54 protein-coding genes, 1 tRNA gene and 2 pseudogenes (2 of these 57 only partly in view) are annotated in these 57,671 nt (G+C 49.1%); 45 read left to right on the forward strand and 12 right to left on the reverse strand.

Translation table 11 applies throughout. The features are described 5' to 3' along the window. On the reverse strand, positions 1 to 168 hold the 5' portion of the coding sequence (rph, locus tag OGX99_RS05415; protein ID WP_003024054.1) for a ribonuclease PH. Its footprint begins 549 nt before the window's first position; the window shows 168 of its 717 coding nt (coding positions 1-168); the start codon lies at positions 166 to 168; its stop codon lies off the left edge, out of view. A 125-nt stretch (positions 169 to 293) separates the two neighbouring features. On the opposite strand from rph, the gene OGX99_RS05420 reads away from it, so the two are divergent. The 20 genes from OGX99_RS05420 to OGX99_RS05520 all read left to right on the forward strand — a co-directional run bounded on the left by OGX99_RS05420 (position 294) and on the right by OGX99_RS05520 (position 12,415). Then, complete coding sequence (locus OGX99_RS05420; protein ID WP_003024052.1) at positions 294 to 1,157, forward strand: YicC/YloC family endoribonuclease; 864 nt, start codon at positions 294 to 296, stop codon at positions 1,155 to 1,157. A gap of 200 nt (positions 1,158 to 1,357) precedes the next feature. Continuing rightward, on the forward strand, positions 1,358 to 2,617 hold the full coding sequence (locus OGX99_RS05425) for a tyrosine-type recombinase/integrase (protein WP_286542877.1): 1,260 nt from the start codon (positions 1,358 to 1,360) through the stop codon (positions 2,615 to 2,617). Between the two features lie 93 nt (positions 2,618 to 2,710). Then, on the forward strand, positions 2,711 to 3,562 hold the full coding sequence (locus tag OGX99_RS05430; protein WP_286542879.1) for a DUF6387 family protein: 852 nt from the start codon (positions 2,711 to 2,713) through the stop codon (positions 3,560 to 3,562). 111 nt (positions 3,563 to 3,673) lie between these two features. Further along, positions 3,674 to 3,877, forward strand: a complete 204-nt coding sequence (locus OGX99_RS05435) for a helix-turn-helix transcriptional regulator (protein WP_286542881.1) — start codon at positions 3,674 to 3,676, stop codon at positions 3,875 to 3,877. After that, positions 3,877 to 4,311: a PM1773 family protein gene (locus OGX99_RS05440; protein WP_130715286.1), complete on the forward strand. Its 435-nt coding sequence runs from the start codon at positions 3,877 to 3,879 to the stop codon at positions 4,309 to 4,311. The genes OGX99_RS05435 and OGX99_RS05440 overlap by 1 nt, the downstream gene beginning before the upstream one ends. Positions 4,312 to 4,324: 13 nt before the next feature. Next, positions 4,325 to 5,155: an antA/AntB antirepressor family protein gene (locus OGX99_RS05445; protein WP_286542884.1), complete on the forward strand. Its 831-nt coding sequence runs from the start codon at positions 4,325 to 4,327 to the stop codon at positions 5,153 to 5,155. After that, positions 5,148 to 5,744, forward strand: a complete 597-nt coding sequence (locus tag OGX99_RS05450) for a BRO-N domain-containing protein (RefSeq protein ID WP_286542886.1) — start codon at positions 5,148 to 5,150, stop codon at positions 5,742 to 5,744. The genes OGX99_RS05445 and OGX99_RS05450 overlap by 8 nt, the downstream gene beginning before the upstream one ends. Next, positions 5,744 to 5,923: a DUF4222 domain-containing protein gene (locus OGX99_RS05455; RefSeq protein ID WP_286542888.1), complete on the forward strand. Its 180-nt coding sequence runs from the start codon at positions 5,744 to 5,746 to the stop codon at positions 5,921 to 5,923. Before OGX99_RS05450 ends, OGX99_RS05455 begins: the two co-directional genes overlap by 1 nt. Beyond that, complete coding sequence (locus OGX99_RS23855) at positions 5,920 to 6,954, forward strand: host cell division inhibitor Icd-like protein (protein ID WP_502873426.1); 1,035 nt, start codon at positions 5,920 to 5,922, stop codon at positions 6,952 to 6,954. Before OGX99_RS05455 ends, OGX99_RS23855 begins: the two co-directional genes overlap by 4 nt. Continuing rightward, positions 6,947 to 7,141, forward strand: a complete 195-nt coding sequence (locus OGX99_RS05470) for a hypothetical protein (RefSeq protein ID WP_079938915.1) — start codon at positions 6,947 to 6,949, stop codon at positions 7,139 to 7,141. Before OGX99_RS23855 ends, OGX99_RS05470 begins: the two co-directional genes overlap by 8 nt. Beyond that, positions 7,138 to 7,338 carry a hypothetical protein gene (locus OGX99_RS05475; protein ID WP_286542891.1) on the forward strand — a complete coding sequence of 67 codons (201 nt, stop codon included), beginning with the start codon at positions 7,138 to 7,140 and terminating at the stop codon, positions 7,336 to 7,338. Before OGX99_RS05470 ends, OGX99_RS05475 begins: the two co-directional genes overlap by 4 nt. Then, positions 7,335 to 7,598 carry a nicotinic acetylcholine receptor subunit beta gene (locus OGX99_RS05480; protein WP_286542893.1) on the forward strand — a complete coding sequence of 88 codons (264 nt, stop codon included), beginning with the start codon at positions 7,335 to 7,337 and terminating at the stop codon, positions 7,596 to 7,598. The genes OGX99_RS05475 and OGX99_RS05480 overlap by 4 nt, the downstream gene beginning before the upstream one ends. Beyond that, the gene (locus tag OGX99_RS05485; protein ID WP_130715289.1) at positions 7,595 to 7,816 is read left to right on the forward strand and encodes a hypothetical protein; all 222 of its coding nucleotides are present in this window, start codon (positions 7,595 to 7,597) and stop codon (positions 7,814 to 7,816) included. Before OGX99_RS05480 ends, OGX99_RS05485 begins: the two co-directional genes overlap by 4 nt. After that, complete coding sequence (locus tag OGX99_RS05490; protein WP_286542897.1) at positions 7,813 to 8,376, forward strand: hypothetical protein; 564 nt, start codon at positions 7,813 to 7,815, stop codon at positions 8,374 to 8,376. Before OGX99_RS05485 ends, OGX99_RS05490 begins: the two co-directional genes overlap by 4 nt. Continuing rightward, positions 8,376 to 8,978 carry a hypothetical protein gene (locus tag OGX99_RS05495; RefSeq protein ID WP_286542899.1) on the forward strand — a complete coding sequence of 201 codons (603 nt, stop codon included), beginning with the start codon at positions 8,376 to 8,378 and terminating at the stop codon, positions 8,976 to 8,978. Before OGX99_RS05490 ends, OGX99_RS05495 begins: the two co-directional genes overlap by 1 nt. Before the next feature lie 11 nt (positions 8,979 to 8,989). Continuing rightward, positions 8,990 to 9,139 (forward strand): hypothetical protein, encoded by a 150-nt coding sequence (locus OGX99_RS05500; protein WP_286543000.1) that lies wholly within the window; start codon positions 8,990 to 8,992, stop codon positions 9,137 to 9,139. After that, on the forward strand, positions 9,099 to 9,287 hold the full coding sequence (locus tag OGX99_RS05505; protein ID WP_286542901.1) for a PerC family transcriptional regulator: 189 nt from the start codon (positions 9,099 to 9,101) through the stop codon (positions 9,285 to 9,287). The genes OGX99_RS05500 and OGX99_RS05505 overlap by 41 nt, the downstream gene beginning before the upstream one ends. Before the next feature lie 394 nt (positions 9,288 to 9,681). Continuing rightward, entirely contained in the window at positions 9,682 to 10,269 is a 588-nt protein-coding gene (locus tag OGX99_RS05510; RefSeq protein ID WP_286542903.1) for a hypothetical protein, read from the forward strand. A gap of 149 nt (positions 10,270 to 10,418) precedes the next feature. Further along, positions 10,419 to 10,601: a hypothetical protein gene (locus OGX99_RS05515; protein ID WP_079938906.1), complete on the forward strand. Its 183-nt coding sequence runs from the start codon at positions 10,419 to 10,421 to the stop codon at positions 10,599 to 10,601. Then, positions 10,598 to 12,415, forward strand: a complete 1,818-nt coding sequence (locus OGX99_RS05520; protein ID WP_286542905.1) for a lytic transglycosylase domain-containing protein — start codon at positions 10,598 to 10,600, stop codon at positions 12,413 to 12,415. The genes OGX99_RS05515 and OGX99_RS05520 overlap by 4 nt, the downstream gene beginning before the upstream one ends. A gap of 25 nt (positions 12,416 to 12,440) precedes the next feature. Here OGX99_RS05520 and OGX99_RS05525 read toward each other — a convergent pair whose 3' ends face one another. Together OGX99_RS05525 and OGX99_RS05540 are read right to left on the reverse strand one after the other, a co-directional pair. Beyond that, a complete protein-coding gene (locus OGX99_RS05525; RefSeq protein WP_286542907.1) occupies positions 12,441 to 13,166 on the reverse strand; it encodes a hypothetical protein in 726 nt (241 codons plus the stop codon). Positions 13,167 to 13,920: 754 nt separating this feature from the next. Then, positions 13,921 to 14,103, reverse strand: a pseudogene (locus OGX99_RS05540) (hypothetical protein); the annotation flags it as partial. A 51-nt stretch (positions 14,104 to 14,154) separates the two neighbouring features. Between OGX99_RS05540 and OGX99_RS05545 the strand changes: the two are divergent. Next, entirely contained in the window at positions 14,155 to 14,376 is a 222-nt protein-coding gene (locus OGX99_RS05545) for an excisionase (protein ID WP_230127828.1), read from the forward strand. Between the two features lie 109 nt (positions 14,377 to 14,485). Here OGX99_RS05545 and OGX99_RS05550 read toward each other — a convergent pair whose 3' ends face one another. After that, a complete protein-coding gene (locus OGX99_RS05550) occupies positions 14,486 to 14,860 on the reverse strand; it encodes a hypothetical protein (protein ID WP_286542913.1) in 375 nt (124 codons plus the stop codon). A 132-nt stretch (positions 14,861 to 14,992) separates the two neighbouring features. Between OGX99_RS05550 and dinD the strand changes: the two genes are divergently transcribed. Further along, a complete protein-coding gene (gene dinD / locus OGX99_RS05555; RefSeq protein WP_286542916.1) occupies positions 14,993 to 15,817 on the forward strand; it encodes a DNA damage-inducible protein D in 825 nt (274 codons plus the stop codon). A gap of 229 nt (positions 15,818 to 16,046) precedes the next feature. Here the strand turns inward: dinD and OGX99_RS05560 are convergent, their stop codons facing one another. Beyond that, positions 16,047 to 16,487, reverse strand: coding sequence for a hypothetical protein (locus OGX99_RS05560; protein WP_048213724.1), 441 nt, complete (start codon positions 16,485 to 16,487; stop codon positions 16,047 to 16,049). A gap of 13 nt (positions 16,488 to 16,500) precedes the next feature. Beyond that, entirely contained in the window at positions 16,501 to 17,172 is a 672-nt protein-coding gene (locus OGX99_RS05565) for a hypothetical protein (RefSeq protein ID WP_151224008.1), read from the reverse strand. A gap of 442 nt (positions 17,173 to 17,614) precedes the next feature. On the opposite strand from OGX99_RS05565, the gene OGX99_RS05570 reads away from it, so the two are divergent. Next, the gene (locus OGX99_RS05570) at positions 17,615 to 18,232 is read left to right on the forward strand and encodes a trimeric intracellular cation channel family protein (protein ID WP_003024049.1); all 618 of its coding nucleotides are present in this window, start codon (positions 17,615 to 17,617) and stop codon (positions 18,230 to 18,232) included. Here OGX99_RS05570 and ligB read toward each other — a convergent pair. Continuing rightward, positions 18,229 to 19,908, reverse strand: coding sequence for an NAD-dependent DNA ligase LigB (gene ligB / locus OGX99_RS05575; protein ID WP_286542919.1), 1,680 nt, complete (start codon positions 19,906 to 19,908; stop codon positions 18,229 to 18,231). The genes OGX99_RS05570 and ligB overlap by 4 nt on opposite strands. A gap of 261 nt (positions 19,909 to 20,169) precedes the next feature. Between ligB and gmk the strand changes: the two genes are divergently transcribed. From gmk to recG, 5 genes are read left to right on the forward strand one after another with little or no spacing between them, the layout of a single operon-like run. Beyond that, the gene (gene gmk / locus OGX99_RS05580) at positions 20,170 to 20,793 is read left to right on the forward strand and encodes a guanylate kinase (protein WP_151217029.1); all 624 of its coding nucleotides are present in this window, start codon (positions 20,170 to 20,172) and stop codon (positions 20,791 to 20,793) included. Positions 20,794 to 20,847: 54 nt separating this feature from the next. Beyond that, complete coding sequence (gene rpoZ / locus OGX99_RS05585) at positions 20,848 to 21,123, forward strand: DNA-directed RNA polymerase subunit omega (RefSeq protein WP_000135058.1); 276 nt, start codon at positions 20,848 to 20,850, stop codon at positions 21,121 to 21,123. A gap of 18 nt (positions 21,124 to 21,141) precedes the next feature. After that, positions 21,142 to 23,256, forward strand: a complete 2,115-nt coding sequence (gene spoT / locus OGX99_RS05590; protein WP_003024038.1) for a bifunctional GTP diphosphokinase/guanosine-3',5'-bis pyrophosphate 3'-pyrophosphohydrolase — start codon at positions 21,142 to 21,144, stop codon at positions 23,254 to 23,256. Positions 23,257 to 23,266: 10 nt separating this feature from the next. Beyond that, on the forward strand, positions 23,267 to 23,956 hold the full coding sequence (gene trmH / locus OGX99_RS05595; protein ID WP_151217031.1) for a tRNA (guanosine(18)-2'-O)-methyltransferase TrmH: 690 nt from the start codon (positions 23,267 to 23,269) through the stop codon (positions 23,954 to 23,956). Positions 23,957 to 23,961: 5 nt separating this feature from the next. Further along, positions 23,962 to 26,043: an ATP-dependent DNA helicase RecG gene (gene recG, locus OGX99_RS05600; protein WP_286542921.1), complete on the forward strand. Its 2,082-nt coding sequence runs from the start codon at positions 23,962 to 23,964 to the stop codon at positions 26,041 to 26,043. A gap of 42 nt (positions 26,044 to 26,085) precedes the next feature. Here recG and gltS read toward each other — a convergent pair whose 3' ends face one another. Continuing rightward, positions 26,086 to 27,291 carry a sodium/glutamate symporter gene (gene gltS / locus OGX99_RS05605; RefSeq protein ID WP_151217035.1) on the reverse strand — a complete coding sequence of 402 codons (1,206 nt, stop codon included), beginning with the start codon at positions 27,289 to 27,291 and terminating at the stop codon, positions 26,086 to 26,088. A gap of 225 nt (positions 27,292 to 27,516) precedes the next feature. Here gltS and xanP point away from each other — a divergent pair, with 225 nt between their 5' ends. From xanP to OGX99_RS05625, 4 genes are all read left to right on the forward strand, one after another. Then, on the forward strand, positions 27,517 to 28,908 hold the full coding sequence (gene xanP, locus OGX99_RS05610) for a xanthine/proton symporter XanP (protein WP_137376861.1): 1,392 nt from the start codon (positions 27,517 to 27,519) through the stop codon (positions 28,906 to 28,908). A gap of 121 nt (positions 28,909 to 29,029) precedes the next feature. Next, positions 29,030 to 30,706 carry an AsmA family protein gene (locus OGX99_RS05615; RefSeq protein ID WP_286542923.1) on the forward strand — a complete coding sequence of 559 codons (1,677 nt, stop codon included), beginning with the start codon at positions 29,030 to 29,032 and terminating at the stop codon, positions 30,704 to 30,706. Positions 30,707 to 30,969: 263 nt separating this feature from the next. Next, entirely contained in the window at positions 30,970 to 32,541 is a 1,572-nt protein-coding gene (locus tag OGX99_RS05620; RefSeq protein WP_252838578.1) for a PTS transporter subunit EIIC, read from the forward strand. Between the two features lie 14 nt (positions 32,542 to 32,555). After that, entirely contained in the window at positions 32,556 to 33,935 is a 1,380-nt protein-coding gene (locus tag OGX99_RS05625) for a family 4 glycosyl hydrolase (RefSeq protein ID WP_151217039.1), read from the forward strand. Positions 33,936 to 33,941: 6 nt separating this feature from the next. Here the strand turns inward: OGX99_RS05625 and OGX99_RS05630 are convergent, their stop codons facing one another. Beyond that, complete coding sequence (locus tag OGX99_RS05630) at positions 33,942 to 34,682, reverse strand: MurR/RpiR family transcriptional regulator (protein WP_286542926.1); 741 nt, start codon at positions 34,680 to 34,682, stop codon at positions 33,942 to 33,944. Positions 34,683 to 34,769: 87 nt separating this feature from the next. Between OGX99_RS05630 and OGX99_RS05635 the strand changes: the two genes are divergently transcribed. Further along, positions 34,770 to 35,957: an MFS transporter gene (locus OGX99_RS05635; protein WP_252838579.1), complete on the forward strand. Its 1,188-nt coding sequence runs from the start codon at positions 34,770 to 34,772 to the stop codon at positions 35,955 to 35,957. A gap of 8 nt (positions 35,958 to 35,965) precedes the next feature. Here the strand turns inward: OGX99_RS05635 and yicI are convergent, their stop codons facing one another. Beyond that, on the reverse strand, positions 35,966 to 38,284 hold the full coding sequence (gene yicI / locus OGX99_RS05640) for an alpha-xylosidase (RefSeq protein WP_252838580.1): 2,319 nt from the start codon (positions 38,282 to 38,284) through the stop codon (positions 35,966 to 35,968). Positions 38,285 to 38,294: 10 nt separating this feature from the next. Then, positions 38,295 to 39,677, reverse strand: coding sequence for a glycoside-pentoside-hexuronide family transporter (locus OGX99_RS05645; RefSeq protein WP_187253883.1), 1,383 nt, complete (start codon positions 39,675 to 39,677; stop codon positions 38,295 to 38,297). Between the two features lie 290 nt (positions 39,678 to 39,967). Between OGX99_RS05645 and OGX99_RS05650 the strand changes: the two genes are divergently transcribed. The 12 genes and pseudogenes from OGX99_RS05650 to OGX99_RS05705 all read left to right on the forward strand — a co-directional run. After that, a tRNA-Sec gene (locus tag OGX99_RS05650) sits at positions 39,968 to 40,062 on the forward strand. Positions 40,063 to 41,475: 1,413 nt separating this feature from the next. Further along, positions 41,476 to 42,000, forward strand: coding sequence for a Vi polysaccharide biosynthesis protein TviA (locus tag OGX99_RS05655; RefSeq protein ID WP_151217048.1), 525 nt, complete (start codon positions 41,476 to 41,478; stop codon positions 41,998 to 42,000). 257 nt (positions 42,001 to 42,257) lie between these two features. Continuing rightward, on the forward strand, positions 42,258 to 43,535 hold the full coding sequence (tviB, locus tag OGX99_RS05660; RefSeq protein WP_151217050.1) for a Vi polysaccharide biosynthesis UDP-N-acetylglucosamine C-6 dehydrogenase TviB: 1,278 nt from the start codon (positions 42,258 to 42,260) through the stop codon (positions 43,533 to 43,535). Positions 43,536 to 43,537: 2 nt separating this feature from the next. Then, complete coding sequence (gene tviC, locus OGX99_RS05665) at positions 43,538 to 44,578, forward strand: Vi polysaccharide biosynthesis UDP-N-acetylglucosaminuronic acid C-4 epimerase TviC (protein WP_151224014.1); 1,041 nt, start codon at positions 43,538 to 43,540, stop codon at positions 44,576 to 44,578. Positions 44,579 to 44,607: 29 nt separating this feature from the next. Beyond that, complete coding sequence (gene tviD, locus OGX99_RS05670; protein ID WP_252838581.1) at positions 44,608 to 47,103, forward strand: Vi polysaccharide biosynthesis protein TviD; 2,496 nt, start codon at positions 44,608 to 44,610, stop codon at positions 47,101 to 47,103. Continuing rightward, complete coding sequence (gene tviE / locus OGX99_RS05675) at positions 47,103 to 48,839, forward strand: Vi polysaccharide biosynthesis glycosyltransferase TviE (RefSeq protein WP_210904100.1); 1,737 nt, start codon at positions 47,103 to 47,105, stop codon at positions 48,837 to 48,839. The genes tviD and tviE overlap by 1 nt, the downstream gene beginning before the upstream one ends. Before the next feature lie 45 nt (positions 48,840 to 48,884). Next, positions 48,885 to 49,952: a Vi polysaccharide ABC transporter protein VexA gene (gene vexA / locus OGX99_RS05680; RefSeq protein ID WP_286542929.1), complete on the forward strand. Its 1,068-nt coding sequence runs from the start codon at positions 48,885 to 48,887 to the stop codon at positions 49,950 to 49,952. Positions 49,953 to 49,961: 9 nt separating this feature from the next. Beyond that, entirely contained in the window at positions 49,962 to 50,756 is a 795-nt protein-coding gene (gene vexB / locus OGX99_RS05685; protein WP_210904098.1) for a Vi polysaccharide ABC transporter inner membrane protein VexB, read from the forward strand. A gap of 25 nt (positions 50,757 to 50,781) precedes the next feature. Beyond that, entirely contained in the window at positions 50,782 to 51,477 is a 696-nt protein-coding gene (gene vexC, locus OGX99_RS05690; protein WP_151217059.1) for a Vi polysaccharide ABC transporter ATP-binding protein VexC, read from the forward strand. A gap of 22 nt (positions 51,478 to 51,499) precedes the next feature. Further along, a complete protein-coding gene (gene vexD / locus OGX99_RS05695; protein ID WP_286542931.1) occupies positions 51,500 to 52,804 on the forward strand; it encodes a Vi polysaccharide ABC transporter inner membrane protein VexD in 1,305 nt (434 codons plus the stop codon). Between the two features lie 19 nt (positions 52,805 to 52,823). Continuing rightward, complete coding sequence (vexE, locus tag OGX99_RS05700; RefSeq protein WP_187253893.1) at positions 52,824 to 54,806, forward strand: Vi polysaccharide transport protein VexE; 1,983 nt, start codon at positions 52,824 to 52,826, stop codon at positions 54,804 to 54,806. 878 nt (positions 54,807 to 55,684) lie between these two features. Continuing rightward, positions 55,685 to 55,762 (forward strand): annotated as a pseudogene (locus OGX99_RS05705) (DUF1493 family protein); the annotation flags it as partial. A 97-nt stretch (positions 55,763 to 55,859) separates the two neighbouring features. Here the strand turns inward: OGX99_RS05705 and misL are convergent. After that, positions 55,860 to 57,671: the 3' portion of an intestinal colonization autotransporter adhesin MisL gene (misL, locus tag OGX99_RS05710; RefSeq protein WP_286542933.1), read on the reverse strand. It continues 1,002 nt past the right edge of the window; the window shows 1,812 of its 2,814 coding nt (coding positions 1,003-2,814); its start codon lies beyond the right edge, outside the window; its stop codon occupies positions 55,860 to 55,862.

Raw genomic sequence — 57,671 nt, forward strand, 5'->3', positions numbered from 1 at the left:
CTGGCCCTGACCTTTCAGAAAACGCGGTACGCCTTCATCAATAGAAGCGGTACATAGCACTTTGGTATCACCAAATTCGACCAGCACGGAGCCTTCAGCGTGTTTTGTATAATTACGGGTCAGGGTGACGGGACGCACCTGATTGGCACTACGACCTGCTGGACGCATGATAAAATCTCCGGCTTGAAACGAATGTGGCTGCGCATTATACGGACTTCCGACTGTTATTCCTATCCTGACAAGACGTGGATGGCTATAATCCTCCCATCTCATCTTTAAAAACAGGAACGTCTATGATCCGCAGCATGACCGCTTACGCCCGGCGTGAAATCAAGGGTGAATGGGGTAGCGCTACCTGGGAAATGCGCTCGGTAAACCAGCGTTATCTGGAAACTTATTTTCGCCTGCCGGAGCAGTTCCGTAGTCTTGAACCCGTTGTTCGCGAGCGTATTCGCACGCGTCTGACGCGCGGTAAAGTCGAATGTACGCTGCGTTTTGAGCCTGATGCCAGTGCACAAGGCGAGCTGATTCTGAATGAAAAACTCGCTAAACAGCTCGTTAGCGCTGCTAACTGGGTCAAAATGCAGAGTGATGAAGGTGAAATTAACCCGGTTGATATCCTGCGTTGGCCAGGTGTAATGGCAGCCCAGGAGCAAGATCTGGACGCCATTGCCGCCGAAATCCTCGCCGCGCTTGACGGTACGCTGGATGACTTTATCGTTGCGCGTGAAACCGAAGGTCAGGCACTGAAGGCGTTGATTGAGCAGCGTCTGGAAGGCGTCAGCGCCGAAGTAACGAAGGTACGTGCGCATATGCCGGAAATCCTGCAATGGCAGCGCGAGCGTCTGGTAGCCAAACTGGAAGATGCTCAGGTGCAGCTGGAAAATAACCGCCTTGAGCAAGAACTGGTGCTGATGGCACAGCGTATCGACGTGGCTGAAGAACTGGATCGCCTGGAAGCTCACGTCAAAGAAACCTACAACATTCTGAAGAAAAAAGAGGCGGTTGGCCGTCGTCTGGACTTCATGATGCAGGAATTCAACCGTGAGTCGAATACTCTGGCATCGAAGTCTATCAATGCCGAAGTGACTAACTCCGCAATTGAACTGAAGGTATTGATCGAGCAAATGCGCGAGCAAATTCAGAATATCGAGTAAATACTTAAGAGCTATCACAAAGACGCACAAAACCAGCAAAGCCCGCATTTAGACGGGCTTTTTTGTTATCATGGGCTATCATAAAGACGCAACAAAGCGCATAGTTAAGGTGTACACCTAGGTGTACACATGGCGTTAGGTGTACTCAACTAGGTGTACACCCCTTATTAAAAGTTTGGAATAGTTTGGATATTCGCAAAATGCCAAAACTCACAGACATGCAGATCCGCGCATGGATAAAGGCCGGGGAGCGATTCGAGGGACGCTCTGACGGTAACGGGCTTTATCTTTCATACCGCGAAAACTACCAGACCCCCGTCTGGCGCTTCCGCTATAAATTCGCTGGGAAACCCCGCGCAATGATGATCGGCTCATATGCTGAGCTATCACTATCAAAAGCCAGAGAGACAGCCAAAGAGCTATCGGCGCGTGTTGCGCTGGGCTATGACGTCGCGGGAGAGAAGCAGGAACGGAAAGCCGAAGCGCTGGCGAAGATGGAAGCAGAGAGAAACGCCATGCGCGTTTCAGAGCTAGCGGCTGAATACTTTGAGCGCCAGATACTGCCCCGCTGGAAGCACCCCGACATACTACGCCGCCGGATCGACAAGGATATAAATCCCCACATCGGGCGAATGAAGGTGGAGGACGTAAAGCCGCGCCATATTGATGACATGCTCAAAGCGATAGTAGACCGTGGAGCGCCCACCATAGCGACGGACGTTTTACGTTGGACGCGCCGCATATTCGACTACGGAATCAAGCGGCACGCTCTGGAGATTAACCCATGTTCCGCATTTGAGGTTTCGGACGCTGGTGGGAAGGAAGTTAGCCGTGACCGCTGGTTAACCCGTGATGAGCTAATCCAGCTATTCAGGGCCATGCGCACCGCAAAGGGATTCAGTCGACAGAATGAGATCACTTTCAAACTATTGTTAGCCCTATGCGTTCGTAAAATGGAGTTATGCGCCGCCCGCTGGGAAGAGTTCGACCTGGACAAAGGCATCTGGCACTTACCAGAAGAACGCAGCAAAAATGGTGACGCAATAGATATTCCGCTGGCACCACCAGCAGTTGAATGGCTAAGAGAGCTTTACACGTTCTCATGCAACAGCGCATGGGTATTGCCAGCCAGAAAGATGCAAAACAGGATGATTCCACACATTCAGGAAAGCACTCTGCCCGTGGCGCTGGCAAAGGTACGCGCAGAAATGCCGGACGTGCCGAACTTCACCATTCACGACTTCCGCCGTACTGCCCGCACCCACTTAGCGGCGCTAGGTGTTGATCCGGTAGTTGCAGAAAGATGTCTAAATCACCGTATCAAAGGCGTTGAGGGTATCTATAACCGGCATCAGTATTTTGATGAACGCAAAGCAGCGCTGGCACAATGGGCCGATCTGCTGGTGGCCTTAGAGAGTGGTGAAGATTACAACGTAACACCAATCAGAATAGTGAAGTAAACAGACAGATTGAGCCTAGTCCGACGGGGCGAAAAGCGGAAGCCTTACCGCCTGACTCAATCCTATTTTAGGCATTGCGTGAAAGGTAACGTGATGAAAAGAGCAAAATATAGCGATATCACAGAGTGGTTTTCGCTGGAAAAATACGATTACATACTTGATTTGAGCGTTCAACATGTAATAGCTGAGGCCTTTATGATGGATGCTCACTATTCGTCTTTAGAATATCGAAAAGAGACATCTTTCGCTGTTTTCCCTTTTCCTCTCATTGGAGATATAACTCTGTTCCATGAAGATATAGGCGAGAATGAGCTATCATTTGATGATAGGGGAATAATGCCGTTACCGTTCTCCATGATTTGTGCCTTTGTTAATTCATGCTTGGTAGATGGTCGGATTTCCATTAATGAACATGGAAAATTGGAACCAAGAGCAGATATTGCCAATCATGATGTTTATAACCAACCGATGCTTTTCGATATTGATGACCCTAAGTCAGATGGTTCCACGGGAATATTTGTTGATATAGGCCTTGATCTAATGAGTGATGAGGAAATGATTGCCGGATTCAAGATCCTTCTAAGAAAATGGAGAGAGCAGACGGGGATTAAAGAACGCTCTAGCGATGCGCGAAAACGATTCGGCTTATCAACAATAGCAAAAATTCACCACTACAGAGTTATTCCTTATCTTGATATTGCGCGCTGGGCAAGAATTAATGACATGTCTGTCTCTAATGAGCTTTATGCCAGATTACTCTTTCCCAGTCCTTTGCCCAATGGTGAAGTAAAAGGAGGGGCTCATATTAGAGACACCGTTAAACCCTTTGCTGAATGTGCAAGAGATTTGCTTAACAGGACTGCGCTAAAAAAATACTACGCCGATAACCCACACATAGAAAACATGAGGTTTTCAGAGTTTCTGAAATTGGCAGATTTTCAGTAATTTTAAAATCTGCGGATTGTAATATTTTGGAACTGTATAGATAAGGACTGTTTTTTTCATCAGTATGCACCGTAACGAAGCAGCAACCATCGGCAAGAGGTTACGGGAAGCATGAACTTAGAAACTATCCCCACTAAAGGTTACATCCGACGCTTTCGCCTAGCTGAATTGCTGGGCGTTAGTGTATCTACTATCGACCGCAAAGTACGTGACGGCTCACTTCCTCGCCCGGTAAAACTAGGTGAAAAGATCACCGCATTTGACGCGGTAGAGATTCATAACTGGCTGGCAGAACGCCGCGGGAAGGTGGCGTAATGGAAAAGAAAAACCGCCCAGTACAGCAGGCGGCTAACTCAGATATTCGCGGATCCGATGTTACGCCACCAGCCCACTCTATTCAACAGATGAAGCGCACGCCGAAAAAGCATCGTGCCCGAGTCTATATGCTGCGCACTGGCGTAGAGGGATGGACAGAGAACGATATTCTACGCTACTGCCGTCTTTCGTCTGGCCGCAATTATGCGTCTGAAATCGAGCGCCGCCTCGATATTCAGCTTGAACGTATTGATGAGAAAAATCCGGATGGCATTGGCGCACACCTACGCTACCGCTTTGTAAGCCGTGGTGACGTGATGCGAGTTATCCAGTTGGTTAACAGCAACGCTGCCGCAGGTGGTTATCAGGGACTTACTCAGCCTGAAATAACCGACATTCTCAACCTCTACCCGGACGCATTCACCGCCGCATAACGGAGTATGAAATATGAAACTCGAAAAAAGCCGATTCACTTCGGAGGACGCCCCGCAATCTAACGTAGGCCAGAGCGTAATTATCAATAACGACTTTGCCGCTATTGTGCCGGTTAATTCAGGTCTGATTGGCGGACGTCAAACCAATATTGTGAGCGCCAGAGATCTGCATAAAGCGCTCGGTGTTGGCAAAGATTTCTCAACGTGGATCACCGACCGTATTACTGATTATGGCTTTGCTATTGGCAGTGATTACATCGTTAACAAAGCAATTTCCCCAAAATTGGGGAAAAGCCCTACTGGCGCGGCTTGCAGCCCGATTGCTGTAGGCAGGCCGGGTAAGGATTATTTGCTGTCTATCAGCACCGCCAAAGAAATCGCAATGCTCGAGCGCAACGAACAAGGCCGAGCCGTTCGCCGCTACTTCATCCAGTGCGAGGAGGAGTTACAGCGCAGCGTACCGGAGATTGCCGCCCGTTATCGCCAGCATCTTAAAGCCCGCATCAATGCGGCTGGTCGTTTCACCGCTATGTGTGAAGCGCTTGAATTGGCGCGAATGGAGCAAGGTAAAGCCACCCAGCGCCATCACTACACCAATGAGAGCAACATGTTGTCTCGCATTGTTCTTGGTGGCCTGACAGCTAAGCAATGGGCGCAGACAAACGGTGTAGATGGTGAGCCACGCGACAGCATGAACGCTGAGCAGCTAGAGCACCTTGCTTACCTTGAGAGTACCAACATCACGTTGATAGATATGGGCATGGAGTTTGATCAGCGCAAAGCAGAATTAACCCGCCTGTCACAGCGCTGGATGACTAAGCATCTGGGGGCTTCCAATGAATAAAATGTACCAAACCCAATCATCCCCGTCGGCGAAAGTTGGACCCACTCAGGCTGTTACCGTTAAGACATCAATAACTGCAGATGTGAGCGATATTTCCGTTATTCGTTTTGACGGTGTGAAAGTTCGCATCGTCAATATGGACGGCGATCCGTGGTTTATTGCCAAAGACGTTTGCGAGGCGCTGGAAATAGCCGATCACAAAGTCGCATTACGGCGATTAGATGCGGATGAAAAGGGGGAGTGTTTAACACCCACCCCCGGTGGATTGCAGATTATGCGTACCGTCTGCGAATCGGGCTTTTACAAATTAATCGCCCGTAGCCGTAAAGCCACCACCGAGGGGACTTTTGCTCACCGCTTCACTAACTGGGTATTCCGCGAGGTTATTCCATCTATCCGTAAAACCGGTTCCTACGGCGTGCCGTTCGCATTCCTGAACGACCATAGCAAGCGACAGGCTGCATATACCAAGAAGGCCAGCAACCTCGGTAAAGAACTTCAGGCCTGCAAAGGCGAGAAATCCCGACTTATCGCAGAAGAAGCCGAATTATGGCGCAAACATCAGCCACAATTGCCGGAGATTCACTAATGGTTAAGCCTATCAACACTCCGCGCCCACAACAGCGTTATAGGGACGCACACGGCGCTATGGTGACGGTTGAGAGTGTCATTTTTAACCGAGTGACATTTTACCGCGACGGATATCACTCACCATGCGTACAGCCGCTGGAACGCTTTACTAAGGAATTCCGGGAGGTGGCGCAATGATGGCTACCGTCCAGAGCAAGGGTTTTCTCCTGGCTGGCCTGTTAACAAATGTTAACCCTCAGAACCTTATAAAACTCAAGGTCACGAACGGCTGCCTGTTATCAATTGTTATGGTTAATGGCTTAGCAAAACTTAGCCTGAACCTCACAAAACCTGACATCCACGCACGGGGAATGACGACAAATGATGACATTTCAAACAAAAAAATAATCACCTCTAAAAAGCTGACTGTGGGGAATAAATTCCCCCTGCTGGCTGGTGGTATGAACTGGATTGCTATTGCCGGAAGTCACCACGCGGTGAATTTTGCGGTCAGTGCGCATGTACGAGAAGATTTATCTGACGTCATAGCGCACGGGGGCGCAATTTTCGTATGTCAGCCCTTCGGGTCTTCTTTCGTTTTTTTACGGTGTTCTGATTTTAGTTTACGGCTGCAGGCGTCTAGTACCCATGCTGAGAAGTTGGCTGTAGGGTTTTCGTTCTTTTCATTTTCTATGCTGGCATCTATCGATTCGACTAGGTCATATGGGAATCGGATGCCTTTGTATGCAGATTTATTGTTTCTATGTCCTGTTGCCATTGAGAAATCTCTCTTTTGGTGTTTTAACACTGCTGAGCATACAGGAGGGTTTAAAAAACAGGAAGTGTTTAAACACAAAGGGCTTGACGATAGTGCTATTCTCACACTAAAGTGTTTAAACACCTTATCCACAGGTAAGGCACAGGAAGTACAAAAAATGGCGAAGCCCGGAGATGCGCTAACATCTACCGAGCTTCTTACCACCAGCGTTATCTACAGTAACGAGGTAGCTATGAGCGATCATAACACACACCCGCAAGGGCGGGATTCTTACACCCTTAAAAAATTCACATGGCGTTTTCTCGCTATCAACCGCCACGACAAAAAGGCCAAACCATGCCGCCTGTCTGTTGAGGCTGAAACTGAGCGCGAAGCACGCAGCATCTTAGCCCCGCATTTCATTCTCTCTTTGGCTGCCCGCCTGCCAGTTGTCGGAGGGAGCAATGCGTAAAAAACCATTGAAAAGCAGCATTGCGATTGCCCTCAGATCCATTGAGCAGGCTTCCGCTGTACTGATTGCCGTCCGCCACGCAGCCGGAGAAATGGAGCCTTGCGATATTTCAGACGCTATTGATGCGTGTTCTGGTTTGGTCAATGAGGCGCGTTGTGAGCTGGCAATTCTGGAGGGTGAAGAATGAATAAGTACCGTGTGTTAGTTAACTGTTTCGACCGTGCGGGCGCACCGATCCCAGTGACATGGTATGGCAACGCCACCAGCCCCAGTGACGCAATCCAAAAAATGAACCATGAAGCGCAGAGCAATGGCTGGAGCGTTGGAAAAATCATTTGTGTACAGCAAAGAAAAATAAGTCAGGAAATGGAGGTCGCAGCATGAATATCAACGCAATCTATCGCCACCCGGCGGAACTGAATGCCGAAGAAATGCTAGCTCGTGAACATCCCTACCCCAAATCATTCGCGCTCGCCGAACGTACCGTGGAACGAATGAACCGCGCCCGTACAGGTCTGGCTCATGTGATGACGGAGTTGCTTCCCGAACTCGACGAAGAACAGGGGGTAGTACTGAATTGCTGGTTAAACAAAATCCTGACGATTATCGATATTGCCCGTATTGATGCGGAGGGGAGAGCATGAGCCAGTTACAACTTATTGATGCTACCCGCCAGGTTGAGCAGGCACAGGCCGTTTTATCTATGTGGGTGGAAAGAACCCCACAATGCCCAAGTCCAGAATTAACACGCCTTATCGGTTCAATTCTCACTTTACTGCATGGCGTTCCAGAGGCGATGAGCGAGGCAGAAAGCCAGCTGGCGGACTATGTGATGCGTGATTACAGGGAGAACAAGGCATGAATGAGATTAAAGCGATTCCTGAAGGAATAATTATCAACGGGAAGCTGCAGGCCTACTCGGACGTCATCAGTTTGTTTGAGAACGGCACATATGATTCCTGCCCGGTTGATGCTTATCAGGCTTTACAGGAAATAAATGAGGCCCATCAGCGTGGCTGGGTTGACCCCGATATGGACCAGCAGATTGTTATGTGGCGGTGGCTGGTGGCGGGCATGTTCATCCGTGAACTTGCTAAAAACGGTTGCGAGTCAGAAAGCATCACGCCGGGTGAGGATAAATATTACACCTACGCTGGGGGCGGGATCCCTGTGCCTCTGAGAATGAGGAATGTGCGCAATGCGCTTATGTGTCTGGTGGAAACGCAACTCCTGCAGATTTTGGGCAGTGATGAGGGCAGGGTTGCCTGTACAGAAGCCTACCGGGCAATGGTGACAAATTTCCCTGATGATGGTGGCTTGATTTTGTCTGCCGAGGGCATGAGACAAATCACCGGCTTTTTGGATGCTTTTGTCACTATGGCTGTTACCGGCGCGTTCCCTGATAACCGGGCCATTCACTGATGGAGAGGACTATGAACTATTTCGCAGAGGCCACTCCTGATGGCGTAACCATCGTAACCCGAAGTAATGCCGGAGTATGTGGGCATACTGCTCTCCTCGGTTTTGAGGAGGCTATAACGCGTCTGGATGCTGGCGAGTATGACAATAATTTAGATGAGGGTTTTGCAATCCATCTTGCTGTAGCTAAAGGTGGCAACGCTGGCTGGTTCGATTATACCGCTCAGCATAACGCCACCATGTGGCGATGGCTAATTGCTGCCGCATTCATTGCCGAAATGAAGCGCGAGAACGGTACAACCATTGTGACTGATTTAGACGGTACAGCCTCGTGGGCAGCGCTTTATTCCAATAGAGATACAACAATCCCGCTGTATCCCTTAGCTGAAAGACTGGCGATGGCAAACAACATCGAGGGAGCCATGCTCGAGCGTTACGGTGTTGAGCAAGGGACAGAGAATATCATTATTTTCTATCGTTCCATGCTGGATGTTGAGCTGGGCGAGCTAACGCCGTTCGGACGTGAAGTACTGGCAGAGCTACATGATCACTTTATTAGCGATCTGGAAGTAAACGGCTGGCCTGAAACGCCAGTGGCGCACTGAGGAGAGAGAGCGTGATTACTAAAAACTTTCGACTGAATGCGCTGGCTAACCAGTATGCGGCGGCGCTGTATGACCATATATCAGCGACCAACGGCGGTGATTATTTCATGATTGACGCAAATGGTGAGGCTGTTCGCGTGGAGGTTAAAGCAGCACCGTGAAACGTGTCTTGAAAAGGTTAAACGACCGCCAGTAAAGGTGGATGATTATGGTGATTTGCATAAACCTGCGACGGATACACAGCATCGCATGGGGATCGCTCAGCCAAACGGTAGCGCGTTCCGGCTGACTTGCAGGAAACAGCGTTAGGGCATCGGGTCTTATGGTTCGCAGTACGCATGCTGGTACGCAGCAAAAGTGCGCATTCTAACTGCGTACTTATATCCATAAGCCTGCCGCGCAGCAGAATACACCGGTTAACAGCAAAATTACCGCATTCACCTGGTAACCAGTTCGCAGTGAAGTTCGCAGCAAAATAGTGATTTCGCCAGAACCGAAACGGATACGACTGCGCAAACGGAAAATGAAATTACAGCCAAACTCAGGCTGTATGCTGCATAAACGATGATGTTTGCTGGTGCGAATTCGCAAAGCCTGTGCGCAATTAGCTCCTAAATACTCATATTATTTCGTATTCATTTTTGCGCAGTGCGCAGCGCAAATCCTAACATTTCCTAACATTGCTCAGAGCAGAGGACCATCAGTGAGAGACAGAACGCGCAACCACACAACTGACCTGCCCCGCATCGGCCTGCCCTTTCTGGCAAATATTCGCCGCATACTGGTGAATACCTCGCCTGGTACTCAGCTCTCCTGCCAGACTGAGAGCGGTACTCTGTATACCATGCGGCAGCCAGATGGCTATGTCATGACCATTAACGGCGTTACGCGGATAATCAGAATTTCTCTCACTGATGCTGGCTACGGTGTTCGGCAATGGTATACCTGCCCACACTGCGGGAAACGTGTAGCGAAGCTGTACATAGGGAAAGCGGATATCGCCTGCCGTAAGTGCTGGAATCTTCACTACACCAGTCAGAGCGAGGACAGGTTAGGCCGGATGCGAATGAAAATGCGCCGTCAACGTTATGCCGTCTGGGGAAACACCGAACAGACACGTAATTTGGCTAACGATCCCTGTTCCTTCCCGAAGCCAAAGGGAATGCGCTGGGATACATTCAACAAAAAAGTAGCGGCGCTGGTTCGCTATGAGAGTGCTTACTGGCAGGCTTTCACACCGGTGGTCGATAAAATCTGCGGAAGAGTAAAGAGGTTGGTCACTGCCAACTGACTCGTTGGAAGATAGTCTGTTAACCCTCCTATTCCATCAATTCCCCTTCTGGTAATGATCGAATTTGCTCTTTCATTAATTGCAATAAATATGGTGATCGTTTCATTTGTTGCAACTAAAATAACTGTATAAATATCAGGAGGTGGTAAATGTCTAAACAAAGCGTCAAGCCTGTATTGCTCAGTGATGCGCAGTTGCAGGCCATTCGAAATATTCAGGAGCAACAACGCAAACAGTCAGGGCTCGGGGTTGCGCCCTCTATTCATGAAATCGCTCGTGGGCTGGTGGACAGCGCACTGGCGATGCACGCAAAAATGAAGGTGTCCGCATGATTATTAACGAGCTGGCATACAAAGTCACAGTAAAAACAGATGAATTCCTGCATGGAAAGCGAAAGGTACAGGATGAAATCAGAAAGCTAAACCAGGAGTTGTCCCGCTCGGAAAAAGAGCGAGATAAAGAACTAAAAAAACAGCGGGAAGAACTTGAGAAATTCGGTAAATCCGCCGCCTCCGCTACACGCAACGTTATGGCAGCCGCTGCCAGCTTTCTCGGGCTAAGCGCTGGCCTTTACGGCATCAAACAGCTATTCACCTCAACCTCCAACGAAATCGTTCGTGCGAGCAATCAGGCGAAGTATTTCGGTACTGATGTGAATAAGTTATTCGGTGTTCGTCGTGGATTCCAGCAGGCGGGCCTTAATGCTGACTCCTTTATTGGCGCTTCTGGTAATGCCCGCATGGCGCTGGCTAATATCAAAGACCCGACAATCTTTGGCGGGCTCACCGGCGCGGCGCAAAGCCTGATGGTGCTTGGTGCTCGTACCGGCCTGAACATCAATAACCTTGGCGCCCCTAACAAGGCGCTGGGAGAGTTTACCCGCTACGGCAAATCCCACTCTCAGGAAAATCTGATGCAGGTGATGGCGGCAGCCGGATTCGATCCGACAGACGCCGCCAAGATTAAATCTGGCGAGCTAAAGTCTCTGGTCGATTCTGAAACGAAGAAGTCGAACATCACCGCCCGGCAGGTCAGGGAGCAGGAAAGAGTAGCTGTTACCCTTGGGCAACTGGATTCACAGTTCACGCGACTGAAAACTGATTTAGCGGCTGCCTTTGCCCCTGATGTCGTTAACGGAATGAAAGCGTTTGGCTCATGGATTGAGAATAACCACGGAAACATTATCGGTTTCTTTGATGATGCTGGTAAGACCGCCAAGCGATTTACAGAGGCCGTAGGTGGCGCTGAGAACGCACTAAAGTTACTGGCAGCAGCTTATGTAGGAAGCAAGGTAACAGGCGCGGGGATCCCTCCTTGGCTGGCTGGATTGGTTGCTTATGGCAATTACCTTTACAATGACCAGAACAACATCAAAGACAGCGCTGAGTCATCATTGAACTACGCAAAACGTAATATGGGGGATATGCTTCGAGGAATCGGAATTGATACCGATTTAGGGCGCAAGCCCGGCGCTGTGAATGGGGATAATATTCAGTGGGATATTCCAGGCTCCACTGATATTTTGGCCGATGCGATACGAAAAGTTGAATCCAGTGATGGAGCGCATCTATACAGCCCCAAGGGCGCTGTCGGCGAGTATCAAATCATGGCTGACACAGGCAGGGAGCTTGGATTACGCATTGACTCACAAGTGGATGAGCGGCTTGACCCTGAAAAATCCAGAGCAGCAACCTTAAGTTATATCAGCAAATTACTGAAGAAATACGATGGAAATCTTAATGACGCCCTTATGGCATACAATTGGGGTATGGGTAATGTTGACCAGTGGATAGAACAGGGAAGAGGCGCAGGATTCACTGACAAGGATGGTAACTGGCGTCCATTACCAAAAGAAACACGGGATTATACTGGCAAAATCAGGTCCGCTATGGGCTTGAGTGATGAAAATAACTCTACTGGCGCAGATAGCTACAGTAACTATTACGCGACGCAAACAAAGCTGGCTGCTAGCAGTTCATACCAACTTGCTTCAAGCGGTGGGCAGCCTCAAATACAAAATACTACTCACATCAACACCGTTAACGTGAACAGCAACCCACGCACAGTTGATGAGCTCAACGAGGGTATCAAGCGACAAAGTCAAAGGGCATCCACCAACGCAGCATTTTCAAGTGCCGTTAAGTGATAGCGCTCCTAATGTTCGTTGAAAATTATTTGGATAATGAGTTGGCTGATCTAATTATCTTAATTAAGAATGCGTATTCTTCTGAGCTTTTCCCATAGGCTCTTTCTGCTATTTTCAACGCTTCAACAAGAGGTATTCCGTGCTGGCCCTGTGTAATGTTGGCAACCATAACCCCCTGACATGCCAACATGCCATCAAGCTTCAGTATGGAATAACTTGTTGAAGCTTTTGGGGCATCTTGAGATAACCGTTCGCAGTGATTTTTTACTGTTAAACCATGTATCTTTTTTTGTGATGAGTAAAGCTCCAGTGCTGAAACTTTTTGCTCAGTTGTAGCATCTGATGGAACTGTGGGATAAGTAACCTGAGGTACGAGATCTGGGTGCTGACTGTAGTAATACTCGATTGCCATCTCAGAAGATGTATTGATGACATTAGTTTGGTATGTTTTTCTGTCATCATTGAACCCCCAAACAGATTTAACCTTGGCTATTTTCCACTGGTTTATTTCTTTTACATTTTTAGCAACAACTGCCGTTCTCATAGCGTCTATACAGGTAAGGTTCACATAAGACCTAATATCCGCAGGTGTTTCACCAATCTGTGCGAGTTCATCCCCTGATTTTTCGACAACTTGATCAGCGTATGAAGAGCATTTTTCAATAAGATCCAATCCCGTCACATTTTCAGCATTTGCCTTCACAGATAGGAATATGAGGAACATTATTACGGGTGCCGTTATTTTTTTCATCTCGATACCATTGTGTAATTTTGATGACTTTATCTATTAACTTGCTTTGCAACATGTGATTTATCGCACAAATGTGAGATTTCATAACGCGTCCAGCCGTTAATAGTTACGTTTGCCCACCCTACCGCATGAGATCTTAAGGTTTGTTAAGATTGTAAGTCGTTGAGATGGTGAGCTAGTTATTCTAATCGACAGCCTGTCAGAGCTCACCTTCAACAGAGCAAAAAAAGAGTAGCTATGCCGGTCGTGAGTTATCACATGGATGGCAATACAATACCGGACATTACCAGCATGGGGACAAATGATGACGCCACGAGAGATTGGATTACTGGCTATAGCAAAACTTGAGCATGACGGCCACCAGCTTACTCCTGCAGATCAGCGGGAGATAGAACGTACTGTTAATGCCGATATAGTAAGGCGCAACAGGTTCCAGGACATGATGAAAACACCGACCTACCAGTGGAACAAGCCAGCGCCACGGCGGTGACATGGCTATTTATCATTTCTTTTATGCGATTGCTTCCATTGTTCGTAATCGCTAAGCAACCAACGAGAGCTGCGACCAAACTTTATGGGGGGAGGTAGATTGCCTGTTTTTATTTGCCCGTAAAAGTATTTAGAAGTGAACCCAGAATCATTGGTCATGTAACGCATGTCTATCAAAGAGGTTGGTTCAAGTTGTCTGCCCATGCGTGCCTCTGCTTAGCTAGTGATGCCTACTTCTAACTTTTCTGAATTGATTCCCTACCACTTCCATTCGCTCCACCAGCGCCAGCATACGCGACTGTGGGTTATTCTCTGGCTGGTTTAATTTGCTGCGTAGGGCATCGAGTAGCCACGCTGTTTTGTCGCCACCAGATGCTGCTACAGACCCATTAAACGCATCCACCAATTCAGCCGGCACGCGGAACGCGACAAGGTTGGATTTACTCATGATGGCGACCGTATCAGTATGTTAGATCATTAGGAAGTTATTGGAGGGATTATGGCACCAAAGAAATTGACGCTAAAAGAGTGGAATAGCCGTTTACCACGCCCACGCAGCGAGGAGACAGTGCGCCGATGGGTACGTGAAGGGAAAATTTATCCAGCCCCTGTGAAGGATGGGCGCGAATATCTATTTGATGAAAATTCCGTACGTATCAACGAACAAAAAAACCGAACCCCATTATTAGAGAGAATTCATAATGATCAGCGTAAGAGCTAAGTGGATAACACATAGGGTCAATTACTTCTAAAGTGGCGCTGGAACGCTGAGCCTGCATAGCCTCCCATGTGGAGGCTTTTATATTTTAGATACCGCTTTTTTCTACTACCTAACCAACCCGCACACACTCACCTGATATGGAGTTATCAGCACCTCCAGTATCGCGCATCACATTACACTGACCGGGCAACCCATAACGGGAACAGTTACACCAGACACCGGCAGAATTGGCGCTGCCCTGTGTGGTGTTCTGCCGCTGTTCGTAGACCGTCACCTTATCTAACAGCCGATCAGCAACCATGCTTTCGAGCGTTCGGCGAGTAGATTCGAGCTGGTGACGCTTGCCGAACGATTCCATGCCGTGAAGAAGGTAGGCCACACCGGACACATCGAACGGAGGCGCTCCAATTTCCCCAGTCACCCATTCGAGGTTATCCGGTTCAAAGTAGCTGAGTATCTCTTTTTTGCGGCTGGTCATTCTCATGCTGGTGGGCTCCTTATTGTGGGATAGAGGTATCATACAATAATCAGAATGTGAGATATTGAGTCTCGCCGTTAGCGGTAGCGCCAGCAAAAGTCACCACACTGAACATCAAACCAATACATGGAGTGAGCAATGAACGAGCACCATCAACCATTTGAAGACTTACGACAATATGGAAGTGAAGGGCAGGAGTATTGGTCTGCAAGAGACTTGGCACCACTATTGGACTATCGAAATTGGCGAAACTTTCAAAACGTTCTGGCGCGAGCATCTCAGGCATGTGAAGCCAGCAACCAAGAGGTTTCAGACCATTTTGTTGAGACCATCAAAATGGTTGCTCTAGGGTCTGGCGCTCAACGAGAGTTAGAAGATGTTCATTTGTCCAGATATGCCTGCTATCTAGTTGTGCAGAACGGCGATCCTAGTAAGCCAGTTATTGCCGCCGGGCAAACATACTTTGCAATACAGACAAGGCGGCAAGAACTAGCCGACGATGAAACATTCAAGCAACTCCGCGAGGATCAAAAGCGGCTTTTTCTCCGAAACGAGTTAAAGGAGCACAACAAGCAACTTGTTGAGGCAGCCCAGCAGGCTGGTGTTGAAACAACGTTAGATTTTGCAATCTTCCAAAACCACGGATACAAGGGTCTCTATGGTGGGCTAGATCAAAAAGCCATTCACCAGCAAAAAGGGCTTAAAAAAAGCCAAAAAATACTCGATCACATGGGTTCTACTGAATTGGCTGCAAACCTATTCCGAGCAACTCAGGCAGAAGAAAAACTCCGAAGAGATAATGTTAAATCGAAGCAAAAAGCTAATGAAACTCACTTTGAGGTAGGCAGGAAAGTCAGGCAAACAATCCAGGAGCTAGGCGGGACAATGCCAGAGAATCTACCTGCACCGGAAAAAAGCATCAAACAATTAGAATCTGCCGCCAAGAAGCTGGATAAAAAGTAGACACACCCTTTAAGCACATCACTTTGCGGTGTACACAAGGGTGTACACAATCAGAAAAAGCAAATGACAAAACCCATCAATGGCGGGGCGTTGAGGCGTCTACTCAATAAACAGATTCAATCGAGTAATTTTGAATATCATCCCTATGCTATCGTAACGTACTAGATAGCCTGCTCAATGCAGGCTATCCGTACCGCCAGTAAGTGCTGACTTATATAAAATTGAATACTTATTTATCTGGCATATATTTGTCGTTATAAATACTCTTCAGAATATCAATCCGAACAGCATTACTGCTGTTCATATTCACGACTGTCAGTACTTCATCGGATCCCCTGAGACGCCAGCATTCTGCCTCAACATCACATTTTACCTGTTTTTCATAGCCCGCCATTGAGAGATATTTACTAATCCTCCCCGTATCCCTGGTATCATGGAACGTAACACTCCATACATCAGCCTTAGGACCAGAAATGTTCGTATAATTAAAGTCATACACTTGGGATATTCTCGGCATTTTTTTTAAAACTTGAGGAGTGTAATAATCATATTTGGCTTTATCAAACTCTGTATATTGTGCGTTACCTGCAAGTCTCATTTTTATATTAGGCCAGAAATAAGAGCTGCATATAGCTATTATCATCAGCACTATTATGACTGCCTGTTTCATATGTTTCCCTTTTTTACCAGTTAACGACCGTTCCATCTCTTGAAACTATTTTAACGTTACCAGAACTAAAGTCGCTGTAAGGTATCACTGTTCTCATGAATGAGGGTAAAACACCTTTTACAGGAAGAGCTAAAGCTGATTTCATCGGATCGGGAAATAATATCGGTTGGAATGAGGTGTTTTTAAAAGAGCCGATTGGACCATAATAATCCCAACGCCTGAGGGCTTCCTCTTTGCTGACGGGCTGCAATAGCGGGAATGGGTTACTATATGAGACTACGCGGTAGAACCCCAGCAAATCGGATACTAAATCCTCACCACTGAAACCGCTGTCGGTGTAAAGATAAAAGGGGAAATTTGACTGTAAACCTTCAAAACGATGAGCAAGCGCCATCATCATGGAAAGTGCTATACTATATCGTTCAAATAAACTTCGCCCTTTTCTAATTCTCCATCTGATGAACTTCCCAATTGTGAGCCCTCCTCTTCCCATACTTTGAGTGTATTTTACATCGTAATAATCCTTTCCTGAATGCTCGCCTTGGTGCATATCCGAGAGTAACTTTCTGACATCATCTCCTCGAGCATGTCCCATATCTATCCACCCCAAAACTTCGGTGTAGATTATCCCACTTCTTAAATGTCCAGCCTCTCTGCCATCCTGAATTTCCTCTCTTACGCTCATGTCTATCACTCCGACTGACTAAATGCTGAAGATTTTGCTGTATATGTGTCTACACGCATAGAAGCGATAGCTGAGGGGGGCATTTTTCAGAATAGAGGCCGCTGAATATCAGAGTTTACTTAGGATGACTTCTCTAATGGCTTCTGGAGTGTCAACTTGTCCAATGGTCGGGGGGATAGTTTTGTTGAAATATCATACGTGGCTCGCCAGTAAACGGCGGCGCTACGTGCTTTTCCGATGGGCATGTTTATAACTTCTCACTACGCATTATATTTTCTCATCACTTATCACCATAACTAATATCGTTATGCGCACAACATATGGCATTTTCTTAAAATAAACATTAGCTGTAGTTATTAGAATCACTTCACCTTAGAAAATCTCAATCGTGACAGTGCGCACAAATCGTTAAGCTTAGCCCCCAGCAAATCAGGGGGAATACATGCTGTTACACGTTTTATACTTAATTGGTATTACTGCCGAAGCCATGACCGGTGCGCTTGCGGCTGGGCGTCGTCGTATGGATACATTTGGCGTCATTATCATTGCCACCGCGACAGCCATTGGCGGTGGTTCAGTACGCGATATTCTTCTCGGCCATTATCCGCTCGGCTGGGTAAAGCACCCTGAATACGTCATTATCGTGGCGACCGCTGCGGTACTCACGACCATTATTGCTCCCGTCATGCCCTACCTGCGTAAAATATTCCTCGTACTGGATGCGCTGGGCCTGGTAGTGTTTTCTATCATTGGCGCTCAGGTGGCGCTGGATATGGGCCATGGACCGATTATCGCCGTGGTCGCTGCGGTCACGACCGGGGTTTTCGGCGGCGTATTACGTGATATGTTCTGTAAACGCATCCCACTGGTGTTCCAGAAAGAACTGTATGCCGGCGTATCATTTGCCGCTGCCGTGCTGTACATCGTGCTGCAGCATTATGTCTCCAGCCACGATGTGGTGGTTATCTCCACCCTACTTTTCGGCTTTACCGCCCGACTACTGGCGCTGCGCCTGAAGTTAGGTCTGCCTGTATTTTACTATCGCCATGAAGGCCATTAGAGCATAAAGCCCGCGATCCGCTGAGCAGCTAACCAGTTGCTCAGCGCTGTGACCTCTCGATCCTCCAGCCACTGGATCACCTGCCGAGCCCGCCGCTCCCCCATAAAAGGAAGCTGCCGCCAGCTTTGTTCACTACGCACGTGTAACTGCGACCATGAACCATCCCGACTGGCATTCAGCGTAGCCTGTGTTATCGGTATTCCCATAGCAATCAGCCAGCGCGTGAACGGAAGATCGCGCGACAAGTTGAACTGATGCCATAACTTCTTCCCTTTGCTTACACCAAATGTGGACTGTAGTTGTTCCTGAGTTAGCCCAAGCCAGGAAAAGATATGCTCAAAACGATATGCCTGATTGAGCTCCCGCCATCCCGCCTCGCCGATACCTTCCAGCCCCAATACCTCTTTGGTACCCAGCCAGACCAGCCTGGCAACAAACTGCTCATAACACTCCGGGGTAGCATAAAAACAGGTTAATGAATTAAAGCGACCCTCAGGTGGAGCTGGTTTAGTACGCTGAGTACTCCGCCAGACGACTTCGTCTATACGGGGGATCCCCTGCCCGGCAAGGCTTATCAGAATCTGATCGCCAGGCGCAATATCCCATTCATTCCAGCGTCGGACAGAGCCAATATTGACGCGCTGCACTCGTTTATCATCCAACATGACGGGGGCCAGCGATGCCACCACCGCAATTTTCCCGCTTTTGCCAACAGAGAACTCAATACCCATCACCTCAGACACCCTGGCCACGGGAGGATATTTCCACGCTGCCAGCCAGTCTCCCTGTCCGGGTAGCCAGTATCGCGCCTGCGGCTCTTTTCCCGTTCGCACAACTACGCCATCCGTCACAAAAGGTAATGCTGAAGTCCACCAACTGGCGCGTGCCTGCTCGACATCATCTGCACTCTTCACGGCCCTGGTAAAATGTTGCGTGAAACTGAACCCGGCAGCAGTGAGTTGTTCCAGTCTTTCAGACATGACCGCAGGACCATCGGGCCAGGCCCAGATAAAAATAGCCAGCGAGCCTAATAATTCCGGATTGCTCTGGCGCATCATCAATCCAACAACCTTCGAGCGGGCGTTCATTCCCCCTCTCTGCTGTTGGATATGTCCTTCCTGCTGCAAAAATATCTCACCCTGCAACGTACTGTTAGCCAGTTGCCCCCTGGTGACATGGGGTACGGAAGGGATCAGAAGAACCTTTTGCGTCCAGTCTTCACCTTTCAGGCCGTTACCTCGACTAATCGCCCGGACCAAATTGCCATTACGATAGACTAACGTCACTGCCACGCCATCCACCTTCGGTTGCACCCAGAGATCGCTGCGCGCGTGCATCCATTGCTGTAGAGCTTGCTTATCGGCAAGTTTTCGAACTCCCGTGTGGGGAACGGGGTGCGATACTGTGCCACCCATTGGTGGCGCAGACAGATCTGGTGGAACTTCATCACCAAAACAGCGCTGCCATTGAATTAGTTGCGCATTGAGCTGGTCATAAACGCCGTCATCTACGGCACTTTCACCCTGTTTCCAGTAACTGTCATTCCACTGTGTTATCTGCTGCTGTAGCCGTGAAATTTCCTCATTTGCCCGGGCAGGCGACCAGACGGGGCAAACCGCCCATACAGGTAAATTCCAGACCAGTAGAACCAGCCCTATGCATTTGCATAATCCCATACTACCTCCGCTGAACACTGCAATTCCAGGCAGATATAGCGCGAAATAATAGGGAAACAGAGTGGCAAAAAAGCATCCTGCGAGCACCGTTCCTGACATTTGCACGTATTGCTGCAAATCATCGATAAAACAGGAAACTGATACGCAAAACGCAATAAACATGCGCAAAAAGTGTGACAAGGGCTACGTCACATAGCGGCTACGTGTATAATAAGCCCGTATGTAGGCTCTCTTTCGACAATCACATACATTAAGATACTCATGGCTCAAGGCACGCTTTATATTGTTTCTGCCCCCAGTGGCGCGGGTAAATCCAGCCTGATTCAGGCTTTATTAAAGACCCAACCGTTGTATGACACCCAGGTTTCTGTTTCGCACACCACGCGCGCACCGCGCCCGGGGGAAGTGCACGGTGAACACTATTTCTTTGTGAACCATGATGAATTCAGAGCCATGATTGGCAGAGACGCGTTCCTGGAACACGCTGAGGTATTCGGTAATTATTACGGCACTTCGCGTGAGACCATTGAGCAAGTACTGGCATCCGGCGTAGACGTCTTTTTAGATATCGATTGGCAAGGTGCGCAGCAAATTCGTGAAAAAATGCCGCATGCGCGCAGTATTTTTATTTTGCCGCCATCTAAGATTGAGCTGGACCGACGTCTTCGTGGCCGCGGTCAAGATAGCGAAGACGTGATCGCAAAACGTATGGCGCAAGCTGTTGCAGAAATGAGCCATTACGCCGAATATGATTATCTTATTGTGAATGATGATTTCGATACCGCCCTGGGCGATTTGAAAACCATCATTCGCGCCGAACGTCTGCGCATGAGCCGCCAAAAGCAGCGTCATGACGCTTTAATCAGCAAACTGTTGGCAGACTGAACCCACATTCAGTATCATGCCCAGTCATTTCTTCACCTGTGGAGCATTTTAAGTATGGCACGCGTAACTGTTCAGGACGCTGTAGAGAAAATTGGTAACCGTTTTGACCTGGTACTGGTCGCCGCGCGTCGCGCTCGTCAGATGCAGGTAGGCGGAAAGGATCCGCTCGTACCGGAAGAAAACGATAAAACTACCGTTATCGCGCTGCGCGAAATCGAAGAAGGTCTGATCAACAACCAGATCCTCGACGTGCGTGAGCGCCAGGAACAGCAAGAGCAGGAAGCCGCTGAATTACAAGCCGTTACCGCTATTGCTGAAGGTCGTCGTTAATCACAAAGCGGGTCGCCCTTGTATCTGTTTGAAAGCCTGAATCAACTGATTCAAAACTACCTGCCGGAAGACCAGATTAAGCGTCTTCGGCAGGCGTATCTCGTTGCACGTGACGCTCACGAGGGCCAGACACGTTCAAGCGGTGAACCCTATATCACGCACCCGGTAGCGGTAGCCTGCATTCTGGCCGAGATGAAACTCGACTATGAAACGCTGATGGCTGCGCTACTGCATGACGTGATTGAAGATACCCCAGCCACCTACCAGGACATGGAGCAGCTTTTTGGTAAAAGCGTTGCAGAGCTGGTAGAAGGGGTATCAAAGCTTGATAAGCTTAAGTTTCGCGATAAGAAAGAGGCGCAAGCTGAAAACTTTCGCAAGATGATTATGGCGATGGTGCAGGATATCCGCGTCATTCTCATCAAACTTGCTGACCGTACCCACAATATGCGCACGCTGGGCTCATTACGCCCGGACAAGCGTCGCCGCATCGCCCGTGAAACCCTCGAAATTTATAGTCCGCTGGCACACCGTTTAGGTATTCATCACATTAAAACCGAGCTGGAAGAGCTGGGTTTTGAAGCGCTGTACCCGAACCGCTATCGCGTGATTAAAGAAGTGGTTAAAGCCGCTCGCGGCAACCGCAAAGAGATGATCCAAAAAATCCTCTCAGAAATCGAAGGGCGTTTGCAGGAGGCAGGTATTCCGTGTCGCGTGAGCGGGCGCGAGAAGCACCTGTACTCTATCTACTGCAAAATGGTGCTCAAAGAGCAGCGTTTTCACTCCATCATGGATATCTACGCTTTTCGCGTTATCGTTCATGATTCCGATACCTGCTATCGCGTACTCGGCCAGATGCATAGCCTGTACAAACCACGTCCTGGTCGCGTGAAAGACTATATCGCCATTCCAAAAGCGAACGGATATCAGTCTTTGCATACCTCAATGATCGGCCCTCACGGCGTTCCGGTTGAAGTACAAATTCGTACTGAAGACATGGATCAGATGGCGGAAATGGGTGTGGCAGCGCACTGGGCTTACAAAGAGCACGGTGGCGAAAGCAGCACCACCGCACAAATCCGCGCTCAGCGCTGGATGCAAAGCCTGCTGGAACTGCAGCAGAGCGCCGGTAGCTCGTTTGAATTTATTGAAAGCGTCAAATCTGATCTCTTCCCGGATGAGATTTATGTTTTCACACCGGAAGGGCGTATTGTTGAACTGCCTGCCGGTGCTACACCTGTCGACTTCGCCTACGCCGTACATACCGATATCGGTCACGCCTGCGTCGGCGCACGTGTCGACAGACAGCCTTACCCGCTTTCACAACCACTGTTTAGCGGTCAGACCGTTGAGATTATTACCGCGCCGGGCGCACGTCCGAATGCAGCATGGCTCAACTTCGTCGTTAGTTCGAAAGCACGAGCAAAAATTCGCCAGTTGCTGAAAAACCTCAAGCGCGATGATTCCGTCAGCCTGGGGCGTCGACTGCTCAACCATGCCCTGGGCGGTAGCCGTAAACTGGCTGAGATCCCACCAGAAAGCATCCAGCGTGAGCTTGAGCGCATGAAGCTCGCCACGCTTGACGATCTGCTCGCAGAAATTGGTTTGGGTAACGCCATGAGTGTGGTGGTTGCGAAAAACCTCCAGCAGGGCGAAGCAACGGCAAACGTCCCAGCGCAATCTGGTCACGGTCATCTGCCGATTAAAGGCGCAGACGGCGTGCTGATCACTTTCGCGAAATGCTGTCGTCCGATTCCAGGCGATCCCATCATTGCCCACGTCAGTCCGGGTAAAGGTCTGGTGATTCACCATGAATCCTGCCGTAACATTCGTGGCTACCAGAAAGAGCCTGAGAAGTTTATGGCGGTGGAATGGGATAAGGAGACGGAGCAGGAGTTCATCACTGAGATTAAGGTGGATATGTTTAACCACCAGGGTGCTCTGGCGAACTTGACGGCGGCAATAAACACGACCACCTCCAATATTCAAAGTCTGAATACGGAAGAGAAAGATGGCCGCGTCTATAGCGCCTTTATTCGCCTGACCGCCCGCGACCGTGTGCACCTGGCGAATATCATGCGCAAAATCCGCGTCATGCCTGACGTGATTAAAGTCACCCGTAACCGTAACTAGAACACGTTTTATGAATGAACAGCGCTATGCACGTATCCGCGAGATGCTCGCACGTCGTCAGCCCGATCTGACCGTCTGCATGGAAGAGGTCCACAAGCCTCATAACGTTTCCGCTATCATTCGTACTGCAGATGCGGTCGGCGTGCATGAAGTCCACGCCGTCTGGCCGGGTAGCCGTATGCGTACCATGGCCTCTTCTGCCGCAGGCAGCAATAGTTGGGTGCAGGTTAAAACGCACCGCACCATTAGCGATGCGGTCACACATTTAAAAAACCGGGGTATGCAGGTTCTGGCAACCCATCTGTCAGATAAAGCTGTGGATTTTCGCGAGATTGATTACACACGCCCCACCTGCATCCTGATGGGCCAGGAAAAAACCGGCATTACTCAGGAAGCGTTGGATCTGGCGGATCAGGATATCATCATTCCCATGACTGGCATGGTGCAGTCGCTGAACGTCTCAGTCGCCTCCGCGCTGATTCTGTACGAAGCGCAGCGTCAGCGGCAAAACGCCGGCATGTACCGCCGAGAAAACAGTATGCTGCCGCAAGATGAGCAGCAGCGTTTGCTGTTTGAAGGCGGTTATCCTGTGCTGGCGAATGTCGCTAAACGCAAAGGCCTTCCCTACCCTCACGTAAACACGCAGGGCGAAATTGAAGCCGATGCAACGTGGTGGGCCACTATGCAGTCTGCGAGATAAACGCGATGAAAGGCCGTTTACTGGATGCCATCCCACTCAACTCTCTGACCGGCGTTGGCGCAGCGCAAAGCAGTAAACTGGCGAAAATTGGCCTGCACACCGTGCAGGACCTCCTGCTACACCTCCCCCTGCGTTACGAAGACCGCACGCATCTGTACCCTATTGGCGAACTGCTGCCGGGCGTCTATGCCACCGTTGAAGGCGAAGTGCTGAACTGCAATATCACCTTTGGCGGTCGCCGGATGATGACCTGTCAGATCAGCGATGGCTCGGGCATTCTCACCATGCGCTTTTTCAACTTCAGCGCAGCAATGAAAAACAGTCTCGCCACCGGGCGTCGGGTACTGGCCTATGGCGAAGCCAAACGCGGGAAATACGGCGCTGAGATGATCCACCCGGAATACCGCGTGCAGGGCGATCTCAGCACGCCGGAATTGCAGGAAACGCTCACGCCGGTGTATCCAACTACCGAAGGTGTTAAACAGGCTACGCTGCGTAAACTGACCGATCAGGCGCTGGATTTGCTTGATACTTGTGCCATTGCCGAACTGCTACCACCGGAATTACTGCAAGGCATGATGAGCCTGCCAGAAGCCCTGCGCACTTTGCACCGTCCACCGCCGTCACTGCAGTTGAGCGATCTGGAAACCGGTCAGCATCCGGCGCAGCGACGTCTCATTGTGGAAGAGCTGCTGGCGCATAACCTCAGTATGCTGGCATTACGCGCCGGGGCGCAGCGTTTTCATGCCCAGCCGCTGAGCGTAAACAACGCACTGAAAGATAAGCTGCTGTCGGCGCTACCGTTTAAACCGACGGGCGCACAGGCCCGCGTTACCGCTGAGATCGAACGTGATATGGCACTGGATGTCCCGATGATGCGCCTGGTACAGGGCGATGTCGGCTCCGGTAAGACCCTGGTCGCGGCGTTAGCCGCCCTGCGCGCTATCGCACATGGTAAGCAGGTTGCGCTGATGGCACCCACCGAACTGCTTGCTGAACAGCATGCGAATAACTTCCGTAACTGGTTTGCGCCGCTGGGCGTTGAAGTGGGCTGGCTGGCAGGTAAACAGAAAGGTAAAGCGCGCCAGGCGCAGCAGGAAGCTATCGCCAGCGGTCAGGTGCAGATGATTGTCGGCACGCACGCAATTTTCCAGGAACAGGTGCAGTTCAACGGAATGGCGCTGGTTATCATCGATGAACAGCATCGTTTTGGCGTGCATCAGCGTCTGGCGTTATGGGAGAAAGGCCAGCAGCAGGGTTTCCATCCGCACCAGCTAATCATGACTGCCACGCCAATCCCGCGCACGCTGGCGATGACCGCTTATGCCGATCTCGACACATCGGTCATTGATGAGCTCCCACCAGGACGTACGCCCGTCACTACGGTGGCGATTCCGGACACCCGCCGCAGCGACATCATTGATCGCGTACGCAACGCCTGTACCCACGAGGGGCGCCAGGCATACTGGGTCTGTACGCTGATTGAAGAGTCTGATCTGTTAGAAGCTCAGGCAGCAGAAGCGACGTGGGAAGAGCTTAAAATTGCGCTGCCAGAACTCCATATTGGCCTGGTACACGGCCGAATGAAGCCCGCCGAGAAACAGTCGGTAATGGCGGGATTTAAGCAGGGTGAACTGCATCTGCTGGTTGCTACCACGGTGATTGAAGTGGGTGTGGACGTGCCCAACGCCAGCCTGATGATAATTGAAAACCCGGAGCGCCTGGGCCTGGCCCAGTTGCATCAGCTACGTGGCCGTGTAGGTCGTGGCGCGGTGGCCTCCCACTGCGTCCTGCTCTACAAATCACCGCTGTCAAAAACCGCGCAAAAACGCCTGCAGGTTCTGCGCGACAGCAACGACGGGTTCGTTATTGCGCAAAAAGATTTGGAGATTCGCGGTCCCGGTGAGCTCTTGGGTACTCGCCAGACTGGAACGGCAGAATTTAAAGTCGCGGATTTACTGCGCGATCAGGCTATTATCCCGGAAGTTCAGCGCATTGCTCGCCATATTCACGAACGATATCCGCGACAGGCCGTAGCGCTAATAGAGCGCTGGATGCCGGAAACCGAACGCTACTCCAACGCATAGTCAATTCGGAGTGTCGGCGGATGTTACTCCGCCGCACAACCATTATTGCGCAAAAATCGGCAACAACAGATACAGCTTAATCACCAGCGCATTGACGATATCGATGAAGAACGCGCCCACCATCGGCACCACCAGAAACGCCATATGGGATGGCCCAAAACGTTCGGTAATTGCCTGCATGTTGGCAATCGCCGTTGGTGTCGCGCCGAGGCCAAAACCGCAGTGCCCGGCTGCCAGCACAGCGGCATCGTAGTTCTTACCCATCATGCGCCAGGTGACGAATATTGCGTACAGCGCCATGAAAATGGCCTGAACAACCAGAATTGCAAGCATCGGCAGGGCCAGAGAAGCCAGTTCCCACAGCTTCAGACTCATCAGCGCCATCGCCAGGAACAACGACAAACTTACGTTACCCAGCACCGAAACCGCACGCTCGAACACCCGATAAAAGCCCAGTAATGCCAGACCGTTACTGAGGATCACCCCAACAAACAGCACGCAGACAAAGGTCGGCAGTTCCAGCACCGTTCCGACCAGCATTTGCGCAACGATTTTTCCCACCGTCAAACAGATAGCGATCAGCGCGATGGTTTCAATCAACACCAGCGAAGTGATCATGCGCCCGACATCCGGCTTTTCAAACGCGGTCGGCACGGCCTGATCATCCGGTATGCCATCTGGCGTAGTGGAGTGTTTGACCAGATAGCGCGCCACCGGACCGCCAATCAGTCCACCTAGCACCAGGCCGAACGTTGCGCAAGCCATCGCCACTTCAGTCGCATTGGCGAAACCATAGCGCTCAATAAACAGTTTGCTCCACGCGGCTCCGGTTCCGTGTCCGCCTGAGAGGGTTATCGAACCGGCGATCAGACCCATCAGCGGATCCAAACCCAGCAGGGTCGCCATACCAATACCGATAGCGTTTTGCATCAGCAGCAGGCCAACAACCACAATCAGAAAGATACCCACCACGCGGCCACCTGCGCGCAGGCTGGCGATATTGGCGTTCAAGCCGATGGTAGCGAAGAACGCCAGCATCAACGGATCGCGCAGGGTCATGTCGAAGTTCACTTCCCAGCCCATGCTTTTTTTCAACACCAGCAGCGCAATCGCCACCAGCAACCCACCAGCGACAGGTTCAGGAATAGTGTATTTTTTCAGAAATGAGACAGACTGGACGAGCTTACGTCCGAGCAGCAACACAAGGGTTGCCGCAACCAGTGTTGATAACGTATCGAGATAAAACATTTACAGCTCCATTAGTGCGTTTAGCACAATCACGCACGATGCATTTCAGACCGATTTTTAGCTCTTATTGAGTTTTCGGGGTGGATTTTAAGCAGAAAATGATGAAAAGTTATATAAAAATGTTTGTTTATCCGTTTTAAATATTAAGAATACCCACTAGCAAACGTTTGCTTTTCAGCCCTGGTCAGATAAAATCACCGCTTTTCCACCATGGGATTGCCTCTGATGTCCGTTAACGCCGTAGAGTCAACAAATGCGCAACCGGTTGCGCAGACTCACAACAGTGAACTGATTTACCGTCTTGAAGATCGCCCCCCGCTAGCCCAGACCCTGTTTGCCGCCTGTCAGCACCTGCTGGCCATGTTCGTCGCGGTGATCACCCCTGCTCTGTTAATTTGCCAGGCGCTCGGTTTACCGGCTCAGGATACTCAACACATTATCAGTATGTCGCTGTTCGCTTCCGGCGTAGCCTCTATCATTCAGATCAAAGCCTGGGGGCCGGTCGGCTCGGGACTGTTATCCATTCAGGGCACCAGCTTTAACTTTGTTGCTCCACTGATTATGGGGGGTACGGCGCTAAAAACCGGTGGCGCAGATGTTCCAACCATGATGGCGGCGCTGTTCGGTACGCTGATGCTGGCAAGTTGCACTGAGATGGTTATCTCACGCGTACTGCATCTGGCACGTCGTATTATTACTCCGCTGGTCTCAGGCGTGGTGGTGATGATTATCGGCCTGTCGCTGATTCAGGTAGGTTTGACGTCGATTGGCGGCGGCTATGCCGCAATGAGCGACAACACCTTTGGCGCACCGAAGAATTTACTGCTGGCTGGCGTGGTGCTGGCACTAATCATCCTGCTTAACCGTCAACGCAACCCTTACCTGCGTGTTGCGTCATTGGTGATTGCGATGGCGGCAGGGTATCTGCTGGCCTGGTTTATGGACATGCTGCCGCAAAATACCGCACCGGTAAGTCAGGACCTGCTGATGGTGCCAACACCGCTGTATTACGGCCTGGGCATTGACTGGAGCTTACTGCTGCCGCTGATGCTGGTCTTTATGATTACCTCGCTGGAAACTATCGGTGATATTACGGCTACCTCCGATGTCTCCGAGCAGCCGGTTTCTGGTCCGCTATACATGAAACGCCTGAAAGGCGGCGTACTAGCGAACGGTCTGAATTCATTTGTTTCCGCCGTGTTCAATACCTTCCCAAACTCCTGTTTTGGTCAGAACAACGGGGTTATTCAGTTAACGGGCGTTGCCAGCCGCTATGTTGGTTTTGTGGTGGCGCTGATGCTGATCGCGCTGGGTCTGTTCCCGGCGGTCAGCGGTTTTGTACAGCATATTCCTGAGCCAGTACTGGGCGGAGCAACGCTGGTAATGTTCGGTACTATCGCCGCATCCGGCGTGCGTATTGTGTCCCGCGAACCGCTAAACCGTCGTGCGATTCTGATTATCGCGCTGTCGCTGGCCGTCGGTCTGGGCGTTTCCCAGCAGCCGTTGATCCTGCAGTTCGCCCCGGACTGGGTGAAAAACTTGCTCTCTTCCGGCATTGCTGCAGGCGGTATTACCGCTATCGTTCTGAACCTGATATTCCCTCCAGAGAAGCAATAAGCAAAATGCGGCGTTGATTCTGAATCGACGCCGCTGTAACGCTCTTTCACCATTCCCGCCTTGAGCATTCCATCTAAATCGTGCATAACTTGATTATGTGCACTTCGCAGGATGGAAGACCATGAAATTTATTGGAAAGCTGCTTCTTTACGTGCTGATCGCCCTTGCAGTGGCGATCCTCGGCCTTTATTTTCTACTGCAAACACGCTGGGGCGCAGAGCGCGTCAGCGCCTGGGTTTCACAGAACAGCAGCTACCATCTGGCATTTGATGCCATCGATCACCGGTTTTCTTCCCCTTCCCATATTCTGCTGGAAAACGTCACCTTTGGCCGGGATGGTCAGCCCGCCACGCTGGTCGCCAAAACGGTCGATATCGGACTGAGCAGCCGCCAAATCACCGACCCGCTGCATGTCGACACCATTTTGTTGCAAAACGGCACGCTGAATTTGTCCCAACAAACCGCACCGATGCCGTTCCAGGCCGATCGCCTGCAGTTACAGGATATGGCGCTTAACAGCCCCGGCAGCGAATGGACCCTGAGCGCACAGCGCGTTAACGGCGGCGTCATGCCCTGGAGCCCTGAGGCGGGTAAAATTCTCGGCAGCAAAGCGCAAATTCAGCTTAGCGCCAGTTCATTGACGCTGAACGACGTCCCGACGACCAACGTATTGATTGAAGGCAGCATCGACCATGACCGGGTGACGCTAAGCAATATTGGCGCGGACGTGGCGCGTGGGGCATTAACCGGTGTAGCGCAGCGCAATGCCGACGGTAGCTGGGTAGTGGAGAATCTGCGTCTGAACGATATTCGGTTGCAAAGCGACAAATCGTTGGCCGATTTTTTTGCCCCGTTAAGCACCATTCCTTCCCTGCAAATTGGTCGTCTGGAAGTGACGGATGCCCGTCTGCAAGGCCCTGACTGGGCGGTTACGGATCTCGACCTGAGCTTGCGCAACATGACCTTCAGCAAGGACGACTGGCAAACTCAGGAAGGAAAATTGTCAATGAACGCCAGTGAGTTTATCTACGGCTCGTTGCACTTCTTCGATCCGATTCTGAACGCTGAGTTCTCGCCGCAAGGTATTGCGCTGCGCCAGTTCACTACCCGCTGGGAAGGCGGTATGGTCAGAACGTCGGGTAACTGGCTGCGCAACAACAAAGCGCTGATCCTCAATGATGCCGCCATCGCCGGTCTGGAATACACGCTGCCGGAAAACTGGAAACAGCTGTGGATGAAACCCCTACCCGCCTGGCTAAATAGCCTGACGCTGAAGAAATTCAGCGCCAGCCGTAATCTGGTGATTGATATCGATCCGGACTTCCCATGGCAGCTCACCGCGCTGGACGGCTATGGTGCCAACCTCGGGCTGGTACAAAACAATCAGTGGGGGATCTGGAGCGGCAGCGCCACCCTCAACGCCGCGGCCGCCACGTTCAACCGCACTGACGTGCGTCGTCCTTCGCTGGCGCTGACGGCGAACAATGGCACCATCAATATCAGCGAACTGAGTGCCTATACCGAAAAAGGGCTGCTGGAGGCCACCGCCAGCATTTCGCAGTTGCCTCAGCGCCAGGCTCAGATCAGCCTGAACGGGCGCGGCGTGCCAATGACGATTCTGCAACAATGGGGATGGCCCGCACTGCCCCTTTCCGGCGACGGTAATATTCAGCTTACCGCCAGCGGCAATATTCAGGCCGATGCGCCACTCAAGCCAACGGTCAACGGCCAACTGCATGCAGTGAACGTGGAGAAACAGGAAGTAACGCAGCAGATGCAGGGTGGTGTGACGAAGTAACCAGGGCGAGGCGTTTACGCCGCCCTCGGGGTTGGCTCGGAGCCGCCCCGGCGCCGCCGCGCCTGGCCGAGCGACATACCAAATAGAGATAACCGAGCACGGAGCTCGCACAATCAATCCCCTCCGAAACCTGTTTTCATTTCCTGCCAGTTTGTGCCTATTCTTCGCAACAGGTTCCGCCCTTCAGCCATCCTTGCTATAACTCACTTACTGGAAGTGCATATCTATAATTAAAAACGCCCTACATTTAAGGAACCTCTATTATGTCTGGAATACGCCAACGTATTCTGGAGAATATGCAAACATTCTCCAGAGCGATGATAGGAGCAGTATTGTTTCTTCCTGTTATCGGTTTGATTCTGGCTTTAAGTTCAGTTCTTACTAATCCGACTTTGTTTTCCGAAACAGGTTTTTTTCACCAAATTGGTCAGCTATTAGGGGATACATTCTGGCCCTTATTTGGTAATTTGGGTTTGTTATTCTGCGTAGGAATTAGCTACGGCTTGGCAAAAGATAAAAAAACTGAAGTCGCCCTGGTTTCAGTAATGTGCTTCATTATGTTCCTCGGTGCCAACCACTCGTGGCTGGAGTTTACCGGTGGCATTGCCGAAAAAATTAACGGTGAATATTACGGCACCGGGCAAACGCAACTTCTGGGCTTTGTTGTTGTTGATATGGGGATATTTTTAGGAATTATTCTCGGCTGCACCATTGCCTGGGTACACAACAAGGTATCAGCCATTGAACTGCCCGGAGCCCTCTCAATGTACGGTGGTGCAAAACTGACACTTGTCACGATGACCCCCATCATTATTGCTTACGCGGTTGCTTTTACCTGGTTCTGGCCGTTCATGACGCATGGTATCGCCGCTCTCACCGGTTTTATGAAAAATGCAGGTGTTGCCGGAGTCTTTGTGTACGGCTTCTTTGAGAAATTCCTGATTCCAACCGGTCTGCACCACTTCGTCTGGTCGCCGTTCCAGTTGACGCAGATTGGCGGTACGCTGAGCGTCGATGGGCAAACGGTTTCCGGCACTCAGGCCATTTTCCTCGCCTATATGCGGCATCCGGATCTCACCCCGGTAATGAACGATGCGCTGCGTTTTTCACAACAGGGAATGACCACCATCTTTGGTCTTGCGGGCGCCTCACTGGCCTTCTATCACACGGCAAAGCCAGAAAAAAAAGTACTGGCGAAAGCCATTCTGCTGCCTGCGATCATTACCTCTATGCTCACCGGGATCACGGAGCCGATTGAGTTCACCTTCTTATTTGTATCACCGCTACTGTGGGTGATTCACGCCGCGCTAACTGCCGCCTCGCAGGCTATCTGCGATGTATTCACCGTCAGACCGTGGGGAGCATCAGGGCTGATTGAATTTATTATCTATAACCTGCCGCTGCCGGTGTCGTTAACGCGCTGGCCGGGTTACATCCTGATTGGCTGTGGTCAGTTCGCGGTTTATTACCTGATATTCCGTACTCTGGTTCTGAAGCTGAATCTTAAAACGCCGGGGCGTGAAGACGATGATGATGTCAAACTTTATAGTAAAGCAGAGTATCGAGAAAAAATAAAAGCCACAACCAAGATGGGAAATAGTACCACTGACGATATTATTCAGGGCCTTGGTGGTAAAGAAAATATTATTTCAGTAGATAACTGTTTTACCCGGCTTCGCGTGGCAATTCATGATCTAAATAAAATAGACGAGGCTCTATTAAGAACCACGGGGGCCAATGGAATAGTAAGAAATAAAAATGAAGTACAGGTTATATACGGTGTCAAAGTAGGACAAATTCGGACGCACGTTGATAACTGGCTCACTACGCATTAATTGAGGAAAATAAGATGAAATTAACCGTTTTAGGTGGCGGCGGCGTCCGCTCGGCTTTTCTGGCAAAATCTCTGGCCTGGAATGCACATCGTATTGGTTTAAAGGAGGTCGTTTTTCTCGATAATTCAACGGAAAATTTGGCCATCTTTGGTGAAATTGCACGCTATGTTTTTAATACGCTGCGTCCGGATATTCACTTCTCACTGACCACCGATCCCGTTGAGGCGCTGACCGGCGCCAACTACGTGATTACCACGCTACGCGTGGGTGGCGATGACAGCCGAATTCGCGATGAACGTATCGCGTTACAGCACAACACGCTAGGGCAAGAGACCACCGGCGCTGGCGGCTTTGCCATGGCTATGCGCTCTATTCCGGCTATCCTCAGCTATTGTAGGTTGATCGAAGAACATGCCGCACCGGACGCCATCCTGTTTAACTTCACCAACCCGTCGGGTCTGGTGACCGAAGCCATCATCAAATCAGGCTTTAAGCGCCAGGTTTACGGCATATGTGATGCACCATCAGAACTGATCCGCGAGCTGCCGACCATTCTTAACTGTGATGAAGAAGATCTGAAAGTAGAGTGCTACGGGCTCAATCACTTCTCCTGGTTCACCCACTTCACGGTCAAAGGCGAAGATGTCACAGAGCGGCTGGTGAACCTTCCTGCGCTCTATGAGCACACGGCGATGCAATACTTCTCTCCTGAATTAGTGCGCCTGTGTGATAACCAGCTGCTGAATGAATACCTCTACTACTACTACTACCGTGAAGTGGCGTTGGCTGCGATCCAAAACGCACCGGAAACACGCGGCGAGCAGATTGCCCGCATTAACCGCGATATGCGCGATGAGCTGGCTGCTGTAAACGTTAAAACCAACCCAGGCCAGGCTTTTGATATCTGGATGAAACACTATCTGCGCCGTGAAAACAGCTATATGCAAAGCGAATCGCAGCAGGAGAAATTCAACACGCGCGATGCGCTGACGTTACAGCAGTTTATTGATGAGCCTGATAGCGGCGGCTATGCAGGCGTCGCGCTGGATATTCTGGATGCAGTCAACAGCACCACGACCAAGCGCATCGTGGTGTCAATGTCTAACAACGGTACTCTGGATTTCCTGAAGTCAGATGATGTTATTGAAATCAGCTGCGATCTGAGCAAGAACGGGCTGCAGCCGGTCACACCGCATCACGTGCCGAACGCGCAAAAGAATATGATTTCTTGCGTCAAAGAGTACGAGCGACTTGCCGTCGCGGCGATCCTTAATCGCGACAGAGATTTAGCCGTCCGCGCTCTGATGGCGCATCCACTGGTGGGGTCATGGTCGCTGGCCACCGCGCTGGTAAACGACTACCTCAGCGACAGCTTATGTGAAGGCTGGCAGTAATCATGCTCAGGTAAGGGAACGACTTGTTCCCTTACCCTGTTCCTGATCGAACCACAGCTTAAGCAGACGTTCAAAACCCAAAATACAATAACCGAAAAACGGGTTACTCCAGTAAATATCATCATCATATTTCTGAGGGTCATGAATGATAAAGGATGTATTTGCTGCCTGCGATAATGGGCTCTGATAATCACCGGTAAAACAGACGAGATCGATATCCTTGCCATCTAATGCTTTCATCCAACTTAAAGATGAACTGCTGCGGCCAGATTTAGAAATAATCCAGATAGCATCAAATTTCGTCGCCGCTTTTTGTTCCAGAATTTCATAATCTGGCCACAGCGCCAGGCTGGCATTCACTCCCGTTACCAGGAATTTATTATAGATATACTGAGCAATTAGCTGTGAAAAACCACTACCATGAATAAGAATGCGCTGCTGGCGAAGATTCTGCAATAACTGCGGCAACCGCTCTGTTGGCTGAATGTGCATAAAATCAATGTCGTTGGTGACATCCAATCGTGGCAAGGTGATATTAAATTTAATGAAATACACCATTTCAAGCCAACCACTGAAATTAAGTTTCTTTGATAACCTGACTAATGAAGATGGATTACTGTAGCAACGTGCCGCCACTGAACGAATGCCTTCTCGCAAACACTGTTCGGGATCGTTTTGAATATAACGTAGCACCGTTAATTCTGTTTTATTGAAGGAGACATCACGGAATATATTTTCCAGCTCCATACCTACTCCGACGTTAAATAAAAATAGCATAGCTGATATAACGCTTACGGTCTGTGTATCAGGTCACTCATTCGGAATGATATAAATATGAACAGGCATTTTACCCTACTGGCGATGGTCTTTTTTCTATGGGGGATAATTACCTCGATAAATAGCACCATTATTCTTTTCTTTAGCCAATACTTTGCCGTTAGTTGGCAGCAGGCAATACTGGTGACAGTGATTTTTTACGTTGCACCGTTCATGGTGTGCTTGCCATGCGCGCAACTGATAACCCGATTGGGCTATCGCCGGGTCTTGCAGGGAGCCCTGCTGCTGAGCGCTACCGGGTCGCTAATTCTGGCGCAGATGGTGATGAAATCCACTTTTTTGGGCGCGCTATTCGGCATGTTTGTGATTGCTTCCGGGGTATCGGTGCTCCAGGTGGTCGTCAATCCTTACCTGACAGCACTCAGCACACCCGCACGTCAGGTTGGCAACCTCTGTCTGGCCTCAGCGGTAAACTCACTGGGTACCACGCTGGCACCGGCAGGAATCGCGCTACTATTTCGCTTATCGCCAGCGCAACAACCTGTGAGCGGGCTGTTTATCGGACTGGCGATGGTTGCGCTGACGCTGATGGCAGGCACCACGCTGTTTCGCCTGCCGGACGTTCGCATCACAACCCACACGCCATCGGTCGCCAGCCTGTGGCGGGTTCGGGAAATTTGGCTCACTATCCTGGCGATTTTTCTATATGTCGGGATAGAAGTATCGCTGGCCGCGAACCTGACGCCCTATCTTATTGCCTCAGGCGCCTGGAGCGCAGACACCGCGCTGTCGCTGCTCTCCTTCTACTGGGGAGGGGCGCTGGTAGGGCGTCTGTTGTTTGGCTTTATTGCTCATCCATCTCGTCATTCCGCCATCTTTCGCACCGTCACCCTGTCCGGCTTTGCACTAATACTTTTTGCCGTGGTGCTGAATAACGCCGCAGGTGGTATTGCTTTGCTAATGGTAGGGCTGGCAAATTCGGTGATGTACCCGATGATTTTTGGCCACGCATTGATCCGTTGGCCTACTCTCGCAAGTCTGCTGGCGGGCGCTATGGTAATGGCGGGAATTGGCGGCGCTGCGCTGCCGTTGGCGCAGGCATGGCTTGTCGAAGCGACCAGCTTACGACTGAGTTTTTTGCTGCCGATGAGCCTGTATCTTTTGTTGATGCTATGGGGGGAATATGTGATGAAACCAGAAAAACTCACCCTCTCTGCATTGGGAAAGGGTGAGTGTGAAACGTGAGTTAACGTTTAGAGGCTAATCACTAGTTCATTATCCTGCGCCGTAACCACCACGCCGAGTTCGCTAGCTGCTGGTACCCCGCCCAGCACGCTAGCCACCTGCTGAATATTACGCAGGCACAGCGTCCAGTTACGTGCCTCACCATTCCCTTGCACGGTGACGGTATTACCTACACGCTTTGCCTTCAGCGTGAAGATAACCGAGCCGTCCATCGCAGGCACTTCACACACCGCTTCCCGGCCCTCCTGCAGATGGAACAGCTGGAACGCGGTTCCTTCGTGCCAGGCGTAATCCGGCTTCTGGTTATTGCGGCCCAGCGCCAGCAGAGTGTTCTCGCGCACGTAGACTGGCAGACTCAGGAAGTCATGCTGTTGCTTATGCCAGCGGCTGCCAGACACCTCATCGTTATGCCACAGATGCGTCCAGCGTCCTTCCGGCAGGTAAAACTGCACATCGCCCGCCTCGCTAAACACCGGCGCAACCATTACGCTATCGCCCAGCATGTACTGCCGGTCGAGGTAATCGCACGCCGGATCGTCGGGGAACTCCAGCATCATCGCACGCATCATCGGCGTGCCTTGCTCGTTGGCGCGCGCCGCTTCGCGATAAAGATACGGCATCATGCGGCATTTCTGTTCAGTGAAATAGCGCACCACATCGCAGGATTCATCATCGTACGCCCACGGCACACGGTAGGATTTACTACCGTGCAGGCGACTATGGCTGGAGAGCAGCCCAAATGCACACCAGCGCTTATACACATGCGCAGGGGCGGTATTCTCAAAGCCGCCGATATCGTGGCTCCAGAAACCAAAACCAGAGAGACCAATGGATAAACCACCGCGCAGGCTTTCCGCCATCGATTCATAGTTGGCGTAGCAGTCACCGCCCCAGTGTACCGGAAACTGCTGTGCGCCCACCGAAGCTGAACGAGCAAACAGGACAGCCTCTTCTTCACCGACGGTGTCTTTCAGCACGTTCCACACCAGTTCATTGTAGATGTACGCATAATGGTTGTGCATTTTCTGTGGATCAGAACCGTCAAACCACTGCACATCCGTGGGAATGCGTTCGCCAAAGTCGGTTTTGAAGCAATCCACACCGATATCCACCAGACCTTTCAGCTTGTTGGCATACCACTCACAGGCTTGAGGATTGGTGAAGTCATAAATCGCCAGGCCCGGCTGCCATTTATCCCATTGCCACAGGGAACCATCCGGCCGCTTGAGCAGATACCCCTTCTCTTTCAGTTCGTTGAAAATCGGTGATTTTTGCCCGATGTACGGGTTGATCCACACGCACACCTTCAGCCCTTTCTCTTTCAGGCGGCGGATCATACCTTCCGGATCCGGGAAGGTCACAGAATCCCACTCAAAATCGCACCACTGGAAGGCTTTCATCCAGAAGCAGTCAAAGTGAAAAACGTGCAGCGGCAAGTTGCGCTCGGCCATACCGTCGATAAAGCTGTTGACCGTCGCTTCGTCATAATTGGTGGTGAACGACGTGGTCAGCCACAGGCCGAACGACCAGGCTGGCGGCAGCGCGGGACGGCCAGTGAATTGGGTATAACGGTTCAACACGTCCTTCGGCGTTGGGCCGTCAATAACGAAGTATTCCAGATACTCGCTTTCCACGCTGAACTGCACTTTCGACACTTTCTCAGAGCCGATTTCAAACGACACACACTGCGGATGGTTCACCAGTACGCCGTAACCGCGGTTGGTGAGATAAAACGGGATGTTCTTGTAAGACTGCTCGGTACTAGTGCCACCATCGCGGTTCCAGGTTTCTACCGTCTGGCCGTTGCGCACCAGCGCGGTAAAGCGTTCGCCCAGGCCATATACCGTTTCCCCGACACCGAGATCCAGGCGCTCAAACATATAGTTACGCCCGCTGTGGGCATCCTGCACGTAGCCGTTATTTTTCAGCTGACTGCCGGTAATACGCTCGCCATTACGCAGGAAATCCAGCGACCAGAACTCCCCTTTGGTGACGCGCACGCTTAAGTTGCCGCTCTTCAGCTCGGCAAACTCAACGGTGTTCTGCATCTCAACGTTAACGTCTTTCAGCACGTTCAGTGGGTAATGCGGGCCGGTATCCAGCGCACCCTGGAAGTGTTCCATACGTACGCCCACCACCCCTTCCTGCGGAGAGAAAAAACGCAGGGTAAACAATGGGGTATCCAGTTGCCAGGTACGTTCACGCACGTCGCGCGGCGCAACGTAGACAATCATCTCATTGCCCTGCTGTTCAACCTCGAACACCTGAATCGGGTTAATCACGTTCAGACCGGGTTGAATCAGCCAGTTTCCATCGCTTATTTTCATTGCTGGTTCCTTAGTTCTGTAATTCTTTCGTCGTGAAATCCTGCTGATTACGACGCGTCCCCTGAGACAGTTGACTCATGATTTCAGTCAGATACGGGGTTTTCAGGGTGTAGAAGCGCTTGGCAATCACGGCACTCAGCAGGTAGCAAATAGCCGGGACAATGGTGAACAGTGCGATGATGATACTAATGGTGGCGCTGTTCTGGGTTTTCGCTGCGGCGTCGTAGCCCCCACCTGCCAGCATCCAGCCAATCAGTGCCCCACCGAACGCCAGGCCCAGCTTGAGCACAAACAATGTGCCCGCAAAGCTGATCCCCGTCAGGCGTTTACCGTTGCACCATTCTCCGTAATCAACGGTGTCGGACATCATCACCCACTGGATTGGCGTTACGAGCTGGTGCAGTACGCCAATCACGAAGATAAAGGCGAACATGGTGATGCTGGCGTGCATCGGCACAAAGAACATCGCCAGGCTCGCCACCGCCAGCGCGGCGTTGGTCCACCAGAAGACGCTGACTTTGCATTTCCAGTCGGTGAGCGGCTTCGCCAGCGCAGAGCCGATCAGGTTACCAACGCAATAGGTGGTGAGGAAGGCGACAAACACCTCCGGCGTACCCAAAATCCAGGTGACGTAATACATCATCGCCCCGCCGCGAACACAGACGGCCAGGATGTTGAGGATGGTCAGCAGGCCAACGATGCGCCATTGATCGTTTTGCCAGATGTCGCGCAGGTCTTCACGCATCGAGGTGGTGCTCGGCGGCGCTTCCACGCGTTCTTTGGTAGTGAAAAAACAAAATGCCAGCATCAGGAAGGCCACCACCGAGAGCACGGCAATCCCGCCCTGAAAGCCGAACGCTTTATCCTCGCCGCCAATCAGATTCACCAGCGGCATCATCAGCACGGTGGAGAGCATGCCGCCCGCCGTCGCCAGCACGAAGCGCCATGATTGCAGGGAGATACGCTGCGTTGGGTCATTGGTGATGACACCGCCCAACGCACAGTAGGGGATGTTCACTACGGTGTAGAGCAGAGTCAGCAGGGTGTAAGTGATGGCAGCATAAATCATTTTACCGTTCAGGCTGAGATCTGGCGTACTGTAGGCCAGCACGCAAACCAGGCCAAACGGCAGTGCGCCAAACAGTACCCACGGACGAAATTTCCCCCAGCGCGACCGTGTACGGTCGGCAAGCAGCCCCATGCAAGGGTCTGAGATGGCGTCCAGCGCGCGCGCCAGCAAAAACATGGTGCCGACAAATCCGGCCGGAATACCAAAAATATCGGTGTAGAAGAACATCATATATAACATGACGTTATCGAAGATAATGTGGCTCGCCGCATCCCCCATCCCGTAGCCAATCTTCTCTTTAACAGACAGAATCTCACTTTTCATTACGCATCCTTGTTAGCACTTTCACACGCCCTGATACCGGTTACAGTTCTTGTAAACCATCCCTGTGAGCGCGGGTATTCCGATTTCTCGTTATCAAATTATGATTCTTGTTTTCTGTGATCAGGGTAGCGTCGAAAAATATGATGAAATGTAACTAACGGATTTATTGAGGATTTATATGAAATCGCTCATAGCAAGACAAAAGGGAAGTTAAAAAAGTGAGTGAGGGGGTGTGGAAACCCCAGGAAGTAGCTATAATGCGCCCCGCCTCCATGTAGCAATCGAGGCGCGGAAGATCGTCATCTCCGGTGAGGTGGCTGGACTTCAAATCCAGTTGGGGACGCCAGCGTTCCCGGGCAGGTTCGACTCCTGTGATCTTCCGCCAATTAGACTCTCCTGAACTCTCCCGAAGTCAATAAATCCCTTCTAATCCCTTATATATCAGGCATTCCTTGTATCCCGAGAGCAATCGACTTCAACCAGTTTCAAACGGTTTTTGGAGTATAAAATTGAAAAGTTCATATTTTTCAATTTATTGATGTATTTGTTCTAATCCCTTCGCCCTCCACGACCTATTTCTTACTGACTCTCATGATTCAATTATTCTTCGTAATTTCAATGTGTTTCTTTGTTTAACGGTCACTTACTGCACGAAGATAAAGGCTAAACCGATTGTGGGAGACGATCGGCGGATTTCGATACCACTTTCGGGAGATACCTCATATGAAACTAACAATCTACAGGAGCCAAAAAGAAATCTTTGACGCACACGGATAGTACGGTCTTGTAAAGGCTGGTTAATCCTTCCAATTCGCGATACCAGTTTCCTAAATATCACTTTTGTATCCGTCTGGTACGAAAAATTAATTATCATAAATTGGATTTATTTAATAAATTGCAAGGGATATGTTAGAGTGCTGGTCTGAAAATATACCAGTAAAAATAAAAATCACGTAATTAATTTTTAGAATATAATTCCATAGTTATCTTTTTTTGAATACAATATAAGATTTTTCATCCTGCATAAATAAAGTAGTCTTTTTACAGGTCAATTTTCTCTTATAGGCAGTAACATATTTTAAATAATTTAGACTTGGTCTGATTTAAAAAGGTACTTATTTATTTTATTAAAAATATCTTAAGGAGTTTGATTATTATCGATAATTTATTAAGGTGACTAGTTTTAGTCTCATTATCCGATCAAAACTTATGTAGATACAAAAAACATATGAATTAGTTTAGTATTTATACCATTTTTAATACTTGCTATGCTGAGTAGTTCGTGTGCCTTATTTATATTATGTCACGCTTGCTGAAAAACATGAAAAATATAGTTAGATAGACTTGAGTTGTACTGATTAAAATATAACACGAGATAGCTAATAATTTAAACGTAAAGATACGGGTGACAATTCAGCCAAGATACCTTTAACCTCGTTATGTATGCTGTAAGTTTGTAAGAAAATGTTTCTGTGTGTTTTGAGAATTTTCTCATTTTGAATAAAAGATGAAAGTGCGTTTTCACAAGTAGCGCTAAAAATACACCAATAATCGCATTAAAATTCCGATATCCATTAGTAATTCAAATCTAAGAATGAATGATTGATAGTTTTTAGCTATGAATGGCGAGGGGTTGATATCACATCCTTGTTGTGTAAAAGTTCATCTCATGCACTTAACAATATTAATAAAATCAATTACTCGATTGTTAGGCATTTTTTAGAGGGTAGATGTGCTTAAAAGTACACACTTACCTTTCCATGGATGAAATAGAGTTGTTAGAGGTTATGGAGGCTTCATGAAGTATCAACATTTCTGGCCACCAAATGATATTTACTTTGGAGTTGGTGTCGCTAGTGTTATTGATGAAATGTCACTGATTACAAACGAAAGAAATTATTTATTTGTGAATCTTAATCAATACAGCTTACATAGCACCTTGGTTTTTTTCTCACGGAATAAAAATATCAATAAAATCATAATCATCATTTCCAGTTCACGGTTGATGCCTTTGGCTCTTTTTTGGCTGGATAATATCAAAAATGTTATTGCTGTTTTCGATACCTCAACACCTGTGTCGGAGATGATTAAGAAAATAAGCCTATATCGAAATGGTGACAAGATAACGGCAGGGCGAAGGGAATGTAGCTTTAAGATTAGCAACAAAGATATCATGAAGATGAAGTACTTCTTAACCGAAAGCGGTATGGAGGAGCTTCAGGATAGATTCATGAACTCGCCGTCAACATTGTATCGTTGGAGAAAAGAAATCGCCCATAAATTCGGCGTGCGGGACCCTCGATATCTTCTATTGCCAAAATAAGCAGATATGCGTTATCTCAATAAGAATTACAATTAAAGCTCCGATCTTTAATTGTTGTTTTAGAACTGATACTGCATACGACCTCCATTTAACTAAAATTAGAAAATATAACATTTCTAGCCCTCCTTAGACTAGAAACTGTCGTAATTTCGATAAGAATAGATACGCTGGCTAAGATCGTCAGGGGCGGTAGCGTTCCAGAAAATATCTGGAATTTATTTAAAGTGAATAATTATTAAATAAGGGATTTATCAGTAATGATCAGCAAAGATGATGTGAAAATTGCCATTATTGGACTCGGGTATGTTGGTTTGCCATTAGCTGCTGAATTTGGGAAAATTCGTCAGGTGGTTGGTTTTGATGTTAATCAGAAACGTATACTTGAGCTAAAAGAAGGGATCGATGTCAATCTCGAAACCACAGAAGAAGAGCTACGTGATGCTCGCCATCTGACGTTTACCTCATCAATTGATGAAATCAGAGAATGCAATTTTTACATCATTACCGTCCCGACACCGATCAACGATTATAAGCAGCCAGATCTCACCCCTTTGATAATGGCAAGTGAAACTGTTGGTAAAGTACTGAGACCAGGCGATATTGTGGTCTATGAATCTACGGTATATCCAGGATGTACTGAAGAAGAATGCGTGCCGATCCTTGAGCGTATGTCCGCAATGACGTTTAACAAAGATTTCTTCGTCGGATATAGCCCAGAGCGTATCAATCCCGGCGATAAAAAATACCGTCTGACAACTATTAAGAAAATTACCTCTGGCTCAACTGCAGAAACGGCCTGTCTGGTTGATGAGATCTATCAACAGATCATCACGGCAGGAACGTACAAAACGGAAAGCATTAAGATCGCGGAAGCGGCAAAGGTGATTGAAAATACCCAACGCGATCTCAATATCGCGCTGGTAAATGAATTGGCGATAATCTTTAACCGATTAGAGATTGACACTGAAGCCGTGCTGCGAGCCGCGGGAAGTAAGTGGAACTTCCTGCCATTCCGTCCGGGACTGGTTGGTGGTCACTGCATTGGCGTCGATCCCTATTATCTGACTCATAAATCTCAGGGCATCGGTTACTATCCGGAAATTATCCTCGCGGGTCGTCGACTGAACGATAATATGGGTAACTATGTTTCGGGACAGTTGATCAAAGCCATGATCAAAAAAGGGATTAATGTTGAGGGTTCTAACGTTCTGATTCTGGGGTTCACCTTTAAGGAAAACTGCCCGGATATCAGAAATACCCGCATTATCGATGTTGTAAAAGAATTGGGCAATTACAGCTGTAATGTTGATATTTTTGACCCTTGGGTGGATGCTGAGGAAGTCGAAGAGGAATACGGGATTGTACCTGTATCGGAAATCAAGGCAGCTTCTTATGATGCTATTATTGTCGCCGTTGGCCATGAGCAGTTTAAGAAGATGGGGAGTAATGATATTCGTGGCTTTGGAAAAGATAAACACGTACTTTATGATTTGAAGTATATCCTTTCACCTGAGCAGTCAGATGTGAGGTTATAATCATGACAGCTTATGATGAATTAAAAATACAACTCGTTCTTGAACCAAAACGTTGGCTTATTACTGGCGTAGCAGGTTTTATCGGCTCTGGATTATTAGAAGAATTACTGTTTTTAAATCAAACTGTAGTTGGGTTGGATAACTTTTCAACTGGCTATCAACATAATTTAGAGGATGTGCGTGCCGCTGTCAGTGAAGAACAATGGTCCCGGTTTACCTTTGTTCATGGGGATATCCGATCGTTTGCCGATTGCCAGGCTGTTTGTGAGAACGTCGATTACGTTTTACATCAGGCCGCTTTGGGAAGCGTGCCACGTTCCTTGAAGGATCCTATCACGACAAATAGCGCTAATATTGATGGTTTTTTAAATATGTTGACGGCGGCGAGAGATGCACATGTATCTGGTTTCACCTATGCCGCAAGCAGTAGTACTTATGGTGACCATCCCGATTTACCTAAAATTGAGGAACGGATCGGCCGGCCATTAAGCCCGTATGCGGTGACAAAATACGTCAATGAATTGTACGCCGAGGTATTTGCTCGCAGCTATGATTTTAATGCTATTGGCCTACGCTACTTTAATGTATTTGGTCGCCGCCAAAACCCTAACGGAGCATACTCTGCAGTCATTCCTCGCTGGATACTATCGCTTCTTAAAGATGAACCAATTTATATCAATGGCGATGGCTCAACAAGTCGGGATTTTTGCTATATAGAGAATGTGATTCAAGCCAATCTATTATCAGCAACGACTAATGATTTAGCCTCAAAAAATAAAGTCTATAATGTGGCTGTTGGAGATAGAACTTCGTTAAATGAACTTTATTATCTCATTCGCGATGGGCTGAATTTATGGCGGGACGAACAAAGTAGAGCTGAACCAATTTATAAAGATTTTCGCGACGGTGACGTTAAACATAGCCAGGCAGATATCACCAGAATAAAAACATTTCTTTCATATGAACCTGAATTTGATATCAAAGAAGGACTTAAGCAGACTCTAAAATGGTATATCGATAAACAGACTGCTTTGTATTCCTGAGTATAACTACTCACTTTCCTTTCACGTGGATGAATTTAATGAAATCGTCAGGGATGTTTACGCTAACAGCCATTGGTAGTTGCCGTATTGTGAGTCCGGTAAAACGAGCTCAGCCTTATTTTAATTTTCAGGCTAACTTTAAAAAAGTATATGGTTTTACTCATACGAGCAGCGAGGCATTACAGCAGGTACGTTTTGTTTTGGGCTTGATAGATATTCCAGAAAAGGTCCGGCCTTTTATTTTTAGACCTGCCGTAAACTATTCAAACACCGATGTTCATAGTCGTTCTGATTTCTATATCGTCGAGATTTCAAGTCAGAAGAAGATTATGGCCTATGGTTTCTGCTTACAAATAAATTATTTAACTCGTCATTTCTATGAGTTTTTTAGCCAAACAGAGCGGGCGCGTGTGTACTGGTCGCTGGCCACGCAAGGAAATCAACATAAACTGCTGGCCTATCTCAAAGACGATCCCTGTTTTGCCGGAATGTCGGAAGACGATCGTGCCTTATTAAGCAATATCAATGTCGAGCAGATGGATGAGCATGCTATCGAACAGGATATGATCGAAATCGTTCAGCTTCTTGGTCACGATCGCGTTATGTTTATGACTCATGTTGATGCCGTGACTCGTGCCGGAACCGTCATTCAGTCCCGCAGTCGGTTAATTAAAAATGTCGACGCTATCGCCGCCAGAATGGGTATTCCTTGCGTTAACCCGACAAATTTGATGGAAAAGTGGGGGCAGAAACGTGCCCTGGAAAAAAATGGCGACGATCTTACTCATTATACCGACATGTTTGGTGACGCGATCGTTGCGGCTATTTTTAAGGGAGTGATCAACAATACCAATCATCATCTTGATGAGGGGCGGCAAGAGAAACAAGATAAAATACGTGAGATTACCTTATCGATCACTAAGCAGCTTGCAGATGGCGACATTATTGCTGCATCACAGCAACTTTTTGCCGCATTAAGAAATCAGCAGCAAGAGCCTGTTCTGATCCAACTTCGGTCCGTAATTTTCAGCCGTTTAGGTTATTATGAACAGGCTTATCAGGATATTAGTGATGTTGAGAAAATTATCGGTACGACGGACAGTACATTACGTTGTCGACTGAGGTCTCTACATGGATTAGCGCGTTGGCGGGAAGCCTTATCGACAGCCGAAATGATGCTTTCCAATGAAATTGAAGATGAAGAAGTACTTACTGTTGCCGCCGGCTCAGCCGATGCTTTACAACTGTTTGATAAGTCATATCAATACTGGAAACGTGTGCTGTTATTGAATCCTGAAACCCAAAGCGGATGGGTTAATTTCCTGAGCAGCACGCAATATTTCAATGATGGCACTGCATTCTCCGAAGCTTTCCATGCCGGCATTCAATCGCAGTGCCTAAATGATGCGTTTATGGAAACAGCGTTATCTTTGGCAATCAAATTTAGTGATGAATTGATTTTCATGCATGCGCTCGAGCAGCTACTCCGCCATGAGTCAGAATTTGCGCTGACGGTATTGTCGACGATTCATGATACCGGTCTCGTCATTCGCACAGCTTTCTGCATCAAAAATATGAGCTATCATCAGGCGCTTAGCACCTCGTATAAAGATAAACTCCACGACGTTTTTGAGGCATGGAACAATACCGCGCTGTCGCTACATTCGGTTGATAATTTTGTCTCACTGAGTACTTCGCTGGTGTACAGCTACTCTGCATTTATGGTTTATCCCCATGCACGTATTTCACGCTTTAATAATGAAGTTAAAACGGCATGGCGCGAGAAATTAAGAGAAATGTATGAGCGCGGGGATTATGAAAATATCCTGACAGGGGCGAAAATTGTGTGGCCACTTCTGGAGTTCGATCCCATTAGCACCGTATATTGTGCAAGAACTCTGGTGAATCTTGGTGCCTGGAAAGAAGCGTGCACGTTGGCACACATGACCTTGATTCGTAACTCGAACATTACCAGCCTGCAGTCGATTATGTTACGCAGCATACGTCATATTAACGACATTCCGTTCCTCATTGATTTGATTGCTAACGTCATGAGTATTTCTCCATCATTCCAGAATGCCTCGATGAACGAGTTGTTTGAGAAAGAGTGTCGCAATGTTGCAACCAGAGCACTTAAATATGTACGTCAAAAGAAAAGTGAAGGTCGTCTGGATGAAGCATTATCTGTATTGATTAGCCTGAAACGAATTGATCCTGATGCTTCTCGCCTGATGCGTGAATTTAAGCAAATTATCAGGTTATTTAATGAGTCACTGAAGGATGGCGGCAGTACTATCGCATCTTATGAACATCTAGATTATGCGAAAAAATTACTCGTTTTTGATAGCGAAAATGCCTATGCCTTGAAATATGCTGCATTAAATGCAATGCATTTACGCGACTACAACCAGGCTTTGCAGTATTGGCAGCGACTGGAGAAAGTGAATGGGCCAACGGATCCAGTGGCCAAGCAGATCTCGACCTGCATAACCGCATTACAAAAAAATACATCAGGGAAGTCGTAATGATTACGCAGGAAGAAAAGATAGCTGTGCTAGGTAAAACACTTTCAACATTGAAAAAAGAGAGGAAGCTTGAGCAAGCTATTACGTTAATTGACAATGAATTACCGGCTGAAGCTTTAACTTCATTAGCTATGCTAAAAAAAGCCGAATTTCTTCATGATTTCAATGAAACGGAGCGTGCATACGCGCTCTACGAAACGCTGATTGCGCAAAATAATGATGAAGCACGTTATGAGTATGCACGGCGTTTATATAATACGGGGCTAGCCAAAGATGCGCAGCTAATTCTTAAAAAGGTTAGCAACAACGTACAGAAAAAATATAACAATTATTTAGGCAAAATAAATAAGATCTGCGATTTGCTTGAACGTCTTGAAGGGGAAACGATCCCTGTGGGGACCAACACCCGTATTATTGCAATGAAGCATGCCATCTTGTTCTACCGAAATCGTCAACCTCGACAGCTTCCCGTCGGGTCTTTCGGTCGTCTTGCGCTCTGTACTGGTTCGCTAGGTAGCGGTGGTGCAGAACGTCAGATTTCCAGGCTGGCTATCGAGATCGCCAGAAAGTATCGGCAACAGGGGAAAATTGGCGACCTGAAAGTAGAAGAACCGGTAGAGCTCATTATTCGCTCCCTGACACCGGAACTCAGGCAAGATTTTTTCCTGAAAGAAGTGCTGGAAGAACAGGTCGAGGTGCTTGAGATCGCGAAGATTACCGGAAACTTCTTTGATGATGCGACAATAGAATCTCCGGAGTTGCGCTTATTGTTATCTCATCTGCCGCCGGTGTGTAATTACGGCATCAAGCATCTGGTCCCCCACTTATGCGAGCGCAAGCCGGATTATCTCTCCGTTTGGCAGGATGGCGCTTGTCTGATGATTGCGCTTGCAGCGTTGATTGCTGGCGTGCCCAGAATTCAACTGGGATTACGTGGGTTACCGCCGGTAGTGAGAAAGCGTCTGTTCAAGCCGGAATACGAGCCTCTCTACCAGGCACTGGCGGTTGTGCCTGGCGTTGATTTTATGAGTAACAACCATTGTGTGACCCGCCATTATGCCGACTGGCTGAAGTTGGAGGCGAAGCACTTCCAGGTTGTATATAACGGCGTCTTACCGCCATCTACCGAACCCTCTTCTGAGGTGCCACATAAAATCTGGCAGCAGTTTACGCAAAAAACACAGGATGCGGACACGACTATCGGCGGCGTTTTCCGCTTTGTCGGCGATAAGAACCCTCTTGCATGGATTGATTTTGCAGCACGCTATTTACAGCACCACCCCGCCACGCGCTTTGTGTTGGTAGGCGATGGGGATATGCGCGCTGAAGCACAGCAACGCGCTGAACAGTTGGGGATTCTGGAAAGAGTACTATTTGTTGGCGTTTCGCGTGACGTGGGATATTGGCTGCAAAAAATGAATGTATTCATTTTGTTTTCGCGTTATGAAGGGCTACCCAATGTGCTCATTGAAGCACAAATGGTCGGAGTGCCGGTGATTTCAACCCCTGCTGGTGGATCGGCAGAATGCTTTATAGAAGGTGTTTCAGGTTTCATTCTTGATGATGCACTGACGGTCAATCTTGACCAGGCTTGCCGCTATGCAGAACAGTTGGTCAATTTATGGCGCAGCAGAACCGGTATTTGCGAACAGACGCGGTCATTTTTACAAGAACGCTTCACCGTGGAACATATGGTGAGAACGTTTGTACAAACCATTTCCTCTCAGCCTCGTTAATTAATGGGCAGCATTTTTTCAGTTATTTCATTTATAAAATAAGCCATGAAAAAAATTATTATATTGTTAACGACGTTTTTCCTGCTTTCGGGATGTACTATTCCCAGGGCGGTATTTAAATCCAGCCTGATTAATCAGGACGATCCTCGTTATAATCTGGTCGAAGTCACTCCGACATTAAAAATGAGTGATACCGATACTGTGCCGAAAACTATTGTCGATCCGGTCTTTGTCGCAAATAACTGGCACTGGACATCTTTGGCTAAAGGCGATGTGCTGCATATCACTATTTTATCCTCGGGCGGGGCGGGGTATTTATCCAATAACGCGAGCGGCGACCGTGCGGATTTTGAAAATATTCTTGTGGCTGACGGTAATACCGTTCAGGTGCCTTATGCCGGGACAATCCCGGTTACTGGATTGGATGTGACGCAACTGGCTGATGAGATCAGACAGCGACTTGCGCGCGTTGTCCTGAATCCCCAAGTGCTAGTGACACTTACCGCCCGCACCGGGGCCATGGTGACGATCGAGGGCAGCGGGAAAACGGGTCGTTACCCTCTCGAACAGAGTATGAATCGTCTGAGTCATTTTTTGGCAACGGCAGTGGCAGTAGAAAATACCAGCGCAGATATGATGGAAGTTCACGTGACGCGCCAGCAGCATTATTTCACTGCGCGACTGTCAGATATTTATCAGTATCCCGAGCTGGATATTGCCTTACAGCCGGATGACCGTATCACTCTACGTCAAGTGACCGAGTATGTTAATGTGCTCGGCGCAGCGGGTGTTCAGGGGAAACATGCTCTGGTTCAGAGTCATTCCAGCGTGGTGGATGCTTTGGCACTGGCGAAAGGATTAAATGACAATCTTGCCGATCCGCAGGCGGTTTTTCTGTACAAGCATAACGAAGCGGAACAGGCGAAACAGCAGATGCGTAAGCTGAATATCTATCATGTCGATATGAGCCAACCTGACTCGGTGTTTTTAGCACAGGCCATGCGAGTGGAAAACGGCGATGTTATCTATATCTCGAACGCCTCTTTGACTGATTTCGCTAAGGTGAAAGCCGCATTCGATAGCTTTTTGATCCGCGGCTCAAACTCTTTCTAACGTCGCCATATGAATATTTTGAAAAATAATACTTATTATTTTATGAAACTCATTACTGTCTGTGAGTTAATCATTTTGTTAATGTCACGCGATATCAAAACACGCTATAACGGTAATTTGCTAAACTATATGATGGTGCTGGCCGTACCACTGGTATGGATAACCATTACCGTTATTTCTTTTCAATATTTAAATCGCACGGTGCCAATATTCACTGACGATATCAGCTTTGTTATTGCAGGTATATTACCGTATCTGTTATTTCGTTATACCATTACCGCAACTATGCGCACCCGTTCATTCTTTACATCGTTGGCGGTTGTCTCGCAGGTTAAGAAAAGGCATGTAATTTTTGCTCTTGCCGCAGTCGAATTTGTTAATGCGGTTATCATTTATATTATTGTTTCATTGATTAACTTTCTTATATTTTCTCGTTGGGAAGCCCAGAAACCGATCCTGATTTTTGAAGGGATGGTTATCGCATGGCTTCTGGGGTTATCGTTTGGTTACTTTTGTGATGCCCTGTCTGAACGGTTCCCGCTGGTCTACAAAGCCGTTCCTGTGGTGCTAAGACCTATGTTTTTGATTTCGGCTGTCTTTTATACGGCGAATGAATTGCCCTATTCATTATTAAGCATATTCAGCTGGAACCCTCTACTTCATGCTAATGAGATAGTCAGAGAAGGAATGTTTGAGGGGTATCACTCCTTGTACCTTGAACCTCTTTACCCTCTGGCATTTTCCGCAACGTTATTCCTCGCGGGCATCATTTTTCACCTGATCTGTGACGCTGAAAATCAATGACTTTTGCTTCAGGAGAGACGCGTTCGTGTTCGGTTTATTAGGTTGTACACGCTATTTTGAGTCTGATAAGGGCCCGCGGGTGGTCCTTGATAAAACAGATTTTGTCATGGATTACCATGAGCACATCGGTATTCTGGCGGCCCCTGGTTCAGGCAAAACGACGCTAACTCGATTGCTGTGCGGCATAGATGCTCCTGATGAAGGGGATTTTATTGGGTTACGGGGCGATGCGCTCCCGCTGGGGGCAAATGCTTTTGTTCTGCCAGGGTTAACCGGCGAAGAAAATGCGCGCATGATGGCAAGTCTTTATGGTCTGGATGGCGATGAGTTTTCACATTTCTGCTATCAATTGACCCAGCTTGAACAGCGTTATACCGACAGGGTGAGTGAATATTCTGTCACGATGAAAGCGCATCTGGCATTTGCCATTAATTTACTGCTTCCCTGCCGCCTTTATATTGCCGATGACAAGCTGTACACCGGGGATAATGCCTCACAGTTGCGTATGCAGGCGGCGCTAGCGCTTGAGCTGCAACAGAAAGGATTGATTGTACTAACGCGCAACCCTCGGCTTATTAAAGAACACTGTCATGCGTTTGGCGTTTTGCTACATGGAAAAATTACGATGTGTGAAGATTTAGCACAGGCATCTGCGCTTTTTGAACAAAATCAGTCAAATCAGGCGACGATTCAAGCTGATGATTATTCCTTTGATATATAGATAGAAAATATACGGATAGCGTGTGGATAATTCAGAACGTATTAAAAAATGGAAAGAGGAAAGGGCGAAGGTAGCAGAAGAAAGCCGGGCCTCGCGACTGCAACAAAAAGAGGATGAACGCGCCCTTAGCCAGACGGAAAAAAAGGCAGATTCGAAAAGTCATCATCGCCCAGACGCCGGATGGTCCGCGACGGATGCTGATTCTGTCCGTAGAGCGTCATTGGTTATTAAAGAGCGACGTGTTCAGCAAGCCAAACAATCGCTACGTCGGCTCTTTCTTTATATTGCTTTGCCGCTGCTGGTTATTATGCTTATGTCGTGGCTATTAACCTCGCGTTTTTATAGCGCGGATGCCACCTTTATTGTGCAAACGGATGCCAGCCAGGATAATTTTTCTGGAACAGCTTTCTTTGGCGCAGGCAATGAGATGTCGGAAAGCTTTCAGGTTCGCGAGTTTATACTTTCGAAAGAAATGATGGAGCGGATGGAAAAAGAGCTTGGCTTTTTATCTTATTTCGCGCAAGACGATATCGCATTATTTTCCCGCTACCATGCACCTCTGGGTATTAATAATGATCCTTACCGTTACTATTTATCGAAAGTCTCGGTTGCTGTCGATATTCAACAGGGCATGCTGCGTTTAAACGTGAAGGCGCGGAGTGCGAAACAGGCTGAATTTTTTGCCCAGCGTATTCTGGCTTTTGCTGAACAGCACGTTAATACCGTTTCAGCGCGGATGCAGCAGGAACGGATTTTATGGCTGGAAAACGATGTTAAATCGGCCCAGGAAAATCTGGGGGCAGTTCGGCTAGAATTGCTAAAAATACAGCATATACAAAAAGATATTGAACCGCAGGAAACCGTGACCGCGATTTATCAATTAATTGCTGGCTTTGAAACGCAGTTGGCGGAAGCGAAAGCAGAGTACGCGCAATTAATGGCTAATGGTTTGGATCAGAACCCCCTTATTCCTCGCCTGTCGGCCAAAATCAAGGTACTGGAAAAGCAGATCGGCGAACAGCGTAACCGCCTGTCAAATAAGTTAGGGTCGCAAGGCTCTTCAGAAAGCCTGTCCTTGTTTGAAGATCTTCGCCTGCAGAACGAGATCGCCAAAACACGCTGGGAATCTGCCTTACAGACCTTACAGCAAGGGAAGCTTCAAGCTTTACGTGAGAGACGGTATTTGCTGATTATTTCTCAACCGATGACGGTGTCTGACACCACTCGCTATGCCGATGGAACAAAGTGGTTACTGTTCTTCGTGTTGCTGGGCATCGCGTACCTGGTGACTTCTCTCCTGATAACCATCAGGCGGATGCGTGAATAAGGCAGAGTAAGGAAATACGATGAACTTGCACTCTACATGTGAAAAAATATCGCCAACCACCCTGCTCAAACGAGAGGATTGGGAGGGGCTATGCCACTATTTCGGTCAGCATCCCGAAAAAGTGCGAGATAGTGCTGGAAATGAGCAAAACATTATTCTCTTCGCTATCGCGTGTTTGCGTAGAGATGAAACAGATGTCGGGCTAACTTTGTTGTCTGACCGTGTTCTGACTGCAAAGAATGGCCGTGATTTATTGCGACGCTGGGTTATTTCGCCGCTGGCATCACATCGTCGGGATGCTGTACTACAGGTGGTTAATAAACTGCTGGCGGTGAATGTGTGCCAGTCGGAGGATGTCCTGCTGGTCGCAAGCGTGCTGCTTAAGAGTAAACAATATGCGACTGTTGCTGACTTAGCCGAGCGGGCATGGCTCGCTTTTTCGGGCAATAGCAAAATTTTTGCCCTCCATTTGCGCAGCCTGGCGCTGGTGGATAAAGAGTCACAGGCAATCTCATTGGCCAGAACACAGGCGCAGGAATTTCCCCCGCGGGGAGATATGATTGCAACCTGTCTCAGTTTCTTAAATAAAAGCCGCCGACAAGAAGATCATGACCTGGCTCGTGCATTGCTCCCTTTCTTCGCGTTAGAAAGTCAGGAGTCGGCGGGGCTGGCGGTTGATACGCTGTGCGCTGCCCGTAAATACCAGGAAGCCATTCAGACTGGGGAGTCCGCAATAGCCCGTGGGTTGGATGGTGCAACGCTGCGTCGTAGTCTGGGACTTGCCTACTATCAATTCGGTCGTGGCCGGGAAGCGAAGCTTCAGGCCGCTGAGCATTGGTCTCACGCCCTGCATTTTAATCCTGATAATTTACGTATCGTGACCCTGTATACCGATGCCTTAATCAGAACGGGTCAGAATGAGAAAGCCATTCCGTTACTGCAGCAGTCGCTCGCGACTCATCCTGACCTTCCTTATGTCAGAGCGATGTATGCCCGAGCACTGCGTCAGGTTGGGCAATACGCTGCTGCCAGCGATGAGTTTGTACAACTTGCAAAGGAAAAAGGGGCAACGAGTAAATGGAACCGTTATGCCGCGGCGGCGTTGTTACAGGCGGGGAAAACAAGCAAAGCGGAAGACGTCTTTGAGCACTATATTCAGGCCAGAGCGAGCCATCTGCCTCAGTCATTCGAAGAGGGGCTGCTGGCGCTTGATGGGCAAATATCTGCCGTTAACCTACCACCTGAGCGCCTTGACTGGGCATGGGAAATTGCTGGCAGGCAGTCCGGTATCGAGCGCCATGAATGGGAACGCCGGGCGAAGTGGGGATATCTTGCAGATAATTATCTCCTCGACTGGCTTGAATGCCGTGGAGAGCAGGCCGACGAACCGATGTACCGATTGGCCGATATATCGCATGTCGAGCAATTTTTCCAACGACTGCAGCTTGATCAACGTGGTTGCATTGTTGTATCGGCTCATCTGGGCGCAATGTATGCCGGGCCGATGATCCTGTCCTTGCTGGAAATGAACAGCAAGTGGGTGGCTTCCACACCTGGCGTGCTCAAAGGGGGCTACGGTGAGCGGTTGATTTCGGTTAGCGATAAAAGCGAAGCGGACGTAGTCAGGGCCTGCATACAGACTTTACATAGTGGGCAGTCACTTGTTGTGGCGATAGACGGCGCGCTGAATTTGAGCGCGCCGACTATCGACTTTTTTGGCCAGCAGATTACCTACTCCACCTTTTGCTCTCGTCTTGCCTGGAAGATGCACTTACCCACCGTATTTGGTGTTCCGGTGTGGCGAGATGGGCGCATCCATTTTGTTTTGGAGAAAATGGTCGATCCGCAGAGGTTCGAAAGCCAGTCTTCTTTCATTACACGCTGGAAAGACAATTACCTGAATTGTGTGACCGAAATCCTGAAAAGCGGTCCGGAAAATCTGAGACTTTCGGGGGGGATTTGGCGAAACATCACGCGCAAGGATGAATCATCTTTGGGCTGAAAAGACGTTTGCCCTGCAATGCCTTTGGCGCACCAGGCGATGCAGCCGCCAAGTAAAACTAAGTTATTCTATTTAGAAAGCATCCGTTCATTAACGTTCGGGTGCTTTTTCGTTCTAACGATATGAAAAATGGAGAATTATATAATAATTACGTTATACCTGATTGTAGTTCTGTTTGTCGGAGGGTTACCAGAAGACAGTATCCTGAAGTCCTCCCTCAGATAGGTTAAATAGGGCATCGAAATCCGCTTTTACGTCAAGCGTTCTTTTCCCTATGCAAATCTCTACAGCGATATCAGAGCATGACGCTTTAGTTATTGAAGCGCGGGGTGGTAATAGTGTGCCGTTATTGCGTTATCTTGAGGGTCAGGGAAAGCAAAGCGCGCTAACGACAAATCAGGTTGCCGACTGGCGGCAAGTTTCCATCTGAGTTGATCACAACGACATCGCCACTATTGAAATCTGGCAGCGCTATCGTGGGTAGATGCTCGCTACAATCAACAAGCTCTTACTGAAGCGAATAAATGGTTGCAGGCACATCCGGGTGCTGACGCCAATGCGCAACTTGCCTACGTATATCACTCTCAGGGGAAAAACTGGGACGCGCTGTTAGTTGCTAGTCAGGCGGAGGGAGTACCTACGGCAGACCCAGTGAAGCGCTGATTGCTGAGGTAGCTCAGGATGTAGTGCATACCTCTGCCTACCTCTGCAGCCCCTGGCATCGTCATAAGAGATCACTCATTCTCCTCTCACGCGATAATGCTCCTTAGGTTCACACCAGTATGCCTACCCCTCTCCCCATGTCACATACTTCCAGGCGTCCCTGAGGATTTCAAAGACATTCCAGACCTCACGATGCTTTTTTTACCTGTAACAGTGATGACGATGAGCCGCAGCCATTAACACTCCGCATGCTGACTGAGTCTGCAAAAGCGGGTAAATGGCTTTATGAATGAGCCTTATTGATGGATGCCGTTTATCCGACCTACCGCTTCGCGAATAAAAAAGCCGCCGATCGGTTAATCAGCGGCTTTTCCCTTACTTGCAACTACGTCAGAAGTTATATTTCACGCCCAGCATACCGCGGGTATCGCTGTAGCCTTTGTCGCCGATCTGTTGGGCCACGTTGCTCCACACGTTGAGACGCGGAGTGATTTGCCCTTCTACACCGACTTTCAGCTCGCCGATGTTCTTCGTGCCGCGCATATCGTTGTTCACATCATCCATCTTCACGCGAGTCGTCTGCGTGTTGTGGATCCAGTTGGCTTCGACAAACGGCTGGAATTCGCGAGATTTACCGTCGTCGATGGCGTTGTGACCGTTGATAAAGGCCTTAACGCCCAGGCGGGTCATCAGGTTGCCATCGGTGTTGTCTTTCACGCGGGTACCGTTCACTTCGCGATGACTGTCGGCCTGCACGTCCATCCACACCACTTGCGCTTTCGGTTGCAGCCAGTAACTGTTGCGCTCGTTTTCACCCAGTTTGAAGCTATAACCCGCTTCAACAGAAGCAGTTACCCCGCTGGATTTGTATTTCTCTGTCGCCTGCTCCTGGCCCATCACTTTGTTATCAAACCAGTTGTACAGCATCCAGGTGTCTACGTAAGTGCCGGTCTTGTCTGCGTCATTGGCATACCAGGTGCCGTACAGCCCTACGCTGTAACCGGTGACCTGACCACGTGAATGGTAGCCAGTCAGGCTGGACTGCGTGCGGTTCTGACTGTTGGCGTAACCTGCCATTGCGCCGATGTGCCAACGGTCAAGGCCGTCTCTACTCCACTGCGCCAAATCGCCGCCTAACTGCAGCACATAGCTGTTGCTTTGGGTTTTCAACTGCCCGCTACCGTCTTTAAAGCGGGTATGCGCCCCGACGTTACGCATCCACATACTGGTGACTTTTTTCTCGCCCGTCAGCATGTCGATGTACTGCGTCTCTCCCAGACGATCGTGCAGTCGGGTCATAAACAGCGTGTTTGCGGCGTAGTTATTCGCCAGATAACTACCCGCTTCCGGACGATACTGCTGCTCGGTGACCGGAGGTGCGACAGGTATTTCCGGTTCAGGGATTATCGGGTCAACAGGATCTACCGGGTCTGGATCGACAGGACCGGGGTCAATAGGATCAACCGGATCCGGGTCGATGGGATCTACCGGGTCCGGGTCTTCCGGATCCGGCGGAGCTGGAATAAAGCTGGTCAGATACCAGTTGCTGCCCTTTTGCACCAGGTTATAGTCGTACGCACCGGCAACAATACGACCCGCTTTCTCAAAAGTACCGTCAGAATTACCGGCCACTTCGATAATCTCAATACCTTCAACAGTCTGCGCCCCGGTTCCGCCAATGTTGTTCACCGCCACAAACGCGTTACCCGTGGTGTTGCCGAGCACTTTCAGCTTGTCGGTTTCGGAGGCATCGTCATTCAGGACTGTATTGAAAACCAGTTTGCCGCCGTTGCCGATGAAATCTTCATTAATGGTAAGCGTCTGCCACGGTTCGCCGTCAGCATGCCCAAAGTTCACCACTGACCCGCCGTTCAGCGTCAGGTCGGTGAGCGTTGAGCTGTTGGTCATATTCCAGCTCGCATCGCTCATTTGCAGCGAGATAACCCCCGTTCCTGCCGTGACGCTGGTGATGTATGACGCCCCACTCCACAGCGAGTTGTCGGTCATGTTGAGCGTAATGGTACTGTTTTGCTGCGGCAGGCTGCTGGTTGCAGCAGTCGCGCCAGCGGCATGAAGATCGCCGTCGATAAGGAAGCGCCCGCCAGCGGAGCCATCTACGGAGCCGCCCGTTTCGGTGCTGATGGCATAACTTTCATTGCTGTGATTGCCCGCCATGCTAATGGCAGCACCGCCAGCCAGATT

The organism is Citrobacter sp. Cu096 (assembly GCF_030332285.1).
GTDB classification, from domain to species: Bacteria; Pseudomonadota; Gammaproteobacteria; order Enterobacterales; family Enterobacteriaceae; genus Citrobacter; species Citrobacter meridianamericanus.

Bases quoted from the DNA above. Each gene is read 5' to 3' on its own strand.
- OGX99_RS05420 (WP_003024052.1), top strand. From the start codon at position 294: ATGATCCGCAGCATGACCGCTTACGCCCGGCGTGAAATCAAGGGTGAA.
- OGX99_RS05425 (WP_286542877.1), top strand. From the start codon at position 1,358: ATGCCAAAACTCACAGACATGCAGATCCGCGCATGGATAAAGGCCGGG.
- OGX99_RS05430 (WP_286542879.1), top strand. From the start codon at position 2,711: ATGAAAAGAGCAAAATATAGCGATATCACAGAGTGGTTTTCGCTGGAA.
- OGX99_RS05435 (WP_286542881.1), top strand. From the start codon at position 3,674: ATGAACTTAGAAACTATCCCCACTAAAGGTTACATCCGACGCTTTCGC.
- OGX99_RS05440 (WP_130715286.1), top strand. From the start codon at position 3,877: ATGGAAAAGAAAAACCGCCCAGTACAGCAGGCGGCTAACTCAGATATT.
- OGX99_RS05445 (WP_286542884.1), top strand. From the start codon at position 4,325: ATGAAACTCGAAAAAAGCCGATTCACTTCGGAGGACGCCCCGCAATCT.
- OGX99_RS05450 (WP_286542886.1), top strand. From the start codon at position 5,148: ATGAATAAAATGTACCAAACCCAATCATCCCCGTCGGCGAAAGTTGGA.
- OGX99_RS05455 (WP_286542888.1), top strand. From the start codon at position 5,744: ATGGTTAAGCCTATCAACACTCCGCGCCCACAACAGCGTTATAGGGAC.
- OGX99_RS23855 (WP_502873426.1), top strand. From the start codon at position 5,920: ATGATGGCTACCGTCCAGAGCAAGGGTTTTCTCCTGGCTGGCCTGTTA.
- OGX99_RS05470 (WP_079938915.1), top strand. From the start codon at position 6,947: ATGCGTAAAAAACCATTGAAAAGCAGCATTGCGATTGCCCTCAGATCC.
- OGX99_RS05475 (WP_286542891.1), top strand. From the start codon at position 7,138: ATGAATAAGTACCGTGTGTTAGTTAACTGTTTCGACCGTGCGGGCGCA.
- OGX99_RS05480 (WP_286542893.1), top strand. From the start codon at position 7,335: ATGAATATCAACGCAATCTATCGCCACCCGGCGGAACTGAATGCCGAA.
- OGX99_RS05485 (WP_130715289.1), top strand. From the start codon at position 7,595: ATGAGCCAGTTACAACTTATTGATGCTACCCGCCAGGTTGAGCAGGCA.
- OGX99_RS05490 (WP_286542897.1), top strand. From the start codon at position 7,813: ATGAATGAGATTAAAGCGATTCCTGAAGGAATAATTATCAACGGGAAG.
- OGX99_RS05495 (WP_286542899.1), top strand. From the start codon at position 8,376: ATGGAGAGGACTATGAACTATTTCGCAGAGGCCACTCCTGATGGCGTA.
- OGX99_RS05505 (WP_286542901.1), top strand. From the start codon at position 9,099: ATGGTGAGGCTGTTCGCGTGGAGGTTAAAGCAGCACCGTGAAACGTGT.
- OGX99_RS05515 (WP_079938906.1), top strand. From the start codon at position 10,419: ATGTCTAAACAAAGCGTCAAGCCTGTATTGCTCAGTGATGCGCAGTTG.
- OGX99_RS05520 (WP_286542905.1), top strand. From the start codon at position 10,598: ATGATTATTAACGAGCTGGCATACAAAGTCACAGTAAAAACAGATGAA.
- OGX99_RS05525 (WP_286542907.1), bottom strand. From the start codon at position 13,166: ATGAAAAAAATAACGGCACCCGTAATAATGTTCCTCATATTCCTATCT.
- OGX99_RS05545 (WP_230127828.1), top strand. From the start codon at position 14,155: ATGGCACCAAAGAAATTGACGCTAAAAGAGTGGAATAGCCGTTTACCA.
- OGX99_RS05550 (WP_286542913.1), bottom strand. From the start codon at position 14,860: ATGAGAATGACCAGCCGCAAAAAAGAGATACTCAGCTACTTTGAACCG.
- dinD (WP_286542916.1), top strand. From the start codon at position 14,993: ATGAACGAGCACCATCAACCATTTGAAGACTTACGACAATATGGAAGT.
- OGX99_RS05560 (WP_048213724.1), bottom strand. From the start codon at position 16,487: ATGAAACAGGCAGTCATAATAGTGCTGATGATAATAGCTATATGCAGC.
- OGX99_RS05565 (WP_151224008.1), bottom strand. From the start codon at position 17,172: ATGAGCGTAAGAGAGGAAATTCAGGATGGCAGAGAGGCTGGACATTTA.
- OGX99_RS05570 (WP_003024049.1), top strand. From the start codon at position 17,615: ATGCTGTTACACGTTTTATACTTAATTGGTATTACTGCCGAAGCCATG.
- ligB (WP_286542919.1), bottom strand. From the start codon at position 19,908: ATGGGATTATGCAAATGCATAGGGCTGGTTCTACTGGTCTGGAATTTA.
- gmk (WP_151217029.1), top strand. From the start codon at position 20,170: ATGGCTCAAGGCACGCTTTATATTGTTTCTGCCCCCAGTGGCGCGGGT.
- rpoZ (WP_000135058.1), top strand. From the start codon at position 20,848: ATGGCACGCGTAACTGTTCAGGACGCTGTAGAGAAAATTGGTAACCGT.
- trmH (WP_151217031.1), top strand. From the start codon at position 23,267: ATGAATGAACAGCGCTATGCACGTATCCGCGAGATGCTCGCACGTCGT.
- recG (WP_286542921.1), top strand. From the start codon at position 23,962: ATGAAAGGCCGTTTACTGGATGCCATCCCACTCAACTCTCTGACCGGC.
- gltS (WP_151217035.1), bottom strand. From the start codon at position 27,291: ATGTTTTATCTCGATACGTTATCAACACTGGTTGCGGCAACCCTTGTG.
- xanP (WP_137376861.1), top strand. From the start codon at position 27,517: ATGTCCGTTAACGCCGTAGAGTCAACAAATGCGCAACCGGTTGCGCAG.
- OGX99_RS05615 (WP_286542923.1), top strand. From the start codon at position 29,030: ATGAAATTTATTGGAAAGCTGCTTCTTTACGTGCTGATCGCCCTTGCA.
- OGX99_RS05620 (WP_252838578.1), top strand. From the start codon at position 30,970: ATGTCTGGAATACGCCAACGTATTCTGGAGAATATGCAAACATTCTCC.
- OGX99_RS05625 (WP_151217039.1), top strand. From the start codon at position 32,556: ATGAAATTAACCGTTTTAGGTGGCGGCGGCGTCCGCTCGGCTTTTCTG.
- OGX99_RS05630 (WP_286542926.1), bottom strand. From the start codon at position 34,682: ATGGAGCTGGAAAATATATTCCGTGATGTCTCCTTCAATAAAACAGAA.
- OGX99_RS05635 (WP_252838579.1), top strand. From the start codon at position 34,770: ATGAACAGGCATTTTACCCTACTGGCGATGGTCTTTTTTCTATGGGGG.
- yicI (WP_252838580.1), bottom strand. From the start codon at position 38,284: ATGAAAATAAGCGATGGAAACTGGCTGATTCAACCCGGTCTGAACGTG.
- OGX99_RS05645 (WP_187253883.1), bottom strand. From the start codon at position 39,677: ATGAAAAGTGAGATTCTGTCTGTTAAAGAGAAGATTGGCTACGGGATG.
- OGX99_RS05655 (WP_151217048.1), top strand. From the start codon at position 41,476: ATGAAGTATCAACATTTCTGGCCACCAAATGATATTTACTTTGGAGTT.
- tviB (WP_151217050.1), top strand. From the start codon at position 42,258: ATGATCAGCAAAGATGATGTGAAAATTGCCATTATTGGACTCGGGTAT.
- tviC (WP_151224014.1), top strand. From the start codon at position 43,538: ATGACAGCTTATGATGAATTAAAAATACAACTCGTTCTTGAACCAAAA.
- tviD (WP_252838581.1), top strand. From the start codon at position 44,608: ATGAATTTAATGAAATCGTCAGGGATGTTTACGCTAACAGCCATTGGT.
- tviE (WP_210904100.1), top strand. From the start codon at position 47,103: ATGATTACGCAGGAAGAAAAGATAGCTGTGCTAGGTAAAACACTTTCA.
- vexA (WP_286542929.1), top strand. From the start codon at position 48,885: ATGAAAAAAATTATTATATTGTTAACGACGTTTTTCCTGCTTTCGGGA.
- vexB (WP_210904098.1), top strand. From the start codon at position 49,962: ATGAATATTTTGAAAAATAATACTTATTATTTTATGAAACTCATTACT.
- vexE (WP_187253893.1), top strand. From the start codon at position 52,824: ATGAACTTGCACTCTACATGTGAAAAAATATCGCCAACCACCCTGCTC.